Raw genomic sequence first — 57,671 nt, 5'->3', positions numbered from 1 at the left:
CAGTTGATTACAACCAAAAATGGTATACCGGTTGAAATTTGTTTTTCACCTGGTAGCGAACATGATGTAGAAGCCTTGCAGAAAATGTTTATGGATCTGCCGCCAGAGAGCTCTTTATTTGGAGACAGTGCCTATACAGCATATGAATTAGAAGAATTATATAAAGAAACTGAGCTGATAGAGTTAAAAATATGCAGAAAATCAAACAGTAAAAAACCAGATAAACCTTATCATGCTTTTATTAAAAATGCAATGAGAAAACGTATAGAAACCACTATTAGTGAAATTGTAGAAATGACACCCCATTCTATTCACGCAGTCACTAAAGATGGATTCTTACTTAAAATATTACTATTCGTTTTAGCTTTTCAAGTAAAAGCAATCGTTTAAAATAGGAAACTTGAATTAATTAGTGGAAATAATATTGACCAAACTGCTTTTAACCTCAAGGCATATGGTTATGATAAGGTAAATCAGTATTTGTATTCAATCATTAACAAAAGAATTATTCGGTACGATTTAAAGAACAAAACCAGTACCGAAATTTTTGCCAATAACTGGCCGGGATGGCCTGGTAACTATACCGAATTTACGTATGACTATACCAACAACAGGCTGATTTTATGGCGTGCAGGAAAAGACAATGTTTATGCAGTACCGGCTACCGGTGGTGCATGGACACAAATAGGCAACGGTGCTTTTGATAATGCTGACTATAACGCCAGCTCATACTGGAATCCCATAACAAATAGTCCCGGTTTTTATGGAGGTTATGGTGGGTTTACTGTTAAGAACTGGATTTATGAAAATAATTTATCCTGGATACAAAAACGCCCCAATTTAAGTGATTGTAATCCACCAAAAGGTGGAAATTTAATGGGCACATCTGCTGATGGGAAAACTTTATTTTTATTTTCGGGGCAGGGTAGTTGCGATGGGAATGAATTAAGCGGCACCTGTTCTTTAGGAAGTCCTTGGGCTACAGCCAATGGTATGTTTTGCTGGTTGAAAGATTTATATGCATTGGATTTAAATACGTATACCTTTACCAATATTTTGCCCACTAATAACAGCACTATTCAATATGAAGGTGCTATGACTTACGATTATGACAAGAATAGATTTTATTTATTCGGTGGATTTCAACCAACAGGCGATTACCCATTGAATCAATATTTAGTGAATACCAAAAAAACTTTTCGGTTTAACTGGGGAACTGATAATGGATTCAGTGAGTTTGTAGGAACAGGTGCAGTACCACCTGCTGCTCCTTTAAATGCATCCAACGGTTATGCATATTATGATCCGGTTGATAAAAGAGTGATATGGGCTAGAATCGATGGAATTTGGGCATATTATCCTGATTCTTCTCTTATAAAACAACCCAAACCAACATTAGTATGGTCTACCGGTGATACTACTACTACCATCAAAGTTTATCCTTCACAAACTACCACATATTCTGTTACCTATACCGACAGTCCTTATGTTTGTAAAGATCAGGTTACAATAAAGGTGGATGCGCTAAAAACTTTGTTAGCTGCTACCACAACTGTTTGTAATGACACTTCTAAAGTATTGAATGCCGGTACAGGCTTCACCAGTTACTTATGGTCAACCGGCGATACAACGGCATCTACTATTGTTGATTCAAATGGAGTATATAAAGTTAAAGTAACAGATAGTATTTGTACGGTTACCGATAGTACAAAAGTTCAATTTGCAACAAGTCCGAAACCTTTTACCATTCAGGCAACATCAGATACAGTTTGCCCGGGTACAGCCGATACATTATCCATAGTGAATCCTGAAACAGGCGTAAATTATAATTGGTATAAAGTGGGTAACAATACACTTTTATTTACTGGTACTTCATATACAACACAACCCATTAGTCAGGCTACCAATTATGTTGTATTAGCCAACACAAATCCACCTATTTGTGCAGCTACAAATGCATCTATTGGCATTCAGGTAGCTTCTGCATTAAGCACACCCGTTGTTCAGGCAGACACCATAACCGCAAACAGTGTTTTGTTTAGTTGGTTACCGGTTCCCGGAGCAGTGAGTTATTTAATCAGTTTAGACAACGGTGCCACCTTTCAGTTACCCGCTGCCGGCCTCACTGCCTTAGAAGAATTGGTAACCGGATTAGGACCCAACCAAACTATCAATTTTAAAGTAAAAGCCTTAGGTAAGTTGGCTTGTCAGGAAAGTGCACCGGGCAGTATTACAGTTACAACTTTAAACCCTATTGGTGATGCCATTTTTATTCCTAATTCATTTACGCCCAATGGAGATGGTAATAATGATTTATTCTTTGTTTATGGGAATACTATAAAGACAATGAAATTGTCTATATACAATCAGTGGGGGCAATTAATTTTTTATACTTCCACACAATCTCAAGGATGGGATGGAAGTTATAATGGTACAAAAATGCCGGTAGGTGTATATTATTATTCCTTCGAAGCAACATTACAGAGTAATGAAAAAGTAAAACGAAGGGGTTCAATAACACTTATTCGTTAAGGAAATCAGGATTGTATGATTAAAATGAGATACTTAATGATTGGTTTATTATTTTGCGTTTCTATTGCAGAAGCGCAAATAGACCCTCATTTTACACAGTATTATGCAAGCCCTATGTGGTTAAATCCTGCAATGACAGGGGTAATAGACGGAGATTATCGAACTACAGCTAATATTCGTAATCAATGGGCATCTGTTGCTACACCATTATTAACGAAAGGGATTAGTTTAGATGCAGCATTACCGAATAGTTTTGGAGTTGGTTTAATGGTTTTAAATCAATCAGCGGGCGATGGTGGTTATAATTACACCAATAGTTATTTATCACTTTCTTATCAAGTTCATTTAAGTGAATATAAAAGATTAAGTGGTGGATTTCAATTCGGATTTATTTATCGGGGTGTTGATCCTTCCAAACTAAAATTTGGCAACCAGTTTAATCCATTGGTAGGTTACGATCCCACCTTTCCGTCGAATGAAATTTTTTCAAAAACATCAGCATATACTTTGGATGGAAGCGTTGGCGTAATGTATTATGATGGTGATCCTAATAAAAAAGTAAATCCATTTATTGGAGTAAGTTTATACCATCCCACACAACCAACTGATAAATTTTTACAAGCCAGTAATAGTTTTATACCGGTACGTTATTCCATTCATGCAGGTACCAGAATTGCAGTGAACGATTTATTGCAATTAACGCCACATGTTATTTATGAAAGACAGGGTGCTGCATCTGAAATTGCCGGTGGATTATATCTAAATTATACACTTGATTATACCAAAGATCTTATTGCAGGGGTTATGTACAGAAACAATGATGCCATTGCGCCTAATATTGGAATTAATTTAAATGGTTTTATTGTGGGGCTTAGTTATGATATCAATATTTCAACCCTAAACAGTGCGTCGGCTTACCGGGGCGGTTATGAAATTTCAATCAGTTATGTACATCGCAAAAAAATACCGGCTACTAAGTTTATTTGTCCCCGTCTTTAATCCAACTGCTATTCAGGTTAGTGAATTGTTATTCTGTTGCATTACAGAATAACTTTTTTATTTTAATACTGCACACTTTGCATGCTTCGTCGGTATAATTTCTAATAAATTTTCAAATATGCAATAAATGTTACCCACATAATGTTAAAAACTTATTGGGCTGTTTTTACATCCTTCCTGTAAAGTGTGCCTATATTCATACATAGAAAATCTCTTTTATAACATTAGCATGCTGTATAGAGTTACATTACTAACCTGTTTTTTATTTAAACGCATTACTATATTTTTAGTGGTGTTTTTTTGCGTATCTGTTGTAAATGGTCAATCTGTCAGAGCTTACACGAAAAGAGCAGACCAGTTGTTCAAGGAAAAAAATTATTATGGAGCTGCACAGTTGTATCATAAAGCACTTAATGGTAACATTGCTAATGGGAATGGAGTATTGCCTTATATACCTGGAGTGCATAAAAGCGGCAGAAAGCCAAAAGGGGCAAAAGAAATTTATATTACCCATCAATTAGCTGAATCATACCGGTTATACCACGATTATCAGGATGCTTTGCCAAACTATGAACGATACCTAAGTCTTGAAAAAAAACCGGATATCATGGCCTATTTATGGTATGGAATATCACTGCGTGCCATGAACGAACCGGATAAAGCGATTAAAGCATTATCGAAATTTACGGCAGAACATACACAGGAAGATGCTTACTCAGCTTTGGCTTTAAAAGAAATGGCAGATTGTCGTTTTAATATTGAACAACAACAAAACCTGCAACGTTTTTCAATACAAAAAATGCCTGCACCTGTGAATGCGTTAGGGTCTAATTATGCGTATACTAAATTAAATGACAGCATTTTTGTTTTTAGCAGTTCCAGACCAGATACTGTTGGAAAAAATAAACAGGTAGTCTACCGATCAACACTGTATCAGTTTAATACCAATCAAAACAATATTAGTAAAGCTTTTCCGCAAGGTTTAGCTTATGATGCTGCCGCAGCACAGTTTTCGGCAGATGGATTGCATATTTATTTTACCGGATGGAATGAAGATCAGCAAAACGAAGCCAATAAATACATCATATATGCCGCAACACGTTCAGGTTTGGATGCTCCGTGGGATGCGCCTTATCCTTTAGATACTTTGGTGAATGCAAAAGGCCACAATGCACGTCATCCATTTGTTACAAGAGATGGTAAATTTTTATTTTTTGCTTCAGACAGGCCCGGCGGCATGGGAAAATATGATATCTGGAAAATTGCTTTAGAAGATGGTTTACCAACCGGTACACCTGATAATTTAGGTGCCGCCATTAATACCAGTGAAGATGATGTTGCGCCAGTTTTTATTGCGGATAGTGCCCTTTTGTATTTTAGTTCGAATGGAAGAGTTGGTTTAGGTGGTATGGATATTTATAAAAGTAAAGGCAACATCGTTACCAACCAGTGGAATACTGCTCAAAATTTGGGATTACCCATTAACTCTGTAAAAGATGATATTTATTACAACAGCATTGGCGATGCCGATACTGCTTATTTTACTTCCGATCGTGAATCACCCTGTTGTTTAGAAGTTTTTCAGTCTATTAAATTACCACCATTACCAGATACTTCAAAAGAGTCAGCTATTGATACATCAAAAGCTAATCAAACAGATAATACTACTGTACAAAATGCACCCCCTGTTATTACAGTGCCGGTAAATAAGTTAAGTGATGAAGAACAAATGCGCAGGCATATACTCGATTCATTAAACAACGCAACTGTAAAAAGAGTATCTGTTAATTTTGATTTCTACAAAGCGAAAGTACGTTCGGAAGACAGGAATAGTTTAGATACCATTATACAATTATTGAAAGAAAATTCGGAATTAAATGTAGTAATTGGTTCGTTTACCGATTGCAAAGGCAAATTTGAATTGAACCTGCGTTTATCGAAAGCCCGTTCATTGGCAGTAAAAATGTACCTGATTAAACATCATATTAATGCATCCAGAATTAATGTTGATTTTTATGGTGAACAGCATTTAATATTGCCTTGTAAAGATGATGATACTTACGATACTGCACAACAAATTGTAAATCGCAGATCGGATGTAATTGTAACCAGATCTAAAAATCCCAAATGGGTTCCATCAGGTAAGGAGTTGGATATTGACCAAATTTTAGATGATATTAGAAATGGAAGGCGTCCGTACAGATTTGAGCCGGATGAACCCACAACTAAATCCAACAACAATTTAAAAGCAGAAAGACAATTACTACGGGAAGAAAAAGCACGAGCCAGAGCAGAACATTTAGCTGAGGTGAGAGCAGAAAAAAAATTAAAACAACATAAGCAGGAAGAAGCTGCACGCTTAAGAAGAGCAAAAAAGGTAAGGGAAGCAGCTGAACACAAAGCCAGATTACAGGCAGAAAGAAAAGCCAAACGTGCAGAAGCATACAAACAAAAAAATCAACAAACTGTTGCGGATACTAATCCGTATGTAACTGCAAAACCATCAAAAGTTAACAATAATGCAGCTATTACTAAAAATAATATACCACCGCATATTGGAAACGAGTTGTTACAAAAAGACAAAAAAATTGCCACACTCGATTCTATTTCACAAATCAAGAGCAGATTGTTGTTAACTGCCATTAATCACAGATCCATCAATCAGGTGTTTACGGTTTATACTACCTCCGATTCTGTACATGTTGATTTGTATGACAATGGGACTTTTGATCACGATAGTGTATCTGTAATTTACAATTCAGAAATAGTGGTGTACAAACAGGAATTGAAAACTGATAGAGCCATTACTTTTAAAGTGCCAGTAGAGCCGAATGAGAAAAAGAATGAGATGATATTCTTTGCTGAGAATTTAGGCGATATACCACCTAACTCTGCATTGCTGGTAATTACAGATGATCAGGGAAAACGCACTGAAGTAAGTATTTCGAACGATTTAATGCATAATACTATTATTTACTTTGTAAAATTGAAGAAGCAATAATTACTAACCATTTCTATTCCTTTGGTATTGCAAACCCTTTTTAAATTTTGTTTGAAGAGGGTTTTTTATATACAACAGGTAACTGGATGAACGGGAAACGCGTAATCATAAATTTTGGATGTGATGAACATGTATACATGTATGCCTGCTGCCAAATTTTCGGAACGATGAAGTGATTGCGACGCAACAGGCGATGCCATGTAAAACAAATGCCGGTATTATTATTTTATTGAGCTGGCATTGATGCAAGAAAATGGAGAAGCCAATTTATATACTATATAAAAACCGATGATTTATTTTTTGCCTGTTAGCAAAAATATAATCCAACCTAAAATAATTAAACTAACGGATCCGGCTATTGCACCAGGCCACAATGCCCATTTCCAAAGCAACAGCCCCATTGCAGAACCCAATGTGGTGCCTACAAAACTAAGACTCATGAAAATAGTATTTAATCTATTTCGGGCTTCGGGCATCAATGCATAAACCCTTGTTTGGTTGGTAACGTGAACGGATTGCTGTGCAATATCAATCAAAATGGTGCCAATAATCATCAGTATAACACTGCTTCGGCCAAAATATAAAACCGATAAACTTATGAGAAACAGCAATAACCCTACTTTTAAAGTGTTACGTGGTGTGCCCTTATCGCTTAATTTACCAACAAAAGGTGCAGTTATGGCACCGGCCGCACCGGCAATACCAAATAAACCAATTTGATGAGTAGCAAAATGAAAGGGAGCTTTGGAAAGCAGTAAAACCATGGTTGTCCAAAAACTGCCAAACACGGCAAAACAACACATATTAATGGCAGTAGCTTCTCTTAAAATAGGTTGCTCTTTAATCAGATGAATTAAAGATTGCATCAGGTGGCCATAGTGGCCTTCAAAAACAACCTGATTTTGAGGAAATCTTTTTTGCATGAAAAAGGCTAAAAAAATGCACAGTATGGCTGCTATCCAAAACATACTTCGCCAACCCAGCCATTCTGCAACAGCTCCACTTAATGTTCTCGAAAGTAAAATGCCCACCAAAAGCCCACTCATAACGGTTCCCACTACTTTACCTCTTTGAGTGGGATCGGAGAGGGTAGCTGCCAATGGCAGAATAAGTTGTGGTACAATAGAGCCTGCGCCAACAAAAAAACAGCAAATCTGCAAGGTTAAAAAATTGGGCGCTTTGGCTACACCTATCAAAGCAACAATTGCCAATACTGTGGTGGCAATAATTTGTTTACGACGCTCCATCATATCACCTAAGGGTACTAAAATCAGGAGCCCTGTTGCGTAGCCGGCCTGTGTTAAATAGGTTGTGCTTCCGGCTACATTTTCCGGCACATGAAAACTTTGTGCAATTAAAACAATCAGGGGTTGTATGTAATAAATATTGGCAACAATTAATCCGGTGCAAATGGCCATTAAAACCACATCTTTCTTTTGTAAATGCATGGCGCAAAATTGGGGATATTGTATGTAGTCTGCAAATTCTGTTTTGAATACATTTTTACAATGTTTTTTTAGCTGCCAGAGATCGTAAATATGGATGATATTTTATATCAATTGCTAAATTATTTAATTATGATAAAAATATTTAAAAACGGTTTTAAATTCAATAATAATAAGCTATTTTTAAGATTCAGATTTTTCACCAAAACTACACTTATGCAAAACAAATCAAGTATGTTGCTATTGTGTTGGCTATTGTTGCTTTTGCCCGCAATAGCATTTGCACAACAAAAAAACATTAGCGGAAAAATTACAGACCAAAATGCAAGTCCTGTAGCGGGCGCCAACATTGCAGTAAAAGGCAGTACAGGTGGTACTATGAGTGATGCGCAGGGTAATTTTTCATTGAAAGTATCTGTTGGTGCAACCATTGAAATTAGTTTTACCGGTTTTAGAACACAAACTTTAAAAATTACGAATGAAACCAATTCCTTTAATATTGCTTTAAAGGAAGACTATGCTCGTTTAGATGAAGTAGTTGTTACGGGTTTGGCAACTACAGTTAAAAGAAGCAATGCTGCCAATGCAGTTGCTGTAATTGGTGCCCGTGAGTTAGCAGGTACGGCACCGGCTCAAACTTTTGATGCTGCTTTGAACGGTAAAGTAGTGGGGGCAAATATTATTGCCAATTCAGGTGCGCCCGGTGGGGGTACATCTATTAAATTACGTGGAGTTACTACCATTTTTGGAAATTCGCAGCCCTTGTTTGTGGTAGATGGAGTAATTGTGAACAATTCAGCCACTTCTGCCGGTTTGAATGCAGTAACTGCTGCTGCTACCGCCGGGAATTCATCCAATCAGGATAATGCATCGAATCGAATTGCTGATTTAAATCCTGAAGACATACAAACTGTGGAGGTATTAAAAGGTGCTTCTGCTGCCAGTATTTATGGTGCACAGGCTGCTGCCGGTGTGGTCATTATCACCACAAAAAGAGGTCGTGCAGGTAAAACGCGTTTTAATCTTTCACAGGATGTTGGATTCAACTCAATTATTAAATACTTAGGTCAGCGACCATTAACCGATAAAATAGTGCAGGATCAGGGTTGGGATGTTGCAGCTTATGATGCAGCCAAAGCAGCAGGAAAATTATATGATTATGAAAAAGAAATGTATGGACAAAAAGGCTTTATTCGCGACTCCCGCTTATCTATTAGTGGCGGAAATGATAAAACCACTTTTTATATGGCTGGTGGTTTACGAAATGAAGATGGAATTATTAAAGGTACCGGATATGCTAATAATTCATTGCGGGTAAATATTGACCATCATATTAGTGATAAAATTAAACTAAGTTATAGTTCAACTTATATAAATTCATCTGCAAACCGAGGGCTAACCAATAATGATAATGCCGGTGTTTCATTTGGAGTGGCATTATCTTCTACCCCTTCTTTTGCGCAATTGTTTCCAGATGCCAATGGTATTTATCCCAATAATCCTTTTGCGGCTTCCAATCCTTTGCAAACAAGAGATTTGATGACGAATAATGAATTAACCAATCGGTATATTGGTGGAGTAAATGTAGAAGCCATTTTGCAGGAGTCAGCAAAAATGACAACAAAACTCATTGCACGTGGCGGTTTAGATTACTATAATTTAAAAACAACAGCCTTATTTCCATCTTCATTACAATTTGAGGTGAACACTACAAAGGGACATAGTATTCAGGGAAATACTAATAATGTAAATACCAATTGGGCTGGCTTTTTGGTAAATTCTTATAAGCCTTCAGATAAACTTTCATTTGTAACTACTGCCGGTATTACGCATGAATTTGGCAAGTATGATAATATTCTGAATGTTGCAACGCAATTAATTGGTATACAAACAAATCTTGATCAGGCAGGCGCCATCAATGTATCGCAGTTTAGAATAAAATATAAAAACGATGGTGCATTTGTGCAGGAAGAATTTGCTTTGAATAATTATTTGAACATCACTGCCGGTGTTCGGTTTGACCAGTCAACCAACAATGGGGATTATAAAAAATACTTTACTTATCCCAAAGCCAATGTGGCCTGGAATTTATCTAAAATGAATTTTTGGAAAAGCAATACCATTAATGATTTGAAATTAAGAGTTGCTTATGGTGAGTCAAGTAATTTTCCTGCTTACATCAGCAGATTTACACCACTGAATTCTGCTAATATAGGAGGTTATGCAGGCTCGTTGGTAACTACTGTTTTAGGAGATGGCAACATTGGTTCAGAGCGGCAAACAGAATTAGAGGCTGGTGTGGATGTAAGTGTTTTAGAAGGTAAACTAAGTTTGGAAGCAACTTTCTACAATAAAGTAGTGAAAGACTTACTGTTACAAGGTCAGGTACCTGCATCAACCGGTTTTAGTACCCGCTATTTGAATGCAGGCAGTTTAAGAAACAGAGGTGTTGAACTAAGTTTAAAAGCCATACCGGTAGATAATAAAAATTTCAGATGGAGTTCAACTACTAATTTTTGGATGAACCGTTCATTGATTACACAGTTAAATATACCTGCCTTTCCGTTAGGTGCATTTGGAACCACTCTGGGTACCTATTTCATCCAGCAAGGTGCCACTGCTACCCAAATTGTAGGGCTGAATGGGAATGGTGGAGTTGGTAAACTTGGCGATGCTGAGCCCTATTTTCAAATGAATTTTCTGAATGATTTTACCATTCACAAAAACTGGTCATTGCGCTTTTTAATACATTGGAAACAAGGTGGCGATGTGATTAACTTAACACAGTTGTTAACAGATTTAGGTGGTACCAGTCCTGATTTTGATGTACTGCAAAGCAATGGCAAAACTGCAGGAGCAAACAGAATTGCAGCTTTAGGTGTTTCATCCAGACCATTTGTGCAAAATGCAAGTTTTGTAAAATTCAGAGAAATTGGTTTGTATTATACGCTACCATATAAAATAAAAAATATTGACAGAATTCAGTTAGGTGTATCCGGTAATAATCTTATTGTAATTACGCCATATGTTGGTTACGATCCGGAAGTCTCAAATTTTGGTGTGGGTTTCTCATCCGGAGTTGATGTAACACCATTTCCAACATCTAAACGTGTTCAGTTTCATGTATCCATTGCATTCTAATTTTATAAATAAAAATATTTATATATGAAAAAATATCTTGTACGAATCGGCATCATTAGTATATTTATTCTAATGAATACTGCCTGTAAAAAAGAACCCATCCCTTATTTGAATGGCCCTACTTCACAACAAATAACCACAGATGCTACGATTAGCGAATTGAATAATCTGGTAACCGGTACTGAATCGTCTTTGCGCAATAATGTTTCTATATATTTGGATGTGGTAAGCATGATTGGACGAGAAGGATATCGTTTTTCCGGTTCTGAACCGCGTTATACATCCGACTTACTGGGCGCAGGGAGTGCAATTTTGGATAACAATACATTTTATTTAACCAATCCCTGGGGTTCTCGTTACAATACCATTCGTAATGCTTATATCTTAATTCAGGCAGCAACGAATTCATCTTATTTAACTGATGCACAAAGAAAGGCTTATACCGGATGGGCCAAAACCATTATTGCGTATCAACTGTTATTGAATTTAAATTTAACCTATGAAAATGGTATCAGAGTTGATGTGGCTGATTATAATAAGATGGGACCGATAGTTAGTTTGAATGAAGCATTAACGGCAATCACTAACTTGTTGAATCAGGGCCAGGCAGATTTAAACGGAAGTAATGTTATTTTTAATTTGTCATCTGGGTTTAGCGGCTTTACAACAGCCAGCGGTTTGGTTCAGTTTAACAGAGCTCTGGCTGCAAGAGTAGATGTTTATCAACAAAACTGGACGGCAGCTTTAACTGACTTAAATGCATCATTCTTTAATTTGAATGGAAATTTTAATACAGGTATTTATCATGTTTTTTCTACTGCATCCGGTGATCAGTTAAATCCACTGTACCTGCCTTTAAACAATACCGGTGAAAATCGCCTGGCGCAACCATCCTATGTTACTGATATTGAGCCTGGTGATGACAGAATTCATAAAGTAGCTTTACGATCAGCACCTGCTACACAAAGTGGTTTAACCAGCAATTACGATTTGGCTATATTCAAAACAAATATAGATCCGGTTTCAATCATTCGTAATGAAGAATTGATATTAATTTATGCTGAAGCAAAAATTCAAAGTAATGCTTTGACCGATGCACAAACTGCTATTAATATTATTCGTAACGGGCACAACTTGCCGAATTACAGTGGCCCTTTAACACAGACAGCCTTGCTTACCGAAATGTTAAAACAAAGAAGGTACTCATTATTTTATGAAGGATACAGATGGATTGATGTGCGCAGGTATAATTTACTGAACACATTGCCTTTAGATCGCCCTACCGATCATATCTGGAAAGAGTTTCCTTTGCCTTTCTCAGAAAATTAATTATACTAATATTTTCAGAAAACAACCGCAGTTGAATTGCTGCGGTTGTTTTTTATTTGCCAAACTTCTTTTTTAATAATGAAAGTGCATCGGTAACGCTTAAATTACTTAAATCGTCAGTTTGCTGATGCTGTTTTTTGTGGATCGGTTTATTTGTTTTTTTATACTGTTGTGGTGTTTCCTCGGCCTGTTTAATGGATAGGGCAATTCTTTTTCTGGTTGCGTCTACTTCTAATACTTTTACTTTTACCTTATCATTTAGTTTTAATGCTTCTGATGGATCTGAAATAAACCGATTGGCAATTTCACTCACATGCACCAAACCATCCTGTTTTACACCAATATCCACAAAAGCACCGAAGCGGGTAATATTGGTAACAATACCGGGTAAAATAACACCCGGTTTTACATCATCAATGCTGTAAATACCTGCAAATTCAAATTGCTCTATTTCATTTCTGGGGTCTAAGCCGGGTTTTTTCAGTTCATTTAAAATATCCTGAATGGTTAAAGTACCAATGGTTTCAGAAATGTATTTTGAAGGTTTTATTGATTGCAATAAAGTTTCATTACCAATAATGTGTTGCACATCTGTTTGTAAGTCTTTGGCAATTTGTTCAACAATTGGATAAGTTTCCGGATGCACGGCACTGGCATCTAAAGGATTATCACCCGCTTGTATCCGCAAAAAGCCTGCACATTGTTCAAAAGTTTTTTGACCTAATCGCGGTACATTCAATAATTGCTTTCTATCGGTAAATTTTCCAATGGTGTTTCTGTATTCAATAATTTGTGCCGCCAATGTGCCACCAATACCGCTTACATAACTTAATAAATGTTTGCTGGCAGTATTTATGTTTACGCCTACCGCATTCACACAGTTAATGACAGTCTGGTCAAGCTTTTCTTTCAATCTGAATTGATTTACATCGTGCTGGTACTGGCCAACACCAATGCTTTTAGGATCAATTTTCACCAATTCGGCCAGAGGATCCATTAACCTTCTGCCTATACTTATTGCTCCGCGAACCGTAACATCATAATTACCAAATTCTTCTCTGGCAATTTCAGAAGCAGAATAAATAGAGGCACCATCTTCATTTACCAAAAACACCGGCAATCCTGTTTGCAGTTGTTTAATGAATTGCTCTGTTTCCCTACCGGCAGTACCATCGCCAATTGCAAATACCTGAATAGCATATTTTTGAATCAATGATACAATAACGGTAGCGCTTTGCTGTTTTTTGTTGGCTTCATGTATATAAATCAAATCGTGGTGTAATAAAGCTCCGGTTTCATCTAAGCAAACTACTTTACATCCGGTTCTGTAGCCGGGATCAATTGCTAAAATTCTTTTGCTGCCTAATGGCGCACTCAACAATAGTTGTTTTAAATTTTCAGCAAATACCTGAATGGCCTCCTCATCTGCTTTTAGTTTTAAGGCGGTTCTTAATTCCGATTCAAGACTAGGCTGCAAAAGTCTTTTATAGGCATCTTTAATGGCTTTTTTGATTTGTTCGGCCGATGGGTTTCCAAAAGTTGTAACATATTTTTCTTCTATAATAGCAATGGCTTCCTCTTCGTTGGGGGCAATGCTGATTCGTAAAAACCCTTCTAAAAATCCGCGAAGTATTGCCAGGATGCGGTGTGAAGGAATTTTGGAAACAGGTTCCTGAAAGTCAAAATAATCTTTAAATTTAATTCCCTCATTTTCTTTATCAGTGAGTACCTTACTTTGAAATATCGCTTTTTGTTCAAACAAATACCTGAGTTTGGCTCTTATTTCAGCATCTTCATTTATGGTTTCCGCAATAATATCTCTGGCGCTCTGCAGTGCTGCATTGGTATCTGTGATGGTTTCATTCAAAAATTGAACAGCAGCCTCTTCGAGGTCAATATTTTTTTGTTTCAGAATTAAGGTGGCTAAAGGTTCTAATCCATTTTCACGGGCCGTTTGAGCTTTGGTTTTTCTTTTGGGTTTAAAAGGAAGATATATATCTTCTAAAGTTGCAACGGTGGTGGCTTTGTTTAATTGTTCCTGTAAAGCCGTTGTCATTTTTCCCTGTTCTGTAATAGTTTTTTCAATACTGGCTTTTAATTGGAAAAATTGTTGTAAGCGTTTATGCTCTTCCTGAACTTTTTCAATTTGCACTTCATCTAAACCACCGGTACGGTCTTTTCTGTATCGGGCAATGAATGGAATGGTGGCACCTTCGGTTAATAACTGAATAACAGTTTCAACCTGCTTCAATGAAATTTGAACGTTAGCAGCAACCAGCGAAATAATGTTTTGTTCAGACATAGTTTTATGAATTATTTATATACAAATCAATTAGGGCAGCGAATATATGGGCTGTGCAGTAAAAAAAAATTTTTAAAATAAATAGAGAATGTTTAGCGGGAAGCAATATCAAAATGAATCACATCCTCCGGATGATTGCGGATATATTGCTGAATTAAATGTTTAATAACATCATTTTCCGGATAGGGTGTTAAAGCATTTTTAAGGGTTTCTATTGATAAAGTAGTTTGTTCCGCTTCTATCAACCCCATTCCAAAGAAAACACCTTTTTCAATCAGAATATAGTGTGCGCCATCTTTAATTGAACAGATAATGGAATCTGCTTCTAATGATTGTATTGCTGCTTGTACCCGTATATTGTATGATTCAGCATCGGGGATGGGTTGGGTAATTGCTGTTTTATCGATAAAACACAATCCGGGTAATAATTCAAACCGGCGAATCAGATTCCATAAAAGATTGTAAGCTTCCGGCAAATGCCTAAACGATGCCAAAGGATGTAATTGTTTCTTCCATTTATCAATGGCCAGTCTTTCATAGCCCTTGCTGTCAACAAAATGGTATAAGCCATATTTCTGTTCCTTAAATTTTTGGCTTTTATTGTATTTAGGCCACCATTTTTTTATTTCAATACTTTCTAAAATTGATGCAGTAAACTCACTGCTGCATGTTTTATAATTAATTTCATGTATTTCTCTTAAAAAAGCCTGTTTTTGTGCAGTGGTTTTATTATTGGCAAAATGCTGCGTTACTCTTTTTTTGATATTTTTTGCCTTGCCTATATATATAATTTTTTTTGTCTGGTTGTAAAAATAATAAATGCCCGGTTGTTCCGGCAATGCCTTAAACTGTTCTTCCTTTATATGCGGCGGCAAATATGCTGTGGCATTCTTCCCCTTCATCATTTTTTGCAAATGCCCGCTGGTATCATTTTGTATCAGAAATTTTAAAAGTTCGGTAGTAGCTAATGCATCGCCTGCAGCCCTGTGTTGCTGTGTGTGCTGTATTTGCAAGGTATTACAAATACTACCTAAACCGTATTTCGGCAAACCCGGGAAAATTTTTCTTGTTAAACGAATGGTGCATATTTTATTTGTATTCAATTCAAATCCGCAAAGTGCCAGTTGTTGTTTTACAAACGCGTAATCAAAATTTACATTATGTGCAACAAAAATTCTATCTTTTAGTAAATGGTAGATATGTGGTGCAATGGCCGAGAATACCGGCGCTTTGGCTACCATTTTTTGGGTAATGCCAGTTAAGGATTGCACATAGGGCTGAATGGGCATTTGCGGATTTACCAATGTTTCATAAATGCCTTCGGTTTTTTTACCGTCAAATAATACCACCGCAATTTCGGTAATACCACTATACTGTGCATGCCCTCCCGTTGTTTCAATATCTACAATTGCAAACATGTTGGTGTGAAATTAATATTTTTTTCTTTTATTGGTTAAATTCAGTGCTTTTAAATCTATCATGCCCGAGGCATTTCCTTACATTTGCAGCATTTCAATGTTGTAAATGTATGTTTGAATTAAGTAAAAATTTTATTCCGGGAGCGATAGAAACCAAATGGTATACCCATTGGATGGAGCAAGGTTATTTTAATAGTAAACCCGATGACCGGGAACCATATACTATAGTGATGCCTCCACCAAATGTTACCGGTGTTTTGCACATGGGGCATTGTTTAAATAATTCTATTCAAGATATATTGGTACGAAGGGCAAGAATGCAGGGTAAAAATGCATGCTGGGTGCCGGGTACTGATCATGCATCAATTGCAACTGAGGCAAAAGTAGTGGCTATGTTGCGGGAAAGGGGTATTGCAAAATCTACCTTATCTCGCGATAAATTTTTAGAATATGCCTGGGAATGGAAGGAAAAATATGGCGGTATTATATTGGAGCAACTTAAAAAATTAGGCTGTAGTGTTGATTGGAACCGAACCACATTTACAATGGATGATGATTATTATAAATCTGTTATCCGCGTATTTATCGATTTATATCAAAAAGGGTTCATCTATCGCGGACAGAGAATGATACACTGGGATGTGAAAGCAAAAACTGCATTAAGTGATGAAGAAGTAATCAGAATAGAAACCCGTCAAAAATTATATTATATCAGGTATGCACTTGCTAACGCTGATGGGCTTACGCAGGAATATATTACCATTGCTACTGTAAGGCCCGAAACAATTATGGGCGACGTAGCAATTTGTGTACACCCAGATGATGAACGTTATCGGCATTTGCATGGTAAAAAAGTCATTGTGCCATTAATACATCGTGAAATACCTATTATTACAGATGAATATGTAGCAATGGATTTTGGTACAGGTGCATTAAAAATTACACCGGCGCATGATGCCAACGATTATATGTTGGGACAAAAACATCACTTACCTGTTATTGATATTTTGAATGAAGATGGTACTTTAAACGAAGCTGCGCAAATAGGAGTGGGCTTAGACAGGTTTGAAGCCAGAAAAATGATTGTAGAAAAATTAACTGATGCCGGCCATATTGTTTCAACGGAGGATTATACCAGTGAAGTAGGGTATTCAGAAAGAACAGATGTGGTAGTAGAACCAAGGTTAAGTTTGCAGTGGTGGGTAAAAATGAAAGAGCTGGCCGAACCGGCATTGCAAGCTGTAATGGAAGATGATATTTGTTTTCATCCTGTAAAATTTAAAAATTTATACCATCATTGGATGGCCAATATCAAAGACTGGTGCATCAGTCGGCAGTTATGGTGGGGGCATCGCATACCGGCCTGGTATGATCAGCAAGGCAATTTTGCAGTTGCAGAAAATGCGCAGGATGCTTTCATACAATTACAACAAAAAAATCCACAACTTACGCCGGAAGATATTGTTCAGGATGAAGACTGTTTAGATACCTGGTTCTCATCTTGGCTATGGCCTTTTGAAGTGTTTAAAGGGCTCAGTAAACCAGGAAATGAAGAGGTTCAATATTATTATCCCACCAACACTTTGGTAACTGCACCTGAAATTATTTTCTTTTGGGTAGCCAGAATGGTAATGGCTGGATTCGAGTTCATGGGTAAAAAACCCTTTAACAATGTTTATTTTACCGGCATTGTAAGAGATAAGCTGGGAAGAAAAATGAGTAAGAGTCTTGGTAACTCGCCCGATTTGCTGGGTTTAATTGATATGTATGGTGCCGATGCAGTGCGTTTCGGTATCATGATTGCTTCCCCTGCAGGCAATGATATTTTATTTGATGAAAGCAGCCTGGAACAAGGAAGAAATTTCAATAATAAAATTTGGAATGCTCTCAAATTAATTAAACTATGGGAAAGCAGAATTGCAGATCATACAGACACATCTAACGACAATGCCTTTGCGTTACATTGGTTTGAAAATAGATTGATACAGGCTCAATTGGAAGTAGAACAATTAATGGTTCAATTTAAATTAAGTGAAGCATTGAAAGTGATCTACTCACTCATTTGGGATGATTTTTGCAGTTGGTATCTGGAATGGGTAAAACCAGGTTTTGAAAAGCCGATAGATAGCAAAGTATATCAAAAAACCATTGCATTTTTTGATGAATTATTGCAGTTGCTGCATCCTTTTATGCCCTTTATCACAGAAGAAATTTATCACTTATTGGCAGATCGGACAGATGATTTGTGTGTAAAGCAAATTACACCTGCTAAAAATTATGATGCAATTATTTTACAGGAAGCTGAGTTTTTAAAAAAAGTGATTACAGCCATTCGTGAAACACGGGCAAAAAACAATATAAAGCCCAAAGATGCGATTGAAGTTTTTGTACAAACACATCAGCCCAAAGTTTTTAGAAGTATACAGCAAATTATTTGCAGGCAAATCAATGCTTCCTCATTTACAATTGTTGAAAGTGCTGTGCCCAATACCATTGTTGTAGCCATTGAAACAGATAAATTTTATATACTTTCTACAGCCGCATTAGATAATGACACATTAAAAGACACATTATTAAAAGATTTGGCATACCAAAAGAATTTTTTGCAAAGTGTAGAGAAAAAACTCAGAAATGAAAAATTTGTTCAAAATGCGGCCCCGGCTGTTGTTGCTATTGAACAAAAGAAAAAAACAGATGCTTTGGCCAGAATTAAAACCATTGAGGAATCACTTCAGGCATTAAGCTAAACAATTTGCCAGGCACTCAATCAAAAAATATGAAAAAGTATTTTCCTTTATTTGTTTTGTTGTTCGGTATATACCAGGTGAATGCCCAAAATATTGATATCAATATTTTGAAAAACATCAACCCACAACAACCCAATAATATTATTTGGCGGGGTGCTACCAGTTCTGCATATCCTGTTAGTATTGGTGTACCGGCAGGTATTTGGCTGGTTGCAACCATACAGGGCAACCAATCTTTGCAGCAAAAGGCTTATGCGGTTGGCAGTGGTGTTATTCTTTCGGCCGGAGTGGCTGAACTGCTCAAGCTTTCGGTAAACAGGGCGCGGCCTTATACTACTTATCCGCAATTGATACATCCTTTTGATGCCTCTGAAGCTGGTTATTCTTTTCCCTCTGGTCATGTTTCATTGGCTTTTGCCAATGCAACAGGACTGGCTTTGTCATTTAAAAAATGGTACGTAACGGTACCGGCTTTTGCATGGGCTACTGCGGTTGGTTATTCCCGTTTATATTTGGGTGAACATTATCCAAGTGATGTTTTGATTGGTGCTGCAGTTGGCTCCGGTAGTGCATTTTTGAGCCACTGGCTCACTGAAAAATATTTTCAAAAAAGAAAAAATAATCGTGCAAAACAAGAATAATTTATGAGCACTGTTATTCAAAAAGCAAAACTTTCTGATATTCCGGTTATTCAACATATTGCTTACGCAACCTGGCCGATTGCATATGGTACTATTTTAAGCAAGGCGCAAATTGAATATATGCTGAATTTAATGTACAGCAAGGATGTATTAATGAATCAGTTGCATGATGGGTACACCTATTTAATGGCAGTTGAAGATGAAAAATTGATAGGTTTTGCAGCTTACAATGCTATAACAGCAGTACAGTATAAGTTGCAAAAATTATATATTTTACCTACAACCCAAGGCTCAGGTATTGGTAAATTATTGCTGCAAACTGTTATAGACCAGGTAAAATCAGCAGGTGCCCAACAATTAATTTTAAATGTAAACCGACAAAATAAAGCCATTGGGTTTTATACCAAAATGGGTTTTCAGATTTTGAAAGAAGAAGACAATGATATAGGAAATGGGTATTTTATGAATGATTATGTAATGGCAATTGAGCTCAATTAAATTATTTTATCCTGATACATTCATTGCATCACTTTTATCAGTTATGATAATAAAGTATGGGTTTGTTTCACAATACCCATAACAAACACACTTTGTACATGACCTATGTTTTCAGCTTCGCTTAATTGATTTACATGAAAATCATAATATGATTCCATGTTTTTTACTGCCACCTTCAACATAAAATCAAATTCACCTGATATATTATAACATTCTTTCACTTCAGGCATGGCCTGTATGGCTTTTATGAATTTTGATCCTGCACTTTTATTGTGTTGTTTTAATGATACATAACAAATTACCCATAAACCTTTATTGACCTTGGCGGCATTTAATAAAGTAACATATTGCTGAATAATGCCGGATTGTTCTAATTTTTTTATTCTGTCATGAACCGGTGATGTACTTAAATGCACTTTGTCGGCTATTTCTTTAATCGTCATTCTTGCATTGGATTCCAACAATTGTAAAATTTGCCAGTCAATTTTGTCTAAATCATCTGGTAAAATGTTCTTTTGTTCTTTTTTCTGTGCTTCCTGCATACCATTTCAGTTTTTTATACTGTTATAATGAATAAAAGTATAATAATTTCCTGATTTTATAGCATTAACGAAGCTTTTTATTCTTCTCAACTATCTTTGTACGGAAAAAATACGCTAATATGTCAAATACCACTTATGCAATTGATTTTAAATTGCCTTATAAAGTTGCCGATTTAAGTTTGGCCGAATGGGGTCGTAAAGAAATTAAACTGGCTGAAGCCGAAATGCCCGGTTTAATGGCTTTAAGGGCCGAATATGGAGCCTCACAACCATTAAAAGGTGCCAGGATTGCCGGTTGTTTACACATGACTATTCAAACAGCAGTACTCATAGAAACCCTCGTTGCTTTGGGCGCTGAAGTAAAATGGAGTTCCTGCAATATTTTCTCAACACAAGATCATGCTGCTGCTGCCATTGCTGCTGCAGGTATTGGTGTATTTGCCTGGAAGGGACAAACCGTTGAAGAATCTGACTGGTGTATAGAACAAACATTATTCTTTGGTAGTGCAGACAAACCATTGAACATGATTTTGGATGATGGTGGGGATTTAACCAATATGGTTTTAGATAAATATCCAGAATTGGTAAAAAATATTCGTGGCTTATCTGAAGAAACAACAACCGGTGTACATCGTTTATACGAAAGAATGGAAAAAGGCACTTTACCTATTCCCGCAATCAATGTAAATGATTCCGTTACCAAATCTAAATTTGATAACAAATATGGTTGTAAAGAAAGTTTAGTGGATGCCATTCGCCGTGCTACGGATGTAATGATGGCCGGTAAAGTAGCCGTTGTAGGTGGTTATGGTGATGTGGGTAAAGGTTCAGCCGCCTCATTAAGAGGTGCCGGTTGCCGGGTAATTGTAACTGAAATTGATCCTATTTGCGCTTTACAGGCTGCAATGGATGGATATGAAGTGAAACCCATGATTGAAGCAGTGGAAGAAGCTGATATTGTGGTAACAGCATCGGGTTGCCGTGATTTAATTACGGAGCAGCATTTCCTTAAAATGAAAGATAAAGCCATTGTTTGCAATATTGGTCACTTTGATATTGAAATTGATATGGCCTGGTTAAATGCCAATTACGGGCATACCAAAAACACCATTAAACCACAGGTTGATTTATATACCATTGAAAACAAAGACGTAATTGTTTTGGCCGAAGGCCGTTTAGTAAATCTGGGTTGTGCAACAGGGCACCCCTCATTTGTAATGAGTGCCTCTTTCACCAACCAAACATTGGCACAAATTGAACTTTGGAACCATGCTGATCAATACGAAAACAAAGTATATGTGTTGCCCAAAGTATTGGATGAAAAAGTGGCACGCTTGCACTTAAGCAAAATTGGTGTTCGTTTAGATGCTTTAACCGATACGCAGGCCAGTTATCTGGGTATTCCTAAAAACGGACCATTTAAAGCAGAAATGTATCGTTATTAAAATTACTTTATTGATAAAGAAAAAAGCCTGTGGGATATACCTGCAGGCTTTTTTGTTGCACACTTCAATATTAAATTTTCTTAATTAGTAAATGGAAGTGGTTGCATTTTCGCCGCTTTATCAGAACTTGCAACCTTTAATGATTATACTATGGCAGGTATTTTAGATTGTATTGGTAATACTCCTTTGGTGGAACTAACATCAATTACCCAAAATAAAAATGTACATATTTTCGGAAAATTAGAAGGTAATAATCCCGGTGGAAGTGTGAAAGACAGGGCTGCCTATGGTATGATAAAAGGTGCAGTTGACAGAGGCGAATTAAAGCCGGGTATAAAATTGATTGAAGCTACAAGTGGCAATACCGGAATTGCATTGGCTATGATTGCACGATTATTTAATGTGGAAATTGAATTAGTGATGCCCGAAGATGCTACACGTGAACGCGTATTAACCATGCAGGCTTATGGAGCCAAAGTAGTGCTAACCCCAAAATCAGGTTCAATGGAAGCTGCCATTGATTATGCCAATGCTCAGGTGGCCAAAGGTGGTTATTTAATGTTGAATCAATTTGCTAATCCGGATAATTATAAAATGCATTACGCTACCACAGGCCCGGAAATATGGCGCGATACAAAAGGAGCAGTTACTCATTTTGTATCATCAATGGGTACTACCGGAACGATTATGGGTGTTTCCCGGTTTTTGAAAGAAAAAAATCCAAGCATACAAATTGTAGGTTGTCAGCCTACTGATGGGTCTAAAATTCCAGGCATTCGTAAATGGCCGGAAGCTTATTTGCCAAAAATATTCGACAGGAGCCGGGTAGATAGAATAATGGATATTGATGAGAAAGATGCCCGTATTATGGCGAAGCGATTGGCAAGAGAGGAAGCAGTTTTTGCCGGTATGAGCAGTGGTGGTGCGGTTCATGCTGCATACCGGCTATCTGCAGAATTAGATAAGGGGGTAATTGTTTGTATTATCTGCGACCGTGGTGACAGATATCTGTCTTCCGATTTATTTGATTAAATTTTTGATGTTTTTATTGCGCATAGCTTTTGATATTGGTAAACATATTGGTTAATAGCCCCATCCTTTCATAATACCTAAATTTTCTTTGGCACAATCCAATGGAGCTTTTCCCTGATATGATTCCTGCTCAATAATAAATAAATGGGTGCCCCCTCTTTCTCTACCAAAATCAATCACCTCCTTCACCGGTACAATACCATTATTGAGTAAACTGCTTTCATACATTTCTTTACCATCCGTTGCTTTTATTTCATTCTTTACATGCATGGAGGCAAACCTGCCAGGATACTTTTCAACAATGGGCATTACAGTGGCATTGCCATTGTACAGGTTACCCATATCTAATTGCTGAATTACGAGGTTGGGGTCTGTATTTTGAAGAATTACATCATAGATGGTGGTGCCCGGTATAATTTCTTTGAATTCAAAATCATGGTTGTGATAGCCAAACTTCAATCCCCATCTGTTGCACAGCATACCACATTTATTAAAAACATCCATAAAGCTTTTTAAGCTATCTATATTGGTACGCATAGAATTATCCAACCAAGGACTGATTACATATTGCTGGCCTGCAATGGCTGCATCTTCAATGGTATGTTTCCATTCTTTGGTAAAATCTTTTTTCTCTCCATTCCAATGTTTGGGCTGTAAAACAGTATGTCCACTGGGCATATTCATTCCCAGATTACTCAATATTTTTTTAAATGCTTTTGGCGAATAGCCATAAAATTTTCTTTCTATATAATTCGCATGCTCCACTTGTGTATAGCCCATTGCAGCCAATTGTTGTAATGTTTGAAGTGGATTTAGTTTCATGTCATCACGAACCGAATAAAGCTGTAGTCCGGTAATAAATGGATTTCCTGTCAATAATCCGGTTACGTATTTGGGTAATACAGCTGCGCTAATGGCCGCCATTGAACTGGTATATAAAAACTTTCTTCTTGAGGTTGGCATAAGCAATTTTTTAGAATGATTTGTAATGTTCTAAAATTATGGATTTTTTTTTAACTATCCACATGCTATCTTTAACAGGTATAAATCTTTTGAATTGAATATTTTTACGCAATCATTTTCATTATACAATTTCACTTCATTACTCAAATCTTTTTATGGTGTCAGGAAAATTTTTATTTAGTATCACTCTATGCCTGGGCAGCCTGTTCCTATTTTCATGCAATAACGGTTCTCAGCAATCCAAATCTGCCGATTCAACACAAAAAAAAGCAGTAGTCAATACCATGGTTCCGGGAACACCCATTCATTATGATAGTTCAAAACGATATATATTTTTAACCTGGGACGATTCTCCGCAACCGCCCGGTACCCAAAACTGTGCACGTACTTTTAGAGAACAAGGTGTAAAAGCTACTTTTTTTTCAGTGGCGGCTCATTATAATATTGATCCGTTGCGTAAAAGAATTTTAGACAGTTTGAAAAAGGCGTATCCGGAATTTTTGGTAGCCAATCATAGCTATACCCATGCATTCAGAGATAATTATAGTTTTTATTATACCCATGTTGATAGTGCCGTGAACGATATTTTAAAAGCGCAGCAGGATATGCAAATTCCATTGAAAATAGTCAGGCTGCCCGGAAGAAATACATGGGCAGGAAACGGAGAATTCAGAGTACCTAAAACCAGCGAAAAGGTAGCACGCAGGTTAGATTCGCTGGGATATAAAATTATTGGATGGGATATAGAATGGCAATTCATTAAAGGTAATATTCCTAAACAAAGTGCAACTGCTTTGGCCAAAGAAGTTAATGATAAATTTGATATTGGTTACACCAATCAGCCCAATACCATGGTGATATTGGCACATGACAGGATGTTTGCCAAACAACAATACGTTGATTCTTTGAAAACATTTATTCAACTACTTAAGCAAGATCCACGCAACGTTTTTGAAACCATTGATCATTATCCAATTGTTCAACAAAAATAACATATATTAAAAATTAATTTTATTTTCAGCACTATTCAGCAATGTTTTTATTAGTTTACAAGCATGTGCTCAGGATAAAAGCAAGCGACCAAGTCCGCCTGCTACCGTTACTACTACAACCAATATTCTGGAGTAACCATTCAAATTGATTATAGCCAACCCGCGGTAAAAGGCAGAACCATTGGTAAAAATATTGCACCTTTTGGTGCAATATGGCGCACCGGCGCAAACGAAGCCACTGTATTTCAGGTAAATAAAGATGTTATGATTGATGGTAAAGCACTGAAAGCAGGAAAATATAGTTTATCATTATTGTCCGGCAAAACTTAACTTAAAAATTGCTGTAATACTTTGCTGTAAAGAATTACAGGCTAAAAAATGATTGTTTCAAAATTGGAGGGAGTGCCCCATCTTTTGAAATCGACTGAAATATGGTTCTGTAAAGGGTTTTAACCATTATTTTACAATTTTAGTCGGACAACAATGATAGTTTATATAGTATTCCAGGAGCAAATGAATAGACTATTATATTGAATAAATCCTGGAATCAGTGGGGAACCATTTATAATCAAAAGGATGATGTAATGCGCATTCAGGTAAAGCCCATGCAGCATGCATTTACAGAAAGAATGACTTTTACCATCAATCAATCAGGCGGGGTTGCTTTGCTATGGGGTAATATACATGTAGATTTTATAGTTAAATAATTGTGATATCCATATTTTTAAAACTCTGGTGATTAATCCGGAGTTTTTTATAAGCTGTTTTAGGCAACACCATCTTATAATTTTGATGATCTTTATTATTTATCTTAACTTTCTATTGATTATATTGCCCGGCTATAAACAAATTCACCAAACCCGTCAATGCGGCTTAACAAGCATCATATAAGTCCCTATATTCTAAGTATATGTATGCTGCTTTTCATAGGTACAGCATCTTCTGCGCAGGAAAAAAAATCGGTAGAGGATACTACTTTGCAGTTTTTAACACCCAAAAAAGGGTTGTTGGAAAAATTGGTGAAAAGCATTACCAACAATAATCCTGTTCCGGAAGATACTGCAATTGTTACCATCAATAACATTACACCATTTGCTTTGTACCGGGGTGCTATCATTCGTAGTGTTAATATTGTAAATGTGCGTTTTGGCGAATCGGTGAATGATACTGCCATTAAAAAAAAGAATTTGTTTGATGAAATTGGAAATTCCATTCACCGTAAAACAAGAAAAACTTTCATCAACAATAATTTATTTTTTAAAGCGGGAGAGGAGCTTTCCCCTTATCTGGTTGCAGATAATGAACGTTTTTTGCGCGAACAGCCTTATTTGCAGGATGCCAGAATTCAGATCACCGGAATTTCTCCCAACAATGATTCAGTTGATCTTACCGTATTTTATAAAGATGTATTCTCTATTAGTGGCTCCGGTGATGCCGGTAGTGGCAACAGTATTTATGCAGAAGTGCAGGATGAAAATTTTATGGGTGATGGGCAACGAGTGAAAATAGAAAACCTGTACGATTTAAACAGGCGCAACAGATACGCCTTTGGTATGGAATACGTGCGCAGAAATATTGCGCACACATTTGCAAATATTACAGTGGGCTATCAGGGCAATGCACCTGCCTTTAACAGTGGTAGAAGAGAAGAAACTACTGTTTATTCTTCTTTAGATTTGCCATTGGTGAGTCCGTACGCTTTATGGACGGGGTCTTTTAACGCAGCATTGCATTATACCACCAATCAATACATCAGCGATTCATTGTATAATGCAAACTTTAGGTATCGTTATGCCTCATACGATTTATGGGCCGGCTATAATATTTCTGCAAGAAGATTATTGCATGAAACTACTTCCAGAAAACCCAAAGATTTTGTAGCACTTCGGTTGGTGAAAAATGATTTTTTAGAAATACCCAATATTTATGAAACCCAATACAATTTTCAATATGCCAATTTGGTAAGTGTATTGGGGGCATTTACCCGGTTTAAACAAGATTATTACAGAACCAACTTTATTTATGGCTTTGGCCGAAATGAAGATATTCCATCCGGATATAATGTATCAGCATTGGCCGGATGGACTAACAAACAAGGTTACACCCGTCCTTATGCCGGCTTCGATTTGCAGAAATATGTAGTTACACCCAAACAGGCCTTTTTCAATTATGAACTAAAATTTGGTGGTTATTTTAATGATGGAAATTTTCAGGATATCAGTTTTCTGGCCAGTTTAGAATCCTTTTCAAGGTTAAGAAGATTGGGTAATAGCAGATGGTTAGTGCGCCATTTTATTAATGGTAGTTTTACTCAACAAATTAATACTTTTTTAAATGAACCATTACGGGTAAACAGTACTTTTGGTATTCCTTCTTTCAATAATATTATTGGATACAATGGTTCCAGCCGCGCAACCGGTAGTTGTGAATCTGTTTTTTATAATACCTGGAAATTTTTTGGATTTAGTTTTGCACCCTTTGCATTTGGAAATGTTTCTTATTTAAAACCAATAGGGCAGGGGTTTAGTTATGGTGATGTATATACCGCCTGGGGTGGAGGTGTACGAACCAGAAATGAAAACTTAGTTTTTGGTACCATTGAATTGCGTATTCAGTATTTTCCCAGAACTACAGTCGGCATGTCGCCCTGGAATATTGGCATTCAATCTAATTTACAATTCAAGTATAACAGTCAGTATATTAAAAAACCCGATTTTGTAACTGTAAATTAATGTGGATGATTATTGATTATTTAAACAATATGCCTAATTATAATTTTCAACAGCATTTATTAGATGCTATTTCATTTTTAAAACAACCGAATTTAGAAAATTTGCCCAATGGAAAATATGCAATTAAAGGCAATGATATTTTTGCGCTGGTAAGTACATATGAAACAGTGTTGCCTGAAGAGGAATGGATGGAATCTCATCTTGTTTATACCGATATTCATTACATCATTGATGGGAAAGAGCAGATTGGTCATGGCTTTTTAAACCAACAGCCCGAGCAGCAATTATTGGATGTTGCCAATAATTGCATAACCTATCAAACACCTCCTTCTTTTTATTCTATATTAGAGCAGGGTATGTTTGCTATTTTTTTCCTGCTGATATACATATGCCGGGCATTTACTTACATGAAAAATCTTTTATAAAAAAAATTGTTATCAAAGTGAAATTATAATTCGCAACAAATTGGAGTTGCAATTGTAATCATTACAATTTTAAAATGAATAGAGTAAGCAATGGTACAAGCGTATAATTTTTTAGCCAGTTGGCAATTATTTCCTGAAAAATGTGTGTACGAATCCGGAATTGTACCCAAAAGCGGCAATTACAAAATAGAATCTATTTTAAATGGAAAATCGCTTCAAATTAGCATAAACTGGATTACAGTTGAAAATGAAGCCTATTATGCACAGTTTTCGGTAGTTCCTGATGGTAGCCAGCAACCCTGTGAATACCAGGAATTAGCAGATACCGTAACAGCAGTTATACCCGATACCTCCACGCTAATTCATACTTTTTATAAAAATGAAGCTCAGGTGTTATCTGTGCAACATCGCATTTTATCAAATTGGTTTCTTGAATTGGTTTATGAGGGCATTACTACTAATGGCGCTGCATTTGTGAATAAAGAGGTATATCACAAACAAATGAGTGTATTGCCTTATGCTTCATCAGTGGGCAGTGTAGTCATTCAACCAACCAAACAAGGAATGATTAAGCATAAAGCATTAACTGCAATGGAAGAACAAACCAATATGCAGTTAGAGCAAATTAAACAACAAATTGAATTACTAGCCAGACAGGCTCAGGAAATCAGAAAACGCCGGGAATTAAGTTTAATGATTTATGATGCCCAAATCAACTTCAAACCACAAATTGGACAGGTGTATTATTTATATGAGAAAAAAGATGGTAATTATTTATTGTCATTGGTTGCACCCAAGGAGTGGGCGGGCAGTGGGCCCTTTAAACAATTTTTGGCATCTGTTCAGTTATTAACTGATCATACCTGGGTCGAAGTAGCCTGAAACCTAAATATAAATAATTGATACAAAAAAAGAGGATGTATCAAAAGCAAAATGAAGGGGCTGAGATTTGCATAAACGAAAATTTTCTCCAATGCCCCAATGCCCTCTCTTACCGAGTAAAAAGAGGCTGCATAGCACTTTTGATACAGCCTCTTTAAATTTTTTGTGACCCCGTCAGGATTCAAACCTGAAACCTTTTGATCCGTAGTTGGAAAATATTCTTTTCTTCATTTAATCTGCTTTAACCGGTTTTATTCTAAATCATTTGATTTCAGTTTATTGCATGAGATTTGCTTTTCTGTTTTAACAACAGCAAATGCTGTTTTAATACCTGTTTGTTTGCAAATTGTTTGCAAATCCATTCGTGATTTATGATGTGAGAATGAATGGTGATAATGTAAAATCATAAATTATGTCAACTACAATTTCTATCATCCTTGATACACGGAGGATGAAAAAAACTGATAAGTACCCTGTAAAATTAAGGGTAACTTTTCAACGTGTAACCGAATATTATCAAACAATATTTGACCTGGCAAAAGAAGAATGGGAAAAACTACCTGCTTCAAGAATCAGTAACGAATTACAGCCCATAAGGGATAAGTTAAAAGACATCGAAAGAAAGACTGAGAATGCCGTAAAAGAATTAACGCCCTTTAATTTTGCAGAGTTTGAAAAGGATTTTATAAGGGGCAATACAAATTTTCGCCAAAGAAATTTCAAAACAGAAGTAATTACTCCAAATGGTGATGAATTTGATTACTCCCCCTTTTACAAAAAAATTCCGCTATTTATTGAGACGGCTGGTAAGCCTGGGCTAATTTCTTATTCCTATCTAAAATACATTAAGCAATTAATTCGTGAAGGCAGAATAAGCAGCGCTATTAATTATCACTGTAGTTATGTTTCATTAAGGAAATTCAGGGGAGATGTGCCGTTTTTTGTTATTACAACTACATACCTCAAAGAGTATGAGAACTGGTTGAAAAACCAAGATATATCGAAAACTACTATCGGGATATATCTACGACCACTCAGGGCCCTCTTTAATGAGGCAATAGAAGACGGTATCATTAAAAGAGAAAAATGTTATCCATTTGGCAAACGTAAATATAGAATCCCAACATCAAAAAATGTAAAGAAAGCACTTGAACTGTCAGAAGTTGAAAAAATATATTTCTATGAATGCAACCCTGAATTAATGGGTGAGCAACAGGCAAAGGACTATTGGCTATTCAGTTATTTCGGTAATGGCATGAATCCAAAAGATATTGCCAGCCTGAAGCATAAAAATATTGATGGGGACTACCTCACTTTTGAACGTTCAAAAACGGAACGGTCATTACGAAGCGACCCCAAGCCTATTACTATTTTTCTCACCGATGACATGAAAAAAATAATTGAACGAAGGGGCAATAAAAATAAAGCCCCCAATAATTATCTGTTTCCGATACTGGAACATGGATTATCTCCACTCCGGCAGTATGAACTAGTACAAAACTTTGTTGGCTTTATCAACGATTGGATGAAACGTATTTTCAAAAATTTAGGTATTGATAAAAAATGGACAACTTATGTAGCAAGGCATACTTTCTCCACAGTTATGAAACGTTCTGGTGCCAGTACTGAATTTATACAGGAAGCACTTGGGCATTCTGATTTGAAAACGACTGAAAACTACCTTGACAGTTTTGATAAAGATGTGAAGAAAGAGTTTGCACAACGGCTTACTTCCTTTAAAAAAGAACGATTGCTGCAAGCAGATTTGATGGAATAATTATTAATCTTAAAATGACGGTTATGAAAATTGATAAAAATTATGTAGAGTTTATTCACTCTCTAAAAAAACAAATTGTGCAAAGCCGGTATGTGGCAGCCAGGCTGGCCAACCAGGAGCAACTGATGCTATATTTTAAAACTGGTTTGATGATTTCAGAGAAGATAAAGGCCCAAAAATGGGGTGCCAAAGTGCTTGACCAAATTTCGGCTGACCTGCAAAAAGAGCTACCCGGATTAAAGGGATTTTCGCCGGGAAACCTCAAAAAGATAAGGCTGTTTGCAGAGGCTTATGCACCCCATTTGGTAATTGGTTCGACGGCGTCGAACCAAATTGGGCTGGCAGGCTCCGGAGAGGGTTTTTCAATTAGTTCGGCACTGGCGAACCTAATTGAAAATAAGGCATTTTACGAGGCTTTTACAGGTATCAGCTTCTCCCATCATTTTACCATTATCACCAAAATAAAGGGCTGGGAAGCCCGGATTTTCTATATCCAGTCTGCAGCAGCCAATTTCTGGTCGCTGACAGTGCTGGAACACCATATTGAGAATAACCTGTATGGCAAAGAAGGTAAACTGCCCAACAATTTTGATGGTACTTTGGCTGAAACTTTAAAGCCCTCAGCACTAAAGGTATTTAAGGATGAATATCTGCTGGATTTTATTGCAGGTGATGAACTGGACGATGAACGGCACATTGAACAACAGGTAGTTTTAAATATCCGCAATTTTATTTTGCAAATGGGCAGGGGCTTTTGCTTTATTGGCAACCAATACCGGCTTGAAGTGGATGGGGATGAGTTTTTTATTGACCTCCTCTTTTTTAATCGTATCCTGCAATGCCTGGTAGCCTTTGAACTCAAAAAAGGAAAATTTAAACCAGCCGATGCTGGGCAGCTTAATTTTTACCTGAATGTACTGGATGAAAGGGTAAAGCTTGAGCAGGAAAACTCAAGTATTGGAATTGTACTTTGTAAAGAGAAAAATAACACAGTGGTTGAGTTTGCTATTAAAAGTTTTGATAAGGCCATGGGAGTGGCTACTTATAAAACCTCTAAACAAACACCATTAAAGATGAAAGGGATATTGCCTGATACGGATGAGTTAGGGAAGTTACTGGAATGAGATGAGTAAGTTAAACTGTTTCAATTTCATTTTGCTCAAACCAACCATAGTCAATAGCGTTTTGTTTAATTGCCGCAGGGCTATCTGTATATGCAACTATTGCCAAGCTGCTTTTAGCCCTGCTACAAGCTACATAGAAAAGCCTTTTGGTTCTATCAATACCTGTTTCTTTACCTTCACTTATGTTCTTTCTATCTCCGTCGGTAAGCCCTTTAGCTCCAAACAGTTTGTCGTAGCTAAATAAAAAGCCTTTTGCTTCTTCATCGTCAATAATCACCATCACTCTTTCGTACTCCAGGCCCTTCACACCTTGGTGTGTTCCGAATTTTGATTTTTCAGAAAGATACTCACTGTACATTTTTAGCTGCGAAAAGGGTACTTCCAATGCCTGCCGCCAGGCAGGCGTTATCTCATCACTATTTTGCTCCGGCGTTTCGTTATTACCGTTGATAGAAGCAGCACCTGCAACCACTGGCACCAATGATTCTGGTATTGAAAATAATCTGGTATTAAATATATTCTGTAATACATTCTTCAATAATGGATCTTTGCCGTTATCCCATAACTGCAAAAGGCTTTCCAGCATTTTCTTTGCTTTCTTCACATTCTCAAGCTGCTCCTCACTTCGTACCAATTGTTCTTTCGTTAGTATTTCTGCGTTAGCTTTTACAATTCGTGTTACCTCAAACTGGTCTCCGGTTATATGGGCTTCTATCAAAGGCAAAATAATTTTTGTAAATAATCTAAGAGAAGGAAGAGTACCGTCCAGCAACCCTGTACGAAGTCTGTCCTGCTCATATAAGGGTGCAAAAAAATCAAAAAAGCCCATGCGCCTTGCAGCCATGTGATGCTCCAATATAAGTGTTTTCACATCTTTATTTTCTTCACTGTGCCAAAGTGAATCATTTGTAATAGCCATCATTCGTTCGCATATCTTTACTTCTGCTTTCTGCTTATCAATATTTCGTGGCACAATGAATAATCTTACAAATCCATCTTCCTTATCAGTTCTTGGTTGCTGTTCCTGTCCGTCAATTCCTTTCCTTATGTTATTAATTAACCGTATTATTTTTTTACCTGAACGATGGTTCATTTTCTTGGCAGGTGTTATCCATTCCTGTGGAAGGTTTCGTCCCAGGTTCTCTTTTCCATCCATGTATATACGCTGCATAGTATCGCCAAACAATCCTAATGAAAATGATTCTTTCTTTTGCTGCTGAAGAAGAAAAAATGCATCAATAAGCTCCCGTTTTGTGTCTTGGCTTTCATCAATTAGGATAACAGGAAAACGGCTTATGACAATATCCTGCATTAATGGAAGGTTAGTAATGAAATGCGCAGCAATACTTATTACTTCTGTATGATTTAATGAATCCCGTGTAATATTATCTCCATTGGGATTGTAAGTAAATTTCACAATTGAATCAAGTGAATCAAATCGTTTAGATTTAGATTTAATTTTGGCTGCTCTTTCTACAGAAGTTTTATTGCCCAGGTCCCTGCTTTTACTTTGTTCAGCATTTAAAGTATTAATCTCTGCAGACAAACTCTTTCTAAGCCATTCTCTGATATCGAAAGTATAATGCTTAATGGCTTCCCATGCAAAACTGTGTATTGTACTCACAGAAAATATGGAATCAAATTCAAGCCGGCGGGTTATTTCATCACTTGCAGCATTAGTGTATGTAATAATGGCTATTTTTTTCCGATGAAGCCGAAAACGTTTTCCATAGTCATTTTTGAAACGCTGCAAAACATTTACAAGTGAACGGGTCTTTCCAGAACCTGCCCCGGCAAAAAGAAAAAAACTTTTAGGGCTGTCTGGATTAAGACAGGCATATATTTCCTCATCTACATTATCATCTACGGTATTTTGTTTTACTGATACACTCATTTCTTTGTTTTTTGAGTAACAGGTTTAACATCTTTTTTCTTTGGCTTTAATCTTTCTTCAAGCCAGTCCAATCCTTCCTTAATGTATGCAGGAGTAATAAGAATATTTGGTTCATTAAAATAAAATAGGTCTAAGGCAAACTCTGCCTTTTTTGCGCCTTTATCTGTAATAGCATCATACATTTCCTTCGCTGCTTTTTTCACATCTGTTTCTTTTGCCGCATTAATCATTTTTTTAAGCAGCCCTGTTCCACTTGTAAGTGCTTCAAAAATACTTTTATTAGTGAGTACCAGCGAATCCTCAAATGTATATGGGTACACTTCAATTTCTTTAGCCCCCTCCTTCAGTTTAATAGTAGTTTGATAAGCGACCCTCACCGGAAAACCTGCATCTTGTTTCTTTGCAAAATCTAACGCAAGCAATTTATCAAGTTCGTCTGCCACAGGAAGCCACTTCTTCAATGTGTCATTTCCAGTTTTATAACCTTTACCCTTATCAGGTTGAACTTTACTGTTGTTTGCTGCCGGGTTTACCGCATCCAGGTCAGTAATAATTAGGGTTATAATGCCAAGACTTTCTATAAGAGGCTTCAATGTATGTGCATGACTACCGCCAATTTCTAAAATAGAGATATATGCATTATTCAAGTCGGTATGATGCCTAATGAAGTAAGGAACCAGCATCCGCTCCGCAGGTCCTTCCACCAATATTACTGCATCTGCAAAAAACAAATCACAATGTGTTGTTCGCAAATAACGGACTGCGAATTTAGTAGTATCATCATTATTACCAAAAGTGTTTGATAAGTTTATCACTTTGGATGTGGCAATAGATTGTCCGGCAGCCTGCTCTCTTTTGAAATATCGCAGGCTTGTAAAATCTATTTCATGTGCTATATGATTGGAGTGGGTGCTGATTACAAGCTGCGTAATAAATTTATCATCTAACAGGTTGTTATTACTCCTTAATACCCGGTATGCTTCACGAATAAACACCTGCTGAACCTGTGCATGTAAATGTGCTTCAGGTTCTTCAATCAATACCAAATGCAATGGTTCAAATTCAGGTATGGCAGATGCTGTACTGCTTGGTCTGTAACTTTTCCCTACCTGCATCCACTCATCCCTGAAGCGAATAAGTTTAAAAATCATGGAAATAAGGTTTTGATATCCAAGTCCATTGTATTTTTCAGGCAGGCTTAATTCCGCCCCTTCATCACCAAGACTGTATCTTACTGATGAATCATGCTTCAGGCTTTCAGTGGTATTGATGTTGCTTGCCAAACTAATTGTTGGATTTCCAAAGCCAGGATAATTAAGCCCTTCAAGTTCTCCAATAGCTGATTTAAAACTTTCCTTGAGGTTTTCTTCAAATAATTTCTTGGCATCTTCCATTGCCCTCAACGCTTCTACATCTTTTTCAGTAGTATTTAACTCCGGGTTCAGATGCTTTTCATAATAATTGCGTAGCTGATTAGAAAGATTTTTCTGTGTGCCTGTAGTTTCGCCACCTTCGGTATTTACATCTGTAAAACCCCGTTGAGCATTAATAATATCAACTTTAATTAATCCCTTTAATGCATCTGTATCTAATGGTAAACTGTTGGCAGGTAATTTTTGAACGGTAGTTTTACAAGCAGGGTCAAGCAGATAAGTTTTGATTGTAAAAAATTCATGCAGCCGTTTTTCTAAAAAATCCCACATATCTTTTGGCCACAAACTGAACCCGGGTGTTCCTTTCTTTTTTGCAGCAGACATTTTACGGGCATTGCCACAAATGCTATAAAACTCTTTGTAAAGTGCCGACACATCAACTGGCTCAAACCGCAATCTTATGCCTAAAGAACCCCCGGTCCAGCTAAGGGTTGGGATGAGGTGGCTTACATAATGGATTTCTGTTGGCTTAACAGAAAGCCATACGTCTAATGTTGGCAAATGTTCCTCCCACTTGTCAATCTTCAAATCAATCTTGGCGACATCGCTTTCTTTAAGCCATTCTTCGCAAATAGCATTTAGATGTTTCCAGTTGGAAAGAGTAAAGTCCCTTGTAGTAAACTTCTTTGCTTTGAAAAAAATAATGAGGGCATCCATAGCAGTGGTTTTACCACTGTTGTTGGGGCCTACAAAAACTGTTTCTTTATCTGAAAAGTATATTCTGCAATTTTTTAATCTCCTGAAATTTTGGACATCCGTAAAATCAATTCTCATAGTTTAGTTTAAAAAATACTAAGCGTATTTACGTTTAAAATTAAATGTTAATAAAGGTAGTTATTTTATAGAACATTTAGTATTTACAAAACAGTCAAAATCCATGAAAGACAGCGTTTTAGGCACTGCTATTTTCAACGGCAAGTTTATTACTTTAAATTATCAAGATTATTTACTTCAGACATTTCCTTTTTCAACCTCCCCACTTCCTCCCCAATCAATCGCTTAATATCTATCTTTACCTGGTAGTAATTATCCAGCACTTGCTGCTGTGTAACATTAGAGACCGCAGGAATATCCCTGTAATTGCTCACTTCAGCATTTAGTTTATCATGGTCGTTGATGATTTCGGAGTGAAACATTTTGAGTTTGATTTTTTCTAATGGGTCATCAGCAACCATACCTACAAACTCACCGGAAGAAAGGGCTGCAATTTTACTGGCAGGTATAGCACTATCCAATTGCTTAGAATGGCTGATGGAAGTATCCATCCGGTTAATGGAAACACTCTGCCGGTCCTGCATTATTTTTCCGAAACGTTCACTTAGCAGTTTAGATGTTTCTCCCATCACCTGGCCACTGATGATATTGCCAGTAATGTTTACAATTACATCGGCTTGCTCCCGGCCATAATCTTTTTTAAGTTGACTAAAATCCTGCATGGCAAGAGTGGTCGCAACTTTATTGCTTCTTGCAGTGGCAATCAGGCTGTCAATATTGTTGAAATAGATAGTGGGAAATTCATCAAATACCAAACTGCATTTCTGCATTCCTTTTTTATTGACTTGCCTTACCAGCCGGGAAACATACAGCGATAACACAGCTCCATAAATCTGCTGCTTCTCCGGGTTGTTGCCTACGCAAACAATTTTTGGATGTTTTGGATTATTGATGTCTAATGTAAAATCATTACCGCTCAGCACCCAATACAACTGCGGAGCGGCAAGCCTTGCCATACCGATTTTAGCAGAAGCCACCTGTCCCTCTAATTGCTCCATTGCATCGTTTTGATAGGCTGTAATGAATGGGTTAACTAACACTTCAATTTCTGGTTGTGTGTTTAGCACCGGAAACAATTCATCATACTCTGCCTGCATCAGTTCTATTACATGCGGCAGGGTGCAATATTTTCCATCAGCATATTTTCGCAAAAACCAAATGACAGCCGTAACAAAATTGATTGGTGACTCTACAAAGAAATCTCCTTGCTTGTTTATCCACTCCCTGTTCAGCCCTAATAAAATTGTCCTGGCGCTTTCGGTTGCATCAGTTATATCATTCATACTATTTGGGTCCAGCGGATTGCAGCGGTGCGATACAGAAAGGTTATCAAAATTGATTACATAAAAAGATGGCTTTACCGAGTAGTTGTGTTTGTTTTGTTGCAGCCAGTTGTAAACAATCTTGCTCAGGTCATCGTATTTAAAATCATACACAAACATGGCAAAGCCTTTTTCAATATGCTGCTTGATAACATGCTGAATGACAAACCAGCTTTTACCGGCACCGGGACTTCCGATAACCAGCAAACCCCGAAAAGGATTGATGATATTTATCCAACTTTTTCTTACCCTGCCTTTAAGATTGTAACGGGCAGGCAGGTTGATGGAATATTCATTGGAGATAAGCCGTTCTTCCTGCGGAAATGTTTCGTTAAGTGAATTGAAAACATCATTGCCCAGATTGTACCGAATTAAACGGCTGAGTAAATTGCCACCAGCAAGTATCAATAAAAAGCCAATGCCGGTGGCGGTGATGTAAACAATCGCAACGGTCTGCACATCATATTGTAATTTGAAAAATAGCTGGCTTGAAAAATATAGCAGCATTCCAATCAGCAAATAAGCAGTGATGCTTTTCCAGTTTATCTTTTCATCTTTCTTGCCCTGTGCTCCAAATAATGAAATTATCAGCAGCCCCAATGCCATAAACTTTGATGTAAGCTGATTATGGAATAATCCTGTGTTGGAAATGTTTTTCATCAGCCTGTCAGTTATGGTAGATTTTAATTCCCATTGCTCAAATGCCACATAGCAGTAATAATAAAAATGCAGCAGCAAAATAAAGATGCTGGCAAACCTTGTCAGGTCAACTATTTTCCGCAGCCCCTGTTCATTCTCTCCTGTGTGTGACATAACTTCTTTTTACATTTTACAAATTTGGTTTCTTCTTTTTTCGTTTCTTTCTAAGCAGACTGTAAGGCGTATTGTCATATTGCTCTTTGGTAGAAAGCAACAAATCTAATGGGCTTTCAGTTTTGGTTGTAAATGGAATTGTTTTTTCCTGTTGCTTTTGCTGAACCATTTCTTTTTGAATGGAACCGCCGGAACCTCCGCCTTTTGTTTCATCTTGTGTTTGTGATTTTTCTTTACCAGTTACTAACCTGCTTTGCAATGCTGCAGCACTATAACCTTTTCCTAAATCACTACCATTGAAAACAACTTTGTTTTGGTTGTCAACGAAAGTAATTCCGTACAACCTGCCTTCAGCATTTTGGCGAAGCAGTGTATATATGCTTTTCTGTTTCAAATGCTCCAGCAATTCTTTCATTGTAGAGGGTGATTGGGAAAGGCAATCATCCAGTTTAGTTTTTACAAATGGTTTTAATGATTCTTTCGCAGTTTCGTTAGCTGTAAATTTCTTCTCCAGATTATTCAAAATAGGCTTGCAAGAAATAGAACTTGCTTTGATAGGTACACCAACCTTATTTCTATCAGCATCCAGAATACGATAAACTAATCCACGGTTCTTGTAAATCCTGCCTTCTTCTTTGCCTCTGTCTGCGATTACATTGAACTGTTTTAACGCCGCATTAAATTCCGGTAATGAAGCAAACTTGTATTGACTGAAAACTGCACCCACAACATTTGAAATACTTTTCTTGGTTTCCAACTTTCCGTAAATCGCTTTCTCAACATCAACAGATTTGATACCTGGACTTCTTAATTGCTGCTGCCTTTCTGCTTTTACCAATCCATAAGTTTTCTCAATTTCCTTTCTTGCCTTTTCAGATTGGTTTCTGCCGATATTGTGGGTGTTAATTCTGCTGCCATCTTGTTTGATAGTAGTGCTTACAATGTGAATGTGTGGATGCCCGGCATCTTCATGTTTGTAAACCAAGTAAGGTTGCTCGCTAAATCCTATCTTCTGCATATAGTCTGATGCAATTTGTAACAGCTTGTTTTCATTCAGCTTTTCTGATGGGTCAAAGTTGAGAGATACATGCAGCGTTTTTGTTGTTGCCCTTTCATTCAAAGTATTTAGTCTTTCAAAACCAGCCAGCTTCTGATAAAAGTTCATCTCTTTTGCGTTTTTTAAATAGTTGGCTGCATGAAGGCAAACAGCATTCCCTTTCAGCACCTTCTTTTCGTTGTAGTTTAGTGCAGCTTCAATACTTTTTGGTATGGTTATTTTTGCAACCATTGCTCATAGAGTTGATTCATTCTCAATTTTATTTCTTCTACTTTACTAATTAGCGTTTTCTGCAAACCGTCATACTGCTGCACCCAAACCCTGAACTCCGGTATCTTGTCCAGCAAATGCAATTTGTGTACTGCCTGGTTAAAATTGTTGCCGATAGCATTCAGTTCTTTTTTCAGGTTCAGCATGTCTAATAAAAAATCATCTGCACTTTCGTTTCTGTACTTAACTGTTACAGGTTTTTGCAAAGCCACTTTTCGCAGGTAACTGCTGGTATCTTTTTCAGTGGTTTTTCCTTGCAGCTTTGTTAGCTCATTTATTTCAGTTTCATTCATCCGTACTACTACCATTTTACTCCTCACTTCACTTTCTAACTTCTTCATGGTTTTAAGTTTTCTGTTTCAATGCCCCGAAACGACTTCGGAGTGAAGGGCAAGATGCCCCAAACGTATAACGTTTGTACATCTTGCCATGTGCAAGACCGGGCACATTACTTCTTTACAAAATCTATCCGTTGGGGATATTTTATGCTCCTGTAAAGTCATAAGAAAAGAGGTGTAAAATGTGTACCAGTATTGCAATTTGCATGGCTAATATTTAGTCAGGCAACACTTTTATTTCGTTAATTACAGAATGATTATTTTAGCTGCATAAAAATGGATATAAAGACTGAAGAAATTAAAAAGATTGTTTTAGGCGATAACAGCCTGTTTTCTTACACAATAAAGAAGGTAGAAATAGTAAATGTTTTAGGTACAGTGGTTGCTGTATTAGATGAATATTTCATTACAAATTCTGCCGGAGAAAAATACAAATTATACAAGACTAAAGAGGGTAATTGGTATGATGTACCGGAAGCAAATACAGGGGTTGCTAAGAGTATTTTAATTGCTCTAAAATTAAAAATTGATACTCACTGATTTCTTGTTTATTGGCTTGTTAAATTAAGCCTCTCCAAAATATAGTTGTTCGTTATTCTTTCCTGTTCTAATCTCTTATTATTTGTTTGCAAGAATTCATACAGCCACACTTCATCCTCATTTAGCATATCAAGTTGCAACTTTCTATAGGTAGATGTAACTGCAAACTGTTTGAACTGCTCATAAGTTACTTTGTCCATCAATAAGCTTAATGCAGAAGGATAATATTGCCGGATGATATTCAGCATTTCAAAGCCAGCAGCATCAAGGTCAAACCAGCAGTAAAGCTCTGCTTTAGCTAGCCATGGAATGTGTTTACTTACCCGGCTTTTAAAACCTTCCCCAAAAATAGCTACGGCATTTTTTATTTTGGGAAACGAAAGAAAACAAGCCCTGTTTTCAATAATAAATACCTTCTCTGGTTGCCAGTTTAGCAAGGCTGAATCGTCTATAGTTAGTGCTACTTCATCGAATCCAACAGCATGTTTCAGGCTCTCATCTAATATTCTTATTTGGGCATAAACATTGGGTTTTTTGATATAGTAGCGTCCTGAAAAACTCGTTTCATTTTTATTTATCCAATCTGGTGGTAATAGTATGTCTAACAGCTTTTTCAGGGCTGCTGTATTATCTTCAATAAATTTTGAATGAACTTCTATGGGCAGTTCCCTTAAATACAAATTATGAGGCGGCTTATTCTTACTAAAATAGTTACAGACTTTTATTAAATCGGGCAGATTGCCTGATTCATTTAATAAAAATGGTACATTATCTTTCGCCCATTCTGATAATATTGGGAAGGATGCTGTAAGCAAATTAAAGGCATTATAAATTGCTGAATAACCAGCAACCTTCTTTGTAAAAAAAAGATAATCAGAAAAACTTTCAAAATATATTTTGGCTGGTATTTTTTGTTTTGTACCATCAATTGTTTTCTCTCTCCACTCTACAGTGTATCCTTTGCCTTTTGCATCTTTTGAATGTTGATACAAGGGTACAATAGCATCTTTCAATTCGCTGAAATTTGTACCGGAAACTTTTTTATTAGAAGATATAACTAACGGAAATACCTCTTCACCTTTCAGCACAGCACTTACAGTTTTAAAAAACTGCTTTGTTGATTTCTCAAATAGTTCTTTTGGCGTAATCATTCTTTGGTCTCGGCTAATTGTTTAAAGCTTTCTTTCTTTTCGTAATACTGTTCCATGGTTAGATTGTACAGGACAGAACTTTTCTTGTTTTTTATTTCTACAAAATGAACAGAGCTAATATAGGGTTCTGCTATATTAATTTTATCCAATGGAGTAACTACTAAAATTTGAAGATTTAACTGGGCGCAAAATTCCATCAGGAACCGGCTTTTTTCAGGGTCCAATTTGCTAAAAGCTTCATCAACCGTAATAAAGCGGAGACTCTTATGCTGTTTACCCTGCTGAAATATGCCAAACTGGTGGGCAATAGCTGCACCTAAAATCGCATAAGTAAATTGTGCTTTTTGCCCACCGGAATAACTGGCTGTGTTATCATGATATTGACCAGCTTTATTTTCTACAGCCGAATATTCCCTGGCACTGAATACAAGCCAGTTTCTTACATCTGTTACTTTCCTTCGCCAGGTTTCTTCCTTTTGCAATTCAGTAATTAACTCTTTTATTTTATTAAATACTTCCTGCCGGTAATTTTCATCTTTCTGAATAGCAAAATCCAGTGTATTAGGTATGGCACTATTTAACTGACCCCGGAAAATATTTATTTCATTTTCACCCCTTAGCTGTCGGCATTCCAACTGAAGATAAGTATCAGGATTTCGGTTGAAAGTTATTTTTTTGAGTGGCACATTCAACTCTTCAATCATATCCTCAATTTTACACAGTTCATTGTTAAGCCAGGCCCTGTAGCTTGTAAGGGCATCCAGCATACTTTTATCCATATAATCCCGGAACCTTCGTTTATGTTCAACCAGCCGCTGCGTTTTTATAGTTTTATATAAATCTTCCAAATCATCAAGCCCTGTCAGGTCTGCTTTTATGTTCATTACATCACCGCTCCAGTTAGCAAATTCGTTGGTGATTTTTTCTCCTGGATTTTTAAAGGCGGCAATTAATGTAGTGGTATCAAGTTCGAGTTTATTAACGGCATTGCCTGCTGTTTTTTGTCTTGTTTTTAATTTAATGGCAGCCTGCGCCACCATACTGTCAAACTGCGCTAATGTTTGCATACCAGATGAAGCAATTTCTTCTTCATTTATAAATTCAATAATTACCTGTTCACCTGCTTCCTGCAATTCTTCAAACTTCAGATTAAACTTATGCAGATTCTTACTGTTATATTCATCGTCCAGTTTACTAATCTTTGTTATCAGCGCATCTCTATTATCTTTCTGGGTCTGCAGTTGCTTTTCTACTTCTTTTATTTGATTGACGATTAATTCATAAGCATCAGATGATTTTTTTAAATCCTGCACCTGTTTGTTCAATGCGTTAATCTTTTCTGCATGTTGAGCTGAATTTATGTCGTCATAATTTTTTATCTGTATGAGGTTAGAAATAGTTTGGGCTTTTGATTGTAAAACCGAAATAAGTGGTGTTAATTCTTTTATTTCATCAGACAGTTTAGTATGGAGTTTTTCTTCATTTGATTTTTGCTGTAGCAGGTACTGAATGGTTGCTTTATTATCCCATCCCAGCCTGTATCTTGATTTATCCCATCTTCCCGGCCTGTCATCTTTCTCATGCCTGTTTACATTTCTTATCAAACCATTTGAAGTAATGGCTTTTGGCGAACCATAAAACACTTCTAAATCATCCGTACAATAATAATTAAATCTGTCAAGCAGTGTGGTTTCAAGCCATTTTGTGTATTCTGATTCCTTTAATTCCAATTTATTTACTAAAGCATCGTTATCCGCTGGCCAGCGTAGAATACTGTTGGAAGGTCTTCGTTCAATTTTATAATATACCAGTTTTGTTCGCATATCATTATTGTAAATAAACTGGTTTGCTGCTTTGCTGAATTTTTCAGGAACCAGAAGTTGCATAGAGAAATTGTGTAATAGTTTTTCAATTGAATCTTCCCAAAGCTGTTCAGATGTTTTCACTTTGATTAATTCACCTGCAAACGGAATTTCATCTTCTGTTGTTTCCAGTATATCGACTAATCTTTTTCTTGCATTAATAAGGTCGTCGGGAATCCTGTTTTTTCTGGACAAAAGAGATGTGATTTGCTGCTGCAGGTTATCAATTTTATTACTTACACTTTCCTGCTCAATTTTTAGTCTCAATTTCTTTTCACCAAACTTTTCCGCTTCTGCCGGAACTGAAGAGTTTAACTCAAGGATTTTATTATAATTATCTCTGAATACATTTGCATCAATATCGGTATCCAGCTTTAACTGTTCACAGAATTTTACATACCGGGTATTCTCAGCACTCTTGCGATTTCGTTTTTCTGTTTCGCTGTCAATATCTTTATTCAGCAAAGAGACCTGGCTGTCTATATTAAGTGCAGCCCTTTGAGTAATAAGATGCTCCTTTTCTTTATCAAGACTATCTACAGAAGCCGAAACTAACTCTTTATCCTTTGTGGCAATTTCAATATCCAGTTCAAGCCTTTCAACATCTTTCTCCAATAATCCATACTCAATTTTACCAAGATAAAAGGGCATTTGTTCTTCGATAAAATCCAGCTTTTCCTTTTTACTCCGTAATTCTGTTAGCTTGGATTTATTTTCAATTACAGGCTGTAAAAGCTCAAGCTGCTTTTCGTCTTTTTGTATCGCCTTATGACTTATTAATAAATCGCTATAATGATTGTAAAGGCTTTTAAATTGTTCTTCTGCATCTGCCTCCTCCAGCATTTCCTGGCGTATGAAATTGGTTAAGTCACCTAATACTTTTATACCCACGGTCTGGCTGAAAAGTGAAAGAGCTTTGTCTCTTAAACCAAACAGTTCACTAAACCTGGCCGCATATTCTTTAAAGCTGTTATACACTTCAGTTTTGGCGTATTGTTTTACCAGCTTTTTCTTCCAGTCGCCTCTAAAGTCAAAATGGTCTTTTCCAAAGTTGTCATTTATATTCAGGGGATAAGGTGAAACAATAAATACCTTTTGCAGTCCGCCATTACCAAACCACCTCGCCTGCACCAATGTAATTGTATGTTGTGTGCCTGAATTTTGAAAACAGGCGAGTAGAACTGAATAAGGATTATCCGCTTTGGTACGCAACTGTTCCGTCTTTGACTTTTCCTCTGCTTCAGAAAATGTTTTACCATGATAGCCCCAGAAATAGGAATTTTCATCCCGTTCTTTTTTGGATTCAGCACCCGAAGATTGGTTATAAAATCTTTTATTAGTAGGTACAAGTATAGTAAGTAACGCATCAATCAACGTCGTTTTGCCACTGCCATTTGCACCTGTAAGCAGAGAAGTGCGGCCATCGGGCTGTAGTTTATATACCTTACCATTGAATGTACCCCAGTTAAACACCTCCAGGTATCTAAGCCGGTATCCATTATCTGAATTATTATTACTGAACAGGGTTGACATAGTTGCTTAACTTATTCTTTATTTCTTCAAGCTTATCATTACTGATAAAGGCTTTGATAATTCTTTTTATTTCATACTGGTTATTGTCTTTATTGACACTATCTTCCCGGTTGAGTTTCAGGATGCCAATATTTATTAAACTGGTTATTGGCTTTGACAAGTCTTTCCATAATTTACTTTTGTTGGTTTGTTCTTTAGAAAACAATTCTATCCGTTCTTTTATTTCTTTTTGGGTGAGATAGAATTTTGTTCCGTCACTTTTAACATCAAATTCTTCAAGCCCTTCCCTCAGCATTACAGCAAGCAATGTAGCCTCATAATTTAAAGACTGCTTTTTCATAAGGCGTGGCAATGGATTATCATCATTTTCATCAGTTTCAGGTTGCATAATCCTTGCAAAACCATCTGGCTCATTAATGATAAGTTCCATACCTATTTTACCGAAATATTCCTGTATGGCAGATTGCCAACCTAATAATTCCCGCCAGATGTTTTTATCATCTGCATAAACCGGCCCTTGCAATAGTTTAATAATTACTGCTGCAAATGGAGCTCTTGCTATTTTTGTTTCCATATTAATTTGTTGTTGGCCGTGTATAAATCACCATTGGCACATTTACCTTTCTTTCACCAATTAAAATTGGCTCTTTCGCTTCTTCTATTATTATATGATGCGTACTTGAAGTAGCTATCGAAAAATAACCAACTATTTCACTCAGTCCATTTTCAATTCCATATTCATCAATAATTTCTTTCAATGTAACCTGAGTCTTTTCTTCAAGCATAGTATCAATTCTCTGTAATAGTTTCTTTCTGTCAATTGTAAACTGGTCAAAGAGTAATTTAAAATCGGCATCCCCATCTTCGCCGGTGCCATCAGGGAATAATATGCCCGTAATATCGTCTTTCTCTTCACCGGGTTCCCATCTGTCAAAAAGATTAATGTAGGGCTCATCCTCAATAACTATAAAATCATCTTCCTTTATTTTTGTTTCAATAAGGGAATAAGCCATTTGCCTTATATCGCCAATCAACTCCATTGCCCGCCTTCTTTCCAGCATATTTTTTTCAGAAAGTACACGGCTAATTTTTTCGCTTAATTTTCTGTTTGAATCAATCACTTTACGTCCTGATACATGCAGGTAGCGCTTCAGGTGTTTTAAAAACCTGTCGTTATTATAATCAATATTGTGTTCATTCAAAAGATGATAAAGTCTTTCCGTAAGTTGTGTAAATTCCTGTTGTCTTCTTTCGTCCATCAAAAATTCCCAAAAAGCTTTAAAACTTTTTCCCTGTGGCTTCTGGTCAATGTCATCAAGGGCATCCAAAGCAAATACCAATAATGTACCTTTAGCTATATCTTTTTCTGTGTACTTCCGTTGTATATCCTTTCTTATTTGTTCAAAGTTCTGTTCTACTTCGCTGAAATCTGCAAGCAGTTCCCTTGCCATTTTGTTTAGATCGTAAAATTGTTCTTTAATCTCTGTTTCATCAAACACTGATGGTTTCTTTCCAGACTTTAACAGGTTTATCTCGTCTTCAATAGCCCATTTTTTCTTTTGCAATTCTTCTATTCTTGCTTCTGCATCTTCGTTAGTCTGTTCAATCATTTTTTGAAGCTTAAAGAAAATATCCTTGAAACGGCTGTTTGTTCCTACATGTTCCCTGCGTTCTAAATCAGCAATCCATTTTAAAGCCTTACGAGTGTCTGGAGTTAATTCATGCAGGTCTTCGCCTTCATCGTTGGGATATTTACTTAAGAATCCGCCATTGCTCCATTTATCAATGTACTGTGATGCCCTGATTGAGAAGTCATCAAACAATGTCCCGGCATCCAGTTCTTCATCTTTTTCTTCATAAGACAGTTCTTCCATATATCCTTCCAGCTTACTTCGCAATTCGCTATTTGTAATGGTGGTTACGTTTGCATCTGAAAATACCTTTTGGAAAAAGGAAATAATAAATGCAGCATTTTTAGCCCTTAAAAGCAGTAAAGGTTTGGCTGTTTTAAATTGTACAAGAATTTCCTCAAAGGTCATATACCGAAAATAGCATTTTTAGTTAAGAGAATGAAATAGAATGATTTAGAGGGGCTTACAATAACCCCTCATCAGCAAAGCTATAATACCCTTCGCAGGTAATAATAATGTGGTCTATCACTTTTATATCGTGGTAAGAAGCAGCAACTTTTATCTTTTGAGTTAATTCTTCATCAGCCCTGCTTGGTTTTAGATTTCCTGACGGATGATTGTGAGAAAGAATAATGCTTACAGCAAGAGATTTAATAGCAGCAGCCAGTATCAATCTTGGGTCTGCCACTGTACCTGTAATACCACCTGCGGAAGCTTCATAAACACCAATTACTTTGTTACCCCTGTTCAATAGCAACACTTTAAATTCTTCCTGCATCTCAATAGTGTTTTCATTCCATAGTTCTTTCAGCAATTGATAACAATCTTTAACGCTGGAAATCTTTGGCCGCTCAGAAGCCTTTACTTTTGTTTTATACACCAATTCTACTTCAGCTACTCTTGTCCATTCCGGAAAATTCATTACTAACTGTTCCATAACATTTCATTTTAAAGATTTAAAAATTAATTATGGAACCTGTCCCGTCTTTTGGCGACCAAGGCAATGAAGCAACGGAATAAATAGTATCTTAAATTATGTGTGAACAGCTTTTTTATGCCGGAATTTCATTGCCGCCACGGAGACAAAAGGCGAACTTTGTGGGAGAATTAATGAAGAAAATAAGAAGCTTTTAATCGGAACTATTAGCTATTAAAACAATCCCAAGTAATATTAAACCCAAGGCTAAAGCTCCAGAATTTGATGGCTCTCTTCTTGAGATAGTTCGGGGCTTATTATGATTGGAGAAATTTGAATAAACCGCTTTAGCTTCAGTCTTAACGTAAACAGCAAACGGTACCTGCATGTTGCCGCTTGAATAAACTATCTCAGGTTCTTGTTCATCGCCTGACTGTTTAATAATCTTTCTTGCCTTTTTGAGTGATTGTTCTATACTATGCGGAGCATAAAGAGCAGCGCATTGAATTTTTCTTGCACTTAGTATTAAACTGGTCGTAAATATGCCACCTCTACCATTTACATCTTCCCATGAAGCAAACCCACTTTTTGTTGCATGAATTATTTTCTTTCCAACCGGCGATTGCAAAATATAATTATCAAATGCCTCTCTTTCCGGATAATAACCATCAAAAGGCAACCATTCTTCCTCCTCCGGAATACCGCTGATTGCGGGATATTCTTTTTCCCGGCAGGCATCAATCACTATTAATTGCCGGGGACTATTATTCAGCAGAAAAAAGTCAGAAACATCTGCATCACATAAGCATATTTTTCTTTCTCTGATAGTAGTCTCATAACCGTGTCCAGCATAATAAACAAAAAGATAATCTGCAATTGTGTTTTCTACAATTGCAGCTAATTCTGCAATGCCCGGATCCCATAACACTTGTATCTCGTTATCCTTCCATTTACCTCCCCTTGAAGAAAGCAAGTGATTTTTGATATTCGTGACATCTGTTGAGGTGCTATATAAATAGTCCACACCCTCAATACCGGGGGAACCGATTATCAGGGCTTTCCTAATTGGTTCTATTTGCATAGCATAGTGCATTATCCAAATTTACCATTACAATCTATTATCACCAAAACCTCAAGCTGCCCCGCCATTTTGTAAACTCTACCACGATGTTGCGGGGCAGCTTTTTTACAAGTTTAAGGGGCATTTTGCAATGCCCCTTAATAATCGTCAATTATAAATACCCACCATTTCACTCTTTACAAAATCCTCACAAAGTTGAAAGGCTTTTTGTGTTCTTAACTGTGCCGTTCCTCCGTACAATAAGGATTTCATTTTGGCTTCATCATCTTTGTAATTTCTTACATTCTGAAAATAGCCGGTAATAGCGTTGTAAGCTCCAAACACCGTTCCTTTTGTGGTTTCGTATTGCTGCGATAGGCTGCTCATGTTATATTCATACACATCATCACACATATTTTTAAAACAAGTACTCAGTTCATCCAGTTCTCCTTTCTGAATGTTTTGCAATACCTCTTTATTAGGAACCATCGCCATTTGTATTAGCTTCTGTACTTCCTTATCGGTAATACGAACCTTTGCCCATTGGTTAAAAATCCCTTCTAACTGTACAGAAAGCTGGTTAGATATTCCCATTACTTTGTGAGCTTCCTCCAGCCGTTCTTTCGCATTGACAGTATGACGAATTTTAACGGAATTACTACAGTTTCTCAAAGCGGCACTGAGGGTATTGTTACAAACAATTCTTGTAGGTGTAAATGCCGCCATGATGCTTCCAAAACCATCATGCGAAGTGGTAAGAAATAAATACTTTTCAATCATATCATCATTGCCCACTTTGATATAACCGGGAAGTTTGGCTGTTATAAAAATCTTCTCGCCTTTGCCTAATGCTCCTGCGGTTTCGTATTGGATGCCATCACCATCTACAATAGCATCAAAAAAACTAAAGGCATCTGCATTTTGTACTACTTCATAATCTTTACCCAAACGGTCACCCAATATGGCGTTGGTATCAGGGCGGTAAGTATAAAAAGAACTGTTGGAAACTATTTCGTTTCCATTATCCAATCTGTGAATATTAGGTCTTTTGGAAACTTCAAAATCAAGCCCTGCAAATTGCAATGCTTCTTTACTGGTGGGATAATCCTGTACAATTTGCCCCAAACCATGCCATGCCTTTTCATTTACTGAAAAGAAACTGTGTTTACCTGTTTGTTCATTAAAATTGATATTGTGTGCCATAGTTATAATTTTTTGAATGATTAAAAAATGAAAGGCATCCCGCCGTTTGACGGGATGCCATGAAAGTTAAAATGGTAAATCCTCTGCAACTTCTGAAACTGCCGCAGGTGTGGTGTTCATTGGCACTACAGGTGCAGGTGTTGCATTACCACCAGTAGAACGGCCATGCAGTTTGATGGTATTTACATGGAATGTAAGACTGGCTTTTACTTCGCCTTCTTTGTTCGTCCAGGCGTTTGCACTAATACGGCCATAACATTCTACCAAAGTACCTTTGGTTAAATAAGACGATACACCCGGATTAATCCAGTACGAACAGTTTACATAGGTTACAATTTTTTGTACTTCGGTACTGCCTTTTGCTTTGTAAGTGTCATTAATAGCAATGGAAAAGTTCACCACTTTTTTCCCTGCTTTTGTTTCGATAATGGTTGCGTCTGCTGTAATTCTTCCGATGATTTCCATAACTGAATTTTTAAATGTTTAAAAAATGATTGTTTAATTGTGTTCTGATGATGAAAAAAAATGTTTTGTAAAAGAAAAAATGGAAAAAAAGAAAGCATTACAGTAAGGCGGCTGCATGGAAGCAAAAAGGAAACGGAATAAATAAAATCGTAAGTAGTGTGGTATATTCTTGTTTATGCCGTAGTCTTTTTGCACTTTGATAAATCATTATCGCAGCCGCATAGCTTCGCTTTCGCTTTTGCCCATTTTCTTACAAAACGGGTTATTACTATTTATGGATTCTTATTTGCGAAATGATAGGGGTATTCTTTAAAGTATCAGGAATATATGAATGCCTGGAATTGTGTTTGGCAGGAGCGATTTCTGGAATCTGGTGGAGAAGCCAATCTCAATTCCCAATAATCTTTATCCGGTGCAATGGTTTCGCCGTTTCGTTATGACGAAGGAGTAACGATTTATATAAATGGAGAAAGGATTGCGCCGGGTCTATTGATGATAGAAGAACAGAACGATGAACGGAGCGTCGCACCGGAAGATGCACAAAGATTTAAAAGCCGGTAACAAAAAAATACTACTTTCCTGAAAGAATAGAATAGTTTTTTGTTCTTCTTTCTTCATCATGGTCACGAATGCAAATAATAGATTGTAGTTGTGAAATATATTCAGCAGGTAATTTATTTTGGATTGCACCGCTTATAATAAATTCTTTATACCAATCATACGGTAGCAAAGTATTATCTATAGAGTTACTGTCGGCAATATAAACCTGGGCAGTGTAAGTATTGTTGATGTCATCAAAAAAAGTCAATATATCTTCATTGTAACCCATGCCTAAACCTTCTGCTTTATCAAGCAAATATTTTTCATTACTATTAATGGTGAACAACACTCCCCAAACCAATTCAGCAAGATTATCAATCTTTATAATATTGGCTTTTGCAGAACCATCCTTGCTTACTTTGTTACAAACTAATCTGTATCCCGGAAGAAATGCGTTGGTAACCTTCACTGCCGAAGGAACCCTTTTTGTAAGCCTGTTCAGATTCATATTTGAGCCGTAAGCAAAAATCAACATATAGCATTCAGGATTAGATTACAAATGTATATGGCTTCTTTATTTATCTGGAATTGTGTTTGGCAGGACAGGTTATGTATATCTGCCGATAGCCAAACTCAATTGCTGAGTTCATTGTCCGGCACAGTGGTTCTGCCATCTGTCATAATAAAGGAGAATGTTTGAAAAGGCAGAAGGACTGTGCCGGGTCTCCCTGATAATTAAGAAAATCAGTCTAAATTAGCAATTCAATAACTAACTGTTTATGGCAATCTGGAAATCATATAAAATATCAGACGTAATCAACGAAATAGAAGAGGAAAAATTTGTTCTCCCCGTTATTCAGCGAAGACTGGTTTGGGATGAGGAAAAAATGGAACTGCTGTTTGATACATTATTGAAAGGTGACTCTTTTGGCGGCATTATGGTGATTGAGGAAGAAAAGGGAAGTAAACCACTTTTTAATTACAGGACATTTACAAAAGATGGTGGCATCATAAATTCAAGACAAGTAGATACTCTAACCCAATTACAAAATTTCGTTATTGACGGGCAACAGCGATTGCAATCCTTTTATATAGGGCTAAAAGGGAGTTTTAATGGCAAAGTTTTATATTTTGACTTGTTCAGTGATTATAATACTGAATTTGAATTTAAGTTTGAAAAGGAAGAAAGTAAACTTCCGAAACAGTCAAAGGGAAATGAAGACAGAACAATACCTGAACATAACTGGTATCTTGCCAGTTCCTTGCTAAAAAGATTAAAAGACACCAACGATGAAGACCAGGTTGCTGAAGAAATAATAAAGGTACAAAATATACAGGATGCTATTCAAACAAAACATGTTGAAAAAAACATAAAAGCGTTTTACAAGAATACCTTGACAGCGGATTGTCTTGGTATTTCAAAAGTGTCAGTGAATAAGTCATTTGATGAAATAACCAATAAACAAAGAATCGTTGAGTTATTCCGAAGATTGAACGATGGCGGCACAAAGCTTTCTTCGTTTGATTTGGTAGCTTCTGTGCTCAAAGGATTTGAATGGGAGATGGAAGGTTTTTTAGAAGAAACCTTAAAGAGCTATGAAGAAATTGGACTAACACAGGATAATCTTATTAAATTGATTTTCCTGCTGCAGGACAATCACAAAAAAGAGATGGCTGCAATTGAAGCAGCCGATGCTCAATTTGCTATAAAAAACAGGGATAGGATTAAAATTACTCTGAAATGCCTCAAGGATTTTCTTATCAATTCAAAATTATATTACTACTATAAGGATGGTAACCGTTCTTTTATTCCATTGTTTTTTATTGCTTATCATCTTTTTCATAAGCAAATAAGCGATGCTGAACTGGGTAGATTCTTTGCCAATTTTGATGCTAAAAATACAGAGTATCCTAAAATGGAAAAATGGATTTACCATTCACTTATTAATGGGGTTTTCAAAAGTAAAGGCGCTGGATGGATACCATACAAAACAGGCATCCGTAAGCTATTAGATAAGATGCAGCATTTTAAGAACAAAGATTTCCCAACCGATGAATTGTTCCAGGTTTATACAGACCATCCAATTACGTTTACCAGAACTTATACTATCGATAACCTCGATGAATTAGAAAGTTCATTTGTTTATTACCTGATGTGCGACAGAGGACAGACTATTAGAATAAATGATATTGACCACATCATGCCTAAATCAATATTAGAATCTCTAAAGATTGAATCAGCAAAAATCAATAGTATCAGAAACTCTCAACTAATAGATTTCAGCACTAACAGAGGATTAAAAAATGCAAGCCCTTTCAAAGACTGGATTAATAATCATGTAACAGATAAAGCAGCTTTTGTAAAGCGACATTTAATTCCTGCTGATGAAACCTTGTGGACAGAGGATAGATTTGAAGAATTTGCTACTGCAAGAGCAAGTCTGATATTGAATTGTATTTTGACACACTTGAAATAGAATCTTCTTTACTTTACAGAATATCAAGCCATAGTTTATACAGGAACAAATGAAAGACAAGTTATTTAAGAATCTCTTGCACAATGCCGAAGGCTATTCAGTTCTAAATTCAGGCGGTCAGCTTGCTAAAGGATATAAACCCGATACTGTTTTAAAAAAGGAAAATGATTATATCATTATGGAATGTGATACAGGCACCAGCCGCAAAGGATATTTGGGTGCAATGCTGAAAGCAGCCAGATTTCTGACTAATGAAAAGAATGGCATATTTGTGCTTGTAATAAAAGAGAAGCCTAATACAAAGGTCAGGCAAATTGCGGAACATCTTCAGGAGTATCTGAAATGGCTAAAACCACTTACCAACCTGAGAGTTGTTTATCTGATAGAAACAACAAAATACTGTCCAGGTAAATTACCTCTGAAGATTATGAGTTCAGCATTTGAGAAAGGTGCTATTGCCATTTATGCTGATGGTTAAATGTAACTGCTTACCTCAAATTGAAAACCTGCCAGTTGAAATGATAGTTCATGCGAATCACTGTTTGTACAGCGGGCCGCCAACTAAAGGCAAGAAGGATAGGGAGTACATCACCATCCATATTATATAATTACATCCTGTTGATTTAGGAACCCTTTTTTATTTTATCATAAATCTAACTCCCAGATATAATTCTCTTCCTCTTGTTGGCCCCCAAACAGAAGATGTATCAAAATAAGGACTGAAAGGATTTTGCCAGCTTATGATTGGCCGTTGCTGCCTGAAGTCAAAAATGTTTTCACAACCTGCATATACCTCAAACTGTTTCCATGTTTTGGTGAACTGTGCATTGACAAGCGTAAATGGTTTTGATTTTTGAGGCCGCTGAAACTCCGGCGGATTAGCAGATGTATTGGGCAATTGCTGTACTCCGTACCAATGTATGTTTACATCTAAATGCCATTTGCTGGTTAAAGGCTTATAAGAAAGAGTTGATAGAATTTTATGTGCCGGATTAAACGGAAGAACAAATTTTCTCCCATTTACTTTACGGTACACATCCAAATACACATAAGCTGCTTTAGCCTCAAAGCGACTGAAAAACTTTGAATACGCTTCAACCTGAAAACCATCAGAAATTGATTTGCCAGTGAAATTAGAAATGATTGCTTTAGATGGGCTGGCATCATAATCAGGAAAAATCTGATTTTGAAATTGGGTTCGGTAATAATCAATACTGATATATCCCTCAATATTTTTACTATCAAACTTCTGTGTAAAATTTGCACCAAAATTTATTGCTTTTTCCGGCTTTAACTGCTCTGTAAAAACTATATCCCTTGAGCTTGCCAATAAACCAACATTTTCACTAAAGAGATTTACAGTTCTCCATCCTGTGCCTACAGATGCCCTGAAGGTTGAATTTTCTTTTATTTCATATTTAAGTAAAGTTCTTGGAGTGATATAAGTGCCGAACTGGTTATGAAAATCTGCACGAATGCCTGTAATCCAAACCAACTTATCACCTTTCCAGTTAAATGTATTTTCGGCGAAAATGCCAGGGATATTTTCTATTCTTTGATATCTCCCTGCAAAGGTTCTGTTTAACGGATTTGCTGTAAAAGAAATATCCTCATTCAGAGAAAGATGCCTGTAACTTATACCTGTTTTTAGTATGTGTTTTTCTTTGTACAATAATTCATACTGCAGGTTAGCATAAATATTTGTTTGACTGGCTGAGTATTTTGTAGTACCAAAAAACGAGTGCTGATTTTGATAAAATGATGACCCAATGAATGTAATTTTATGTTTATCGTTGAAACGATAACTGGTTTTTGTCCATAACTCAGGTTGCTGAATATTTACAGTTTGGCCGTAAGCATTTGTAGTGCCTTTATCTGTATTGATATTAAAATTTGTTTGCCCGCCAATTCTTTGTTCATTCAGATAACGGATACCAATCCTGGAACTCCAACCCCAGTCCCTGTCATTTCCATATTTCCATTTGTTTGAAATCATATACCTGGTAAGCAAGGGGAGGTCCATAAACTTATCATTATCCCTGTCAATCCTGTTGGCAGGTTGCACTGTATGAAATGCTGCAAGGCTACTCCATTTCTTATATTTAAATGAATAGTTGGCATTCAGATGTTTTTCCAAAAAACTATTTGCATACAAATTCAACAGAAGCTTATCGGTGTTATCAGGCTCTTTTGTTTCTACGTTTATTTGACCGCTTATGCTTTCAAAACCCTGTATCACAGAGTTTGCTCCTTTAGAAATATAAATATTGTCAACCAGTGTACCCGGTATGCTGCTGATGCCATAAGTATAAGAAAGTCCCTGTATCATCGGCATCCCGTCAATCAGCACCTGGTTGTAAACACCGGATAAACCAAGTATTCGTAATTCTTTAGAGTTGGTAATTACATTGGTAGTTTGTGGCTGAACTGACGCCTGTGTTTCAAAACAACCGGCCAAATCGCAGCAGGCGGCTTTTTTTAGTTCCACTTTTGTTATTACTTCGGTTTTTATGGGGCTGATTTCTGAAATATAAATCCCGGGTCGTTTTCCAGTTACTATAACTTCACCTAATTGCTTACCCTCCGCAAGCCTGATTTCCACTGCTTCTTCATTGTTGATTGCAATAGTGTCAGACCGGTAACCAACATAACTAACGACTAGTTTTTTGACTGTGTTTTTTGAAAATTGCAGCTCAAATATTCCAAGACTGTCGGTAATAGTTCCATTGGGTAAATCTAACCAATGTACACTTGCGCCTGCAAGTGGTTTATTGTTTTCAGTTACAACTTTGCCTTTGAGTGATTGTGCGGCTGAAATGCCTGGCATCATAAAAATTATTGCAGTTATTATATATAGTACCTTCATCTCTTAATTTTTTTGAGTTGGTAAAAGCTCTTTAAGCTTTATGAAAATGATTGTTTCATCACCTGGGTTGAAGCCAATTTTCTGCCAAATGATTCTACCTCCGTTATCAACTAACAAGAGGTGAGGAATTTCCTCTATACCAAGCGATTTCTTGACAGCTTTTTTATAATCCCAATAGATTTCAAAAGGCCAATTGCGGCGTTCTGTAAAGCTTTTGATGTATTCTTCTGTTACTCCTTCATCTGTAGAAATAGCAACCAGTTTTATACCGGTTGAGTCTTTCCATAATTGGTATTGGGATGAAATTGCCGAAAGCTCTGCCAAACAGAATTTGCACCAGGTAGCCCAGAAAGCAATTAAAACAGGTTTGTTTTTGTTTGTTAATTCCGAAGCATACAGTTTAGTACCACTAATCCTTTTAATAAGTACATGTGGCAGTGTATCAGCTTGTGCATAGGAAAATGAATAAAACATTAACAAGCACAAGCAAATGAATATTTTTTTCATTTGACGGAGTTTAGGTATTGGCACAGGCATGTTCACACCTGCGCCAATACTGTTTGTTAATGAATTTAATTTTTTGCCTTTACCTTATATGGCCGCTGGTCTGGGTGGTCGCAGCTTGCCGTACCTTCAATGGCTTTTACCAGTTCTGAATAAGATATTTTTGTGCCATCAAATTTCACTTCAAAGCTTGTGGAAGTTGACATTTTACCCACTTGCTTACAACTGCTTACGCCATTCATTTTCTCTACATTGTCGGCAATCATTTTTAAATCACCAGAACAGGTTATGCCTGATACTTTTACAGTAACAGTTGTATCGTTAGGATTTGAAGCTTTTGATTGTGGATTAGGTGTTTGGGCACAACTAACCTGTGCAATTGTGAACGACATTGCAAACAGCAACGCCATTACACTGAAATATTTTGATTTCATTGAAAATAATTTTTGAGTTAATGAATAAGAATACGCCTTTAGTATGAGCTAAAGACATAACATCAAACAGATAGTCGGGGAGTTCATTAACTTATCTTAGGCGGTTGCCAGAAGTCAGGAGCAAATTGTGAGCGGAAGTTTTCGGAAAAGGGAGTAAAGTTATTTGAATAAAAGTGAGGCTCCTTAATATTGAAAAAAGAAGAAGTTACTGTGAAGCTGCAAATGTTGCTTGCGCATGATTGAAAAGGGTTACAATTATTGTTTTGGGAATTATTGTTGCTTGATGGTTCCTGTTTCTGTTCATTACCCGTTTTGTGGCAACCTCCGCCACAACATTCAGTTGATTGTTTTTTCTTCAATAATGCTAAAGCCGGTTCCACTGAAAGGAACAACACAACAAAAGCCATTATTGAAGCAATAATTTTCATATCTGTAATGCAAGGTAATCAAATCCTTGAACTTTCCATGTAATTGAATACAATCCTGCCTCCATAAGGCAATTGATTCATAGTAATTTAGGATGGCATGTTAGACTGGCCTATATGTGTTGCTATGTGATGTTCAAGCTGTTCTTTTAGGGATTCAAGATATTTCTCCATATCTGCCAGGCATATTGCCTTT

Annotated in this window: 44 protein-coding genes and 1 pseudogene (1 of these 45 running past the window's edge); 22 read left to right on the top strand and 23 right to left on the bottom strand. The window is 36.7% G+C overall.

What is annotated here, in order from left to right:
* The 4 genes from EO766_RS15135 to EO766_RS15120 all read left to right on the top strand — a co-directional run.
* The coding region annotated (locus tag EO766_RS15135) for a transposase (RefSeq protein ID WP_287100932.1) crosses the window boundary (this coding region is incomplete at its 5' end): on the top strand, positions 1 to 390 show 390 of its 421 nt. The annotated region extends 31 nt beyond the left edge of the window.
* A gap of 90 nt (positions 391 to 480) precedes the next feature.
* Positions 481 to 2,532: a T9SS type B sorting domain-containing protein gene (locus EO766_RS15130; RefSeq protein ID WP_074420449.1), complete on the top strand. Its 2,052-nt coding sequence runs from the start codon at positions 481 to 483 to the stop codon at positions 2,530 to 2,532.
* A gap of 15 nt (positions 2,533 to 2,547) precedes the next feature.
* A complete protein-coding gene (locus EO766_RS15125) occupies positions 2,548 to 3,531 on the top strand; it encodes a PorP/SprF family type IX secretion system membrane protein (protein WP_074420448.1) in 984 nt (327 codons plus the stop codon).
* Positions 3,532 to 3,760: 229 nt separating this feature from the next.
* Entirely contained in the window at positions 3,761 to 6,532 is a 2,772-nt protein-coding gene (locus EO766_RS15120) for an OmpA family protein (RefSeq protein WP_074420447.1), read from the top strand.
* A 293-nt stretch (positions 6,533 to 6,825) separates the two neighbouring features.
* Here the strand turns inward: EO766_RS15120 and EO766_RS15115 are convergent, their stop codons facing one another.
* The gene (locus EO766_RS15115; RefSeq protein WP_074420785.1) at positions 6,826 to 7,980 is read right to left on the bottom strand and encodes an MFS transporter; all 1,155 of its coding nucleotides are present in this window, start codon (positions 7,978 to 7,980) and stop codon (positions 6,826 to 6,828) included.
* Positions 7,981 to 8,193: 213 nt separating this feature from the next.
* Between EO766_RS15115 and EO766_RS15110 the strand changes: the two genes are divergently transcribed.
* On the top strand, positions 8,194 to 11,118 hold the full coding sequence (locus EO766_RS15110; RefSeq protein WP_074419603.1) for a SusC/RagA family TonB-linked outer membrane protein: 2,925 nt from the start codon (positions 8,194 to 8,196) through the stop codon (positions 11,116 to 11,118).
* Between the two features lie 24 nt (positions 11,119 to 11,142).
* Positions 11,143 to 12,447: a RagB/SusD family nutrient uptake outer membrane protein gene (locus EO766_RS15105; RefSeq protein ID WP_074417787.1), complete on the top strand. Its 1,305-nt coding sequence runs from the start codon at positions 11,143 to 11,145 to the stop codon at positions 12,445 to 12,447.
* Between the two features lie 52 nt (positions 12,448 to 12,499).
* Here the strand turns inward: EO766_RS15105 and EO766_RS15100 are convergent, their stop codons facing one another.
* Positions 12,500 to 14,749: a Tex family protein gene (locus EO766_RS15100; RefSeq protein WP_074420786.1), complete on the bottom strand. Its 2,250-nt coding sequence runs from the start codon at positions 14,747 to 14,749 to the stop codon at positions 12,500 to 12,502.
* 92 nt (positions 14,750 to 14,841) lie between these two features.
* Positions 14,842 to 16,167, bottom strand: a complete 1,326-nt coding sequence (locus EO766_RS15095) for an exonuclease domain-containing protein (RefSeq protein WP_074419526.1) — start codon at positions 16,165 to 16,167, stop codon at positions 14,842 to 14,844.
* 110 nt (positions 16,168 to 16,277) lie between these two features.
* Here EO766_RS15095 and EO766_RS15090 point away from each other — a divergent pair, with 110 nt between their 5' ends.
* Genes EO766_RS15090 through EO766_RS15080 form a run of 3 tightly spaced genes read left to right on the top strand, consistent with a single transcriptional unit; the run spans position 16,278 to position 20,053 of the window.
* Positions 16,278 to 18,914, top strand: a complete 2,637-nt coding sequence (locus EO766_RS15090) for a valine--tRNA ligase (RefSeq protein ID WP_074419527.1) — start codon at positions 16,278 to 16,280, stop codon at positions 18,912 to 18,914.
* A gap of 29 nt (positions 18,915 to 18,943) precedes the next feature.
* Positions 18,944 to 19,555, top strand: coding sequence for a phosphatase PAP2 family protein (locus EO766_RS15085; RefSeq protein WP_074419528.1), 612 nt, complete (start codon positions 18,944 to 18,946; stop codon positions 19,553 to 19,555).
* A 3-nt stretch (positions 19,556 to 19,558) separates the two neighbouring features.
* Entirely contained in the window at positions 19,559 to 20,053 is a 495-nt protein-coding gene (locus EO766_RS15080; RefSeq protein ID WP_074419529.1) for a GNAT family N-acetyltransferase, read from the top strand.
* A 41-nt stretch (positions 20,054 to 20,094) separates the two neighbouring features.
* Here the strand turns inward: EO766_RS15080 and EO766_RS15075 are convergent, their stop codons facing one another.
* Entirely contained in the window at positions 20,095 to 20,595 is a 501-nt protein-coding gene (locus tag EO766_RS15075; RefSeq protein WP_074419530.1) for an Lrp/AsnC family transcriptional regulator, read from the bottom strand.
* A gap of 119 nt (positions 20,596 to 20,714) precedes the next feature.
* On the opposite strand from EO766_RS15075, the gene ahcY reads away from it, so the two are divergent.
* Complete coding sequence (gene ahcY, locus EO766_RS15070; RefSeq protein ID WP_074419531.1) at positions 20,715 to 22,040, top strand: adenosylhomocysteinase; 1,326 nt, start codon at positions 20,715 to 20,717, stop codon at positions 22,038 to 22,040.
* A gap of 150 nt (positions 22,041 to 22,190) precedes the next feature.
* On the top strand, positions 22,191 to 23,072 hold the full coding sequence (gene cysM, locus EO766_RS15065; RefSeq protein ID WP_074419532.1) for a cysteine synthase CysM: 882 nt from the start codon (positions 22,191 to 22,193) through the stop codon (positions 23,070 to 23,072).
* A 51-nt stretch (positions 23,073 to 23,123) separates the two neighbouring features.
* Here cysM and EO766_RS15060 read toward each other — a convergent pair whose 3' ends face one another.
* Positions 23,124 to 24,035 (bottom strand): sugar phosphate isomerase/epimerase family protein, encoded by a 912-nt coding sequence (locus EO766_RS15060; protein ID WP_074419835.1) that lies wholly within the window; start codon positions 24,033 to 24,035, stop codon positions 23,124 to 23,126.
* 155 nt (positions 24,036 to 24,190) lie between these two features.
* Between EO766_RS15060 and EO766_RS15055 the strand changes: the two genes are divergently transcribed.
* From EO766_RS15055 to EO766_RS15020, 8 genes and pseudogenes are all read left to right on the top strand, one after another.
* Complete coding sequence (locus tag EO766_RS15055; RefSeq protein WP_074419701.1) at positions 24,191 to 25,027, top strand: polysaccharide deacetylase family protein; 837 nt, start codon at positions 24,191 to 24,193, stop codon at positions 25,025 to 25,027.
* Between the two features lie 138 nt (positions 25,028 to 25,165).
* Positions 25,166 to 25,357, top strand: coding sequence for a DUF2911 domain-containing protein (locus EO766_RS15050; protein ID WP_353744841.1), 192 nt, complete (start codon positions 25,166 to 25,168; stop codon positions 25,355 to 25,357).
* Between the two features lie 200 nt (positions 25,358 to 25,557).
* Positions 25,558 to 25,734, top strand: coding sequence for a DUF2911 domain-containing protein (locus EO766_RS15045; protein ID WP_179853225.1), 177 nt, complete (start codon positions 25,558 to 25,560; stop codon positions 25,732 to 25,734).
* Positions 25,735 to 25,941: 207 nt separating this feature from the next.
* The gene (locus tag EO766_RS15040; protein ID WP_074420787.1) at positions 25,942 to 27,759 is read left to right on the top strand and encodes a BamA/TamA family outer membrane protein; all 1,818 of its coding nucleotides are present in this window, start codon (positions 25,942 to 25,944) and stop codon (positions 27,757 to 27,759) included.
* Positions 27,759 to 28,213, top strand: a pseudogene (locus EO766_RS15035) (NanQ anomerase/TabA/YiaL family protein). The gene EO766_RS15040 and the pseudogene EO766_RS15035 overlap by 1 nt, the downstream one beginning before the upstream one ends.
* A 61-nt stretch (positions 28,214 to 28,274) precedes the next feature.
* Positions 28,275 to 29,066 carry a DUF2452 domain-containing protein gene (locus EO766_RS15030; protein WP_218331003.1) on the top strand — a complete coding sequence of 264 codons (792 nt, stop codon included), beginning with the start codon at positions 28,275 to 28,277 and terminating at the stop codon, positions 29,064 to 29,066.
* A 412-nt stretch (positions 29,067 to 29,478) separates the two neighbouring features.
* Positions 29,479 to 30,843 (top strand): tyrosine-type recombinase/integrase, encoded by a 1,365-nt coding sequence (locus tag EO766_RS15025; RefSeq protein ID WP_068241766.1) that lies wholly within the window; start codon positions 29,479 to 29,481, stop codon positions 30,841 to 30,843.
* Positions 30,844 to 30,866: 23 nt separating this feature from the next.
* On the top strand, positions 30,867 to 31,967 hold the full coding sequence (locus tag EO766_RS15020) for a PDDEXK nuclease domain-containing protein (RefSeq protein WP_074419840.1): 1,101 nt from the start codon (positions 30,867 to 30,869) through the stop codon (positions 31,965 to 31,967).
* 10 nt (positions 31,968 to 31,977) lie between these two features.
* Here EO766_RS15020 and EO766_RS15015 read toward each other — a convergent pair whose 3' ends face one another.
* The 5 genes from EO766_RS15015 to EO766_RS14995 form a co-directional block, all read right to left on the bottom strand.
* Positions 31,978 to 33,861 carry a UvrD-helicase domain-containing protein gene (locus tag EO766_RS15015; RefSeq protein WP_068241758.1) on the bottom strand — a complete coding sequence of 628 codons (1,884 nt, stop codon included), beginning with the start codon at positions 33,859 to 33,861 and terminating at the stop codon, positions 31,978 to 31,980.
* A complete protein-coding gene (locus tag EO766_RS15010; protein ID WP_068241756.1) occupies positions 33,858 to 36,068 on the bottom strand; it encodes an ATP-dependent nuclease in 2,211 nt (736 codons plus the stop codon). The genes EO766_RS15015 and EO766_RS15010 overlap by 4 nt, the downstream gene beginning before the upstream one ends.
* A gap of 149 nt (positions 36,069 to 36,217) precedes the next feature.
* Positions 36,218 to 38,203 (bottom strand): conjugal transfer protein MobC, encoded by a 1,986-nt coding sequence (gene mobC, locus EO766_RS15005; protein WP_068241754.1) that lies wholly within the window; start codon positions 38,201 to 38,203, stop codon positions 36,218 to 36,220.
* A 16-nt stretch (positions 38,204 to 38,219) separates the two neighbouring features.
* Positions 38,220 to 39,491: a relaxase/mobilization nuclease domain-containing protein gene (locus EO766_RS15000; protein ID WP_068241752.1), complete on the bottom strand. Its 1,272-nt coding sequence runs from the start codon at positions 39,489 to 39,491 to the stop codon at positions 38,220 to 38,222.
* Complete coding sequence (locus tag EO766_RS14995) at positions 39,476 to 39,871, bottom strand: plasmid mobilization protein (protein ID WP_068241750.1); 396 nt, start codon at positions 39,869 to 39,871, stop codon at positions 39,476 to 39,478. The genes EO766_RS15000 and EO766_RS14995 overlap by 16 nt, the downstream gene beginning before the upstream one ends.
* Positions 39,872 to 40,144: 273 nt before the next feature.
* On the opposite strand from EO766_RS14995, the gene EO766_RS14990 reads away from it, so the two are divergent.
* Positions 40,145 to 40,408, top strand: a complete 264-nt coding sequence (locus tag EO766_RS14990; protein ID WP_068241748.1) for a hypothetical protein — start codon at positions 40,145 to 40,147, stop codon at positions 40,406 to 40,408.
* An 8-nt stretch (positions 40,409 to 40,416) separates the two neighbouring features.
* Here EO766_RS14990 and EO766_RS14985 read toward each other — a convergent pair whose 3' ends face one another.
* From EO766_RS14985 to EO766_RS14945, 9 genes are all read right to left on the bottom strand, one after another.
* Positions 40,417 to 41,559: a Wadjet anti-phage system protein JetD domain-containing protein gene (locus tag EO766_RS14985; protein WP_068241746.1), complete on the bottom strand. Its 1,143-nt coding sequence runs from the start codon at positions 41,557 to 41,559 to the stop codon at positions 40,417 to 40,419.
* Positions 41,556 to 44,954, bottom strand: coding sequence for an ATP-binding protein (locus EO766_RS14980; RefSeq protein ID WP_068241744.1), 3,399 nt, complete (start codon positions 44,952 to 44,954; stop codon positions 41,556 to 41,558). Before EO766_RS14980 ends, EO766_RS14985 begins: the two co-directional genes overlap by 4 nt.
* Positions 44,935 to 45,528: a DUF4194 domain-containing protein gene (locus EO766_RS14975; RefSeq protein ID WP_068241741.1), complete on the bottom strand. Its 594-nt coding sequence runs from the start codon at positions 45,526 to 45,528 to the stop codon at positions 44,935 to 44,937. The genes EO766_RS14980 and EO766_RS14975 overlap by 20 nt, the downstream gene beginning before the upstream one ends.
* Position 45,529: 1 nt before the next feature.
* Positions 45,530 to 46,993, bottom strand: coding sequence for a DUF3375 domain-containing protein (locus tag EO766_RS14970; protein WP_068241739.1), 1,464 nt, complete (start codon positions 46,991 to 46,993; stop codon positions 45,530 to 45,532).
* Positions 46,994 to 47,048: 55 nt separating this feature from the next.
* Positions 47,049 to 47,522 carry a JAB domain-containing protein gene (locus EO766_RS14965; RefSeq protein WP_068241737.1) on the bottom strand — a complete coding sequence of 158 codons (474 nt, stop codon included), beginning with the start codon at positions 47,520 to 47,522 and terminating at the stop codon, positions 47,049 to 47,051.
* A 193-nt stretch (positions 47,523 to 47,715) separates the two neighbouring features.
* The gene (locus EO766_RS14960; RefSeq protein ID WP_167516784.1) at positions 47,716 to 48,582 is read right to left on the bottom strand and encodes a caspase family protein; all 867 of its coding nucleotides are present in this window, start codon (positions 48,580 to 48,582) and stop codon (positions 47,716 to 47,718) included.
* A gap of 147 nt (positions 48,583 to 48,729) precedes the next feature.
* Positions 48,730 to 49,764, bottom strand: a complete 1,035-nt coding sequence (locus EO766_RS14955) for a DUF932 domain-containing protein (protein ID WP_074419601.1) — start codon at positions 49,762 to 49,764, stop codon at positions 48,730 to 48,732.
* A 66-nt stretch (positions 49,765 to 49,830) separates the two neighbouring features.
* On the bottom strand, positions 49,831 to 50,229 hold the full coding sequence (locus EO766_RS14950; RefSeq protein ID WP_068241731.1) for a single-stranded DNA-binding protein: 399 nt from the start codon (positions 50,227 to 50,229) through the stop codon (positions 49,831 to 49,833).
* A 571-nt stretch (positions 50,230 to 50,800) separates the two neighbouring features.
* The gene (locus tag EO766_RS14945) at positions 50,801 to 51,304 is read right to left on the bottom strand and encodes a gamma-glutamylcyclotransferase family protein (RefSeq protein WP_068241729.1); all 504 of its coding nucleotides are present in this window, start codon (positions 51,302 to 51,304) and stop codon (positions 50,801 to 50,803) included.
* A gap of 244 nt (positions 51,305 to 51,548) precedes the next feature.
* Between EO766_RS14945 and EO766_RS14940 the strand changes: the two genes are divergently transcribed.
* Positions 51,549 to 53,246 (top strand): DUF262 domain-containing protein, encoded by a 1,698-nt coding sequence (locus tag EO766_RS14940; RefSeq protein ID WP_068241727.1) that lies wholly within the window; start codon positions 51,549 to 51,551, stop codon positions 53,244 to 53,246.
* A 49-nt stretch (positions 53,247 to 53,295) separates the two neighbouring features.
* A complete protein-coding gene (locus EO766_RS14935; RefSeq protein ID WP_068241726.1) occupies positions 53,296 to 53,724 on the top strand; it encodes a hypothetical protein in 429 nt (142 codons plus the stop codon).
* A gap of 159 nt (positions 53,725 to 53,883) precedes the next feature.
* Here EO766_RS14935 and EO766_RS14930 read toward each other — a convergent pair whose 3' ends face one another.
* The 4 genes from EO766_RS14930 to EO766_RS14915 form a co-directional block, all read right to left on the bottom strand.
* Positions 53,884 to 56,076 (bottom strand): TonB-dependent receptor, encoded by a 2,193-nt coding sequence (locus tag EO766_RS14930; RefSeq protein ID WP_218836917.1) that lies wholly within the window; start codon positions 56,074 to 56,076, stop codon positions 53,884 to 53,886.
* A gap of 39 nt (positions 56,077 to 56,115) precedes the next feature.
* Entirely contained in the window at positions 56,116 to 56,619 is a 504-nt protein-coding gene (locus EO766_RS14925) for a TlpA family protein disulfide reductase (RefSeq protein WP_167516783.1), read from the bottom strand.
* 65 nt (positions 56,620 to 56,684) lie between these two features.
* The gene (locus EO766_RS14920) at positions 56,685 to 57,050 is read right to left on the bottom strand and encodes a heavy-metal-associated domain-containing protein (RefSeq protein ID WP_068241721.1); all 366 of its coding nucleotides are present in this window, start codon (positions 57,048 to 57,050) and stop codon (positions 56,685 to 56,687) included.
* A gap of 86 nt (positions 57,051 to 57,136) precedes the next feature.
* On the bottom strand, positions 57,137 to 57,478 hold the full coding sequence (locus tag EO766_RS14915) for a hypothetical protein (protein WP_143439617.1): 342 nt from the start codon (positions 57,476 to 57,478) through the stop codon (positions 57,137 to 57,139).
* Positions 57,479 to 57,671 lie beyond the last annotated feature (193 nt).

Origin of the sequence: Hydrotalea sp. AMD, from assembly GCF_004100315.1 — a bacterium.
GTDB lineage: Bacteria > Bacteroidota > Bacteroidia > Chitinophagales > Chitinophagaceae > Hydrotalea > Hydrotalea flava.
The sequence above is the reverse complement of the archived record's forward strand: the minus strand, read 5'-3'. Positions and strand labels throughout refer to the sequence as shown.

What these genes read in the sequence shown, in the direction of transcription:
- EO766_RS15085 (WP_074419528.1), top strand. Translation starts at nt 18,944, where the DNA reads ATGAAAAAGTATTTTCCTTTATTTGTTTTGTTGTTCGGTATATACCAG.
- EO766_RS15040 (WP_074420787.1), top strand. Translation starts at nt 25,942, where the DNA reads ATGCTGCTTTTCATAGGTACAGCATCTTCTGCGCAGGAAAAAAAATCG.
- EO766_RS14925 (WP_167516783.1), bottom strand. Translation starts at nt 56,619, where the DNA reads ATGAAAAAAATATTCATTTGCTTGTGCTTGTTAATGTTTTATTCATTT.
- EO766_RS15100 (WP_074420786.1), bottom strand. Translation starts at nt 14,749, where the DNA reads ATGTCTGAACAAAACATTATTTCGCTGGTTGCTGCTAACGTTCAAATT.
- EO766_RS14940 (WP_068241727.1), top strand. Translation starts at nt 51,549, where the DNA reads ATGGCAATCTGGAAATCATATAAAATATCAGACGTAATCAACGAAATA.
- EO766_RS15025 (WP_068241766.1), top strand. Translation starts at nt 29,479, where the DNA reads ATGTCAACTACAATTTCTATCATCCTTGATACACGGAGGATGAAAAAA.
- EO766_RS14960 (WP_167516784.1), bottom strand. Translation starts at nt 48,582, where the DNA reads ATGCAAATAGAACCAATTAGGAAAGCCCTGATAATCGGTTCCCCCGGT.
- EO766_RS15110 (WP_074419603.1), top strand. Translation starts at nt 8,194, where the DNA reads ATGCAAAACAAATCAAGTATGTTGCTATTGTGTTGGCTATTGTTGCTT.
- EO766_RS15000 (WP_068241752.1), bottom strand. Translation starts at nt 39,491, where the DNA reads ATGGTTGCAAAAATAACCATACCAAAAAGTATTGAAGCTGCACTAAAC.
- EO766_RS15090 (WP_074419527.1), top strand. Translation starts at nt 16,278, where the DNA reads ATGTTTGAATTAAGTAAAAATTTTATTCCGGGAGCGATAGAAACCAAA.
- EO766_RS15115 (WP_074420785.1), bottom strand. Translation starts at nt 7,980, where the DNA reads ATGCATTTACAAAAGAAAGATGTGGTTTTAATGGCCATTTGCACCGGA.
- EO766_RS14965 (WP_068241737.1), bottom strand. Translation starts at nt 47,522, where the DNA reads ATGGAACAGTTAGTAATGAATTTTCCGGAATGGACAAGAGTAGCTGAA.
- EO766_RS14990 (WP_068241748.1), top strand. Translation starts at nt 40,145, where the DNA reads ATGGATATAAAGACTGAAGAAATTAAAAAGATTGTTTTAGGCGATAAC.
- EO766_RS15015 (WP_068241758.1), bottom strand. Translation starts at nt 33,861, where the DNA reads ATGAGTGTATCAGTAAAACAAAATACCGTAGATGATAATGTAGATGAG.
- EO766_RS14985 (WP_068241746.1), bottom strand. Translation starts at nt 41,559, where the DNA reads ATGATTACGCCAAAAGAACTATTTGAGAAATCAACAAAGCAGTTTTTT.
- EO766_RS15055 (WP_074419701.1), top strand. Translation starts at nt 24,191, where the DNA reads ATGGTGTCAGGAAAATTTTTATTTAGTATCACTCTATGCCTGGGCAGC.
- EO766_RS14995 (WP_068241750.1), bottom strand. Translation starts at nt 39,871, where the DNA reads ATGAAGAAGTTAGAAAGTGAAGTGAGGAGTAAAATGGTAGTAGTACGG.
- EO766_RS15010 (WP_068241756.1), bottom strand. Translation starts at nt 36,068, where the DNA reads ATGAGAATTGATTTTACGGATGTCCAAAATTTCAGGAGATTAAAAAAT.
- EO766_RS14930 (WP_218836917.1), bottom strand. Translation starts at nt 56,076, where the DNA reads ATGATGCCAGGCATTTCAGCCGCACAATCACTCAAAGGCAAAGTTGTA.
- EO766_RS14920 (WP_068241721.1), bottom strand. Translation starts at nt 57,050, where the DNA reads ATGAAATCAAAATATTTCAGTGTAATGGCGTTGCTGTTTGCAATGTCG.
- EO766_RS14975 (WP_068241741.1), bottom strand. Translation starts at nt 45,528, where the DNA reads ATGGAAACAAAAATAGCAAGAGCTCCATTTGCAGCAGTAATTATTAAA.
- EO766_RS15075 (WP_074419530.1), bottom strand. Translation starts at nt 20,595, where the DNA reads ATGCAGGAAGCACAGAAAAAAGAACAAAAGAACATTTTACCAGATGAT.
- cysM (WP_074419532.1), top strand. Translation starts at nt 22,191, where the DNA reads ATGGCAGGTATTTTAGATTGTATTGGTAATACTCCTTTGGTGGAACTA.
- EO766_RS15020 (WP_074419840.1), top strand. Translation starts at nt 30,867, where the DNA reads ATGAAAATTGATAAAAATTATGTAGAGTTTATTCACTCTCTAAAAAAA.
- mobC (WP_068241754.1), bottom strand. Translation starts at nt 38,203, where the DNA reads ATGTCACACACAGGAGAGAATGAACAGGGGCTGCGGAAAATAGTTGAC.
- EO766_RS14915 (WP_143439617.1), bottom strand. Translation starts at nt 57,478, where the DNA reads ATGAAAATTATTGCTTCAATAATGGCTTTTGTTGTGTTGTTCCTTTCA.
- EO766_RS14935 (WP_068241726.1), top strand. Translation starts at nt 53,296, where the DNA reads ATGAAAGACAAGTTATTTAAGAATCTCTTGCACAATGCCGAAGGCTAT.
- EO766_RS15060 (WP_074419835.1), bottom strand. Translation starts at nt 24,035, where the DNA reads ATGCCAACCTCAAGAAGAAAGTTTTTATATACCAGTTCAATGGCGGCC.
- EO766_RS15125 (WP_074420448.1), top strand. Translation starts at nt 2,548, where the DNA reads ATGATTAAAATGAGATACTTAATGATTGGTTTATTATTTTGCGTTTCT.
- EO766_RS15105 (WP_074417787.1), top strand. Translation starts at nt 11,143, where the DNA reads ATGAAAAAATATCTTGTACGAATCGGCATCATTAGTATATTTATTCTA.
- EO766_RS14970 (WP_068241739.1), bottom strand. Translation starts at nt 46,993, where the DNA reads ATGACCTTTGAGGAAATTCTTGTACAATTTAAAACAGCCAAACCTTTA.
- EO766_RS14980 (WP_068241744.1), bottom strand. Translation starts at nt 44,954, where the DNA reads ATGTCAACCCTGTTCAGTAATAATAATTCAGATAATGGATACCGGCTT.
- EO766_RS15080 (WP_074419529.1), top strand. Translation starts at nt 19,559, where the DNA reads ATGAGCACTGTTATTCAAAAAGCAAAACTTTCTGATATTCCGGTTATT.
- EO766_RS15120 (WP_074420447.1), top strand. Translation starts at nt 3,761, where the DNA reads ATGCTGTATAGAGTTACATTACTAACCTGTTTTTTATTTAAACGCATT.
- EO766_RS15030 (WP_218331003.1), top strand. Translation starts at nt 28,275, where the DNA reads ATGGTACAAGCGTATAATTTTTTAGCCAGTTGGCAATTATTTCCTGAA.
- EO766_RS15095 (WP_074419526.1), bottom strand. Translation starts at nt 16,167, where the DNA reads ATGTTTGCAATTGTAGATATTGAAACAACGGGAGGGCATGCACAGTAT.
- ahcY (WP_074419531.1), top strand. Translation starts at nt 20,715, where the DNA reads ATGTCAAATACCACTTATGCAATTGATTTTAAATTGCCTTATAAAGTT.
- EO766_RS14945 (WP_068241729.1), bottom strand. Translation starts at nt 51,304, where the DNA reads ATGTTGATTTTTGCTTACGGCTCAAATATGAATCTGAACAGGCTTACA.
- EO766_RS14955 (WP_074419601.1), bottom strand. Translation starts at nt 49,764, where the DNA reads ATGGCACACAATATCAATTTTAATGAACAAACAGGTAAACACAGTTTC.
- EO766_RS14950 (WP_068241731.1), bottom strand. Translation starts at nt 50,229, where the DNA reads ATGGAAATCATCGGAAGAATTACAGCAGACGCAACCATTATCGAAACA.